Source organism: Paenibacillus sp. YSY-4.3, from assembly GCF_054767475.1.
Genome location: NZ_BAABMC010000010.1, coordinates 115,344 through 171,086, shown reverse-complemented (window position 1 = coordinate 171,086; position 55,743 = coordinate 115,344). Strand labels below are relative to the sequence as shown.

Annotated in this window: 57 protein-coding genes (1 of these 57 cut by a window edge); 16 read left to right on the top strand and 41 right to left on the bottom strand. The window is 49.8% G+C overall.

The annotated features are described in order from the left end of the window. Window positions 1-531: 531 nt before the first annotated feature. Window positions 532-2,037 carry a glycoside hydrolase family 43 protein gene (locus ACYUJT_RS23165; RefSeq protein ID WP_460326824.1) on the bottom strand — a complete coding sequence of 502 codons (1,506 nt, stop codon included), beginning with the start codon at window positions 2,035-2,037 and terminating at the stop codon, window positions 532-534. 444 nt (window positions 2,038-2,481) lie between these two features. On the opposite strand from ACYUJT_RS23165, the gene ACYUJT_RS23160 reads away from it, so the two are divergent. From ACYUJT_RS23160 to ACYUJT_RS23140, 5 genes are all read left to right on the top strand, one after another. Beyond that, complete coding sequence (locus ACYUJT_RS23160) at window positions 2,482-3,483, top strand: ArsR/SmtB family transcription factor (RefSeq protein ID WP_460326822.1); 1,002 nt, start codon at window positions 2,482-2,484, stop codon at window positions 3,481-3,483. Window positions 3,484-3,703: 220 nt separating this feature from the next. Continuing rightward, on the top strand, window positions 3,704-4,702 hold the full coding sequence (locus ACYUJT_RS23155) for a substrate-binding domain-containing protein (protein ID WP_460326820.1): 999 nt from the start codon (window positions 3,704-3,706) through the stop codon (window positions 4,700-4,702). After that, on the top strand, window positions 4,692-6,605 hold the full coding sequence (locus tag ACYUJT_RS23150; RefSeq protein WP_460326818.1) for a cache domain-containing sensor histidine kinase: 1,914 nt from the start codon (window positions 4,692-4,694) through the stop codon (window positions 6,603-6,605). The genes ACYUJT_RS23155 and ACYUJT_RS23150 overlap by 11 nt, the downstream gene beginning before the upstream one ends. Beyond that, window positions 6,605-7,843 carry a response regulator gene (locus ACYUJT_RS23145; protein WP_460326816.1) on the top strand — a complete coding sequence of 413 codons (1,239 nt, stop codon included), beginning with the start codon at window positions 6,605-6,607 and terminating at the stop codon, window positions 7,841-7,843. Before ACYUJT_RS23150 ends, ACYUJT_RS23145 begins: the two co-directional genes overlap by 1 nt. 316 nt (window positions 7,844-8,159) lie before the next feature. Further along, entirely contained in the window at window positions 8,160-8,549 is a 390-nt protein-coding gene (locus tag ACYUJT_RS23140) for an SH3 domain-containing protein (protein ID WP_460326814.1), read from the top strand. Between the two features lie 91 nt (window positions 8,550-8,640). Here ACYUJT_RS23140 and ACYUJT_RS23135 read toward each other — a convergent pair whose 3' ends face one another. The 7 genes from ACYUJT_RS23135 to ACYUJT_RS23105 all read right to left on the bottom strand — a co-directional run bounded on the left by ACYUJT_RS23135 (window position 8,641) and on the right by ACYUJT_RS23105 (window position 15,391). Further along, entirely contained in the window at window positions 8,641-10,050 is a 1,410-nt protein-coding gene (locus tag ACYUJT_RS23135) for an N-acetylmuramoyl-L-alanine amidase (protein ID WP_460326812.1), read from the bottom strand. 239 nt (window positions 10,051-10,289) lie between these two features. Next, window positions 10,290-11,156, bottom strand: coding sequence for a metallophosphoesterase family protein (locus ACYUJT_RS23130; RefSeq protein WP_460326810.1), 867 nt, complete (start codon window positions 11,154-11,156; stop codon window positions 10,290-10,292). A 42-nt stretch (window positions 11,157-11,198) separates the two neighbouring features. Continuing rightward, a complete protein-coding gene (locus tag ACYUJT_RS23125; RefSeq protein ID WP_460326808.1) occupies window positions 11,199-11,540 on the bottom strand; it encodes a DMT family transporter in 342 nt (113 codons plus the stop codon). After that, entirely contained in the window at window positions 11,537-12,316 is a 780-nt protein-coding gene (locus ACYUJT_RS23120; protein ID WP_460326806.1) for an HAD family hydrolase, read from the bottom strand. Before ACYUJT_RS23120 ends, ACYUJT_RS23125 begins: the two co-directional genes overlap by 4 nt. 14 nt (window positions 12,317-12,330) lie before the next feature. Then, window positions 12,331-13,671: an extracellular solute-binding protein gene (locus ACYUJT_RS23115; protein ID WP_460326804.1), complete on the bottom strand. Its 1,341-nt coding sequence runs from the start codon at window positions 13,669-13,671 to the stop codon at window positions 12,331-12,333. A 37-nt stretch (window positions 13,672-13,708) separates the two neighbouring features. Beyond that, window positions 13,709-14,551: a carbohydrate ABC transporter permease gene (locus ACYUJT_RS23110; protein ID WP_460326802.1), complete on the bottom strand. Its 843-nt coding sequence runs from the start codon at window positions 14,549-14,551 to the stop codon at window positions 13,709-13,711. A gap of 30 nt (window positions 14,552-14,581) precedes the next feature. Next, on the bottom strand, window positions 14,582-15,391 hold the full coding sequence (locus tag ACYUJT_RS23105; protein WP_460326850.1) for a carbohydrate ABC transporter permease: 810 nt from the start codon (window positions 15,389-15,391) through the stop codon (window positions 14,582-14,584). Between the two features lie 356 nt (window positions 15,392-15,747). Between ACYUJT_RS23105 and ACYUJT_RS23100 the strand changes: the two genes are divergently transcribed. The 7 genes from ACYUJT_RS23100 (at window position 15,748) to ACYUJT_RS23070 (ending at window position 23,953) form a co-directional block, all read left to right on the top strand. Next, window positions 15,748-16,326 carry a GbsR/MarR family transcriptional regulator gene (locus ACYUJT_RS23100; RefSeq protein WP_460326800.1) on the top strand — a complete coding sequence of 193 codons (579 nt, stop codon included), beginning with the start codon at window positions 15,748-15,750 and terminating at the stop codon, window positions 16,324-16,326. 23 nt (window positions 16,327-16,349) lie between these two features. Next, window positions 16,350-17,123, top strand: coding sequence for a cobyric acid synthase (locus tag ACYUJT_RS23095; protein WP_460326797.1), 774 nt, complete (start codon window positions 16,350-16,352; stop codon window positions 17,121-17,123). 539 nt (window positions 17,124-17,662) lie between these two features. Next, the gene (chvE, locus tag ACYUJT_RS23090) at window positions 17,663-18,751 is read left to right on the top strand and encodes a multiple monosaccharide ABC transporter substrate-binding protein (RefSeq protein ID WP_460326793.1); all 1,089 of its coding nucleotides are present in this window, start codon (window positions 17,663-17,665) and stop codon (window positions 18,749-18,751) included. 85 nt (window positions 18,752-18,836) lie between these two features. Further along, entirely contained in the window at window positions 18,837-20,366 is a 1,530-nt protein-coding gene (mmsA, locus tag ACYUJT_RS23085) for a multiple monosaccharide ABC transporter ATP-binding protein (protein ID WP_460326848.1), read from the top strand. Window positions 20,367-20,370: 4 nt separating this feature from the next. Further along, complete coding sequence (mmsB, locus tag ACYUJT_RS23080) at window positions 20,371-21,534, top strand: multiple monosaccharide ABC transporter permease (RefSeq protein ID WP_460326791.1); 1,164 nt, start codon at window positions 20,371-20,373, stop codon at window positions 21,532-21,534. Between the two features lie 121 nt (window positions 21,535-21,655). Beyond that, window positions 21,656-22,231, top strand: coding sequence for a TetR/AcrR family transcriptional regulator (locus tag ACYUJT_RS23075; RefSeq protein WP_460326788.1), 576 nt, complete (start codon window positions 21,656-21,658; stop codon window positions 22,229-22,231). Window positions 22,232-22,327: 96 nt separating this feature from the next. Beyond that, a complete protein-coding gene (locus tag ACYUJT_RS23070; protein WP_460326846.1) occupies window positions 22,328-23,953 on the top strand; it encodes an oleate hydratase in 1,626 nt (541 codons plus the stop codon). Window positions 23,954-23,997: 44 nt separating this feature from the next. On the opposite strand, the gene ACYUJT_RS23065 is transcribed toward ACYUJT_RS23070, so the two are convergent. The 29 genes from ACYUJT_RS23065 to ACYUJT_RS22925 all read right to left on the bottom strand — a co-directional run bounded on the left by ACYUJT_RS23065 (window position 23,998) and on the right by ACYUJT_RS22925 (window position 49,373). After that, complete coding sequence (locus ACYUJT_RS23065) at window positions 23,998-24,189, bottom strand: aspartyl-phosphate phosphatase Spo0E family protein (protein ID WP_460326786.1); 192 nt, start codon at window positions 24,187-24,189, stop codon at window positions 23,998-24,000. Between the two features lie 201 nt (window positions 24,190-24,390). Further along, window positions 24,391-24,741 (bottom strand): DUF805 domain-containing protein, encoded by a 351-nt coding sequence (locus tag ACYUJT_RS23060; protein WP_460326783.1) that lies wholly within the window; start codon window positions 24,739-24,741, stop codon window positions 24,391-24,393. Between the two features lie 190 nt (window positions 24,742-24,931). Beyond that, on the bottom strand, window positions 24,932-26,062 hold the full coding sequence (locus ACYUJT_RS23055) for a sn-glycerol-1-phosphate dehydrogenase (protein ID WP_460326782.1): 1,131 nt from the start codon (window positions 26,060-26,062) through the stop codon (window positions 24,932-24,934). Window positions 26,063-26,088: 26 nt separating this feature from the next. Then, window positions 26,089-27,759, bottom strand: coding sequence for a ribulokinase (locus ACYUJT_RS23050; protein WP_460326781.1), 1,671 nt, complete (start codon window positions 27,757-27,759; stop codon window positions 26,089-26,091). A gap of 27 nt (window positions 27,760-27,786) precedes the next feature. After that, the gene (gene araD, locus ACYUJT_RS23045) at window positions 27,787-28,476 is read right to left on the bottom strand and encodes an L-ribulose-5-phosphate 4-epimerase (protein ID WP_460326779.1); all 690 of its coding nucleotides are present in this window, start codon (window positions 28,474-28,476) and stop codon (window positions 27,787-27,789) included. Between the two features lie 658 nt (window positions 28,477-29,134). Continuing rightward, window positions 29,135-30,256 (bottom strand): substrate-binding domain-containing protein, encoded by a 1,122-nt coding sequence (locus ACYUJT_RS23040; RefSeq protein ID WP_460326843.1) that lies wholly within the window; start codon window positions 30,254-30,256, stop codon window positions 29,135-29,137. 84 nt (window positions 30,257-30,340) lie between these two features. Then, window positions 30,341-31,828 carry an L-arabinose isomerase gene (araA, locus tag ACYUJT_RS23035; protein WP_460326777.1) on the bottom strand — a complete coding sequence of 496 codons (1,488 nt, stop codon included), beginning with the start codon at window positions 31,826-31,828 and terminating at the stop codon, window positions 30,341-30,343. A 185-nt stretch (window positions 31,829-32,013) separates the two neighbouring features. After that, window positions 32,014-32,298: a hypothetical protein gene (locus ACYUJT_RS23030; RefSeq protein WP_460326775.1), complete on the bottom strand. Its 285-nt coding sequence runs from the start codon at window positions 32,296-32,298 to the stop codon at window positions 32,014-32,016. Next, window positions 32,288-32,647: a hypothetical protein gene (locus ACYUJT_RS23025; protein ID WP_460326772.1), complete on the bottom strand. Its 360-nt coding sequence runs from the start codon at window positions 32,645-32,647 to the stop codon at window positions 32,288-32,290. Before ACYUJT_RS23025 ends, ACYUJT_RS23030 begins: the two co-directional genes overlap by 11 nt. A gap of 901 nt (window positions 32,648-33,548) precedes the next feature. Beyond that, the gene (locus ACYUJT_RS23020; RefSeq protein ID WP_460326770.1) at window positions 33,549-34,268 is read right to left on the bottom strand and encodes an N-acetylmuramoyl-L-alanine amidase; all 720 of its coding nucleotides are present in this window, start codon (window positions 34,266-34,268) and stop codon (window positions 33,549-33,551) included. Then, window positions 34,249-34,533, bottom strand: coding sequence for a phage holin family protein (locus tag ACYUJT_RS23015; protein WP_460326768.1), 285 nt, complete (start codon window positions 34,531-34,533; stop codon window positions 34,249-34,251). The genes ACYUJT_RS23020 and ACYUJT_RS23015 overlap by 20 nt, the downstream gene beginning before the upstream one ends. Before the next feature lie 31 nt (window positions 34,534-34,564). Beyond that, a complete protein-coding gene (locus ACYUJT_RS23010; RefSeq protein WP_213589880.1) occupies window positions 34,565-34,843 on the bottom strand; it encodes a hypothetical protein in 279 nt (92 codons plus the stop codon). A 62-nt stretch (window positions 34,844-34,905) separates the two neighbouring features. Beyond that, window positions 34,906-34,989 carry a hypothetical protein gene (locus ACYUJT_RS23005; protein ID WP_460326841.1) on the bottom strand — a complete coding sequence of 28 codons (84 nt, stop codon included), beginning with the start codon at window positions 34,987-34,989 and terminating at the stop codon, window positions 34,906-34,908. 19 nt (window positions 34,990-35,008) lie between these two features. Beyond that, window positions 35,009-35,584, bottom strand: coding sequence for a hypothetical protein (locus ACYUJT_RS23000; RefSeq protein ID WP_460326765.1), 576 nt, complete (start codon window positions 35,582-35,584; stop codon window positions 35,009-35,011). A gap of 12 nt (window positions 35,585-35,596) precedes the next feature. After that, window positions 35,597-38,197 carry a hypothetical protein gene (locus ACYUJT_RS22995; RefSeq protein ID WP_460326763.1) on the bottom strand — a complete coding sequence of 867 codons (2,601 nt, stop codon included), beginning with the start codon at window positions 38,195-38,197 and terminating at the stop codon, window positions 35,597-35,599. Next, window positions 38,187-38,765, bottom strand: a complete 579-nt coding sequence (locus ACYUJT_RS22990; protein ID WP_460326761.1) for a YmfQ family protein — start codon at window positions 38,763-38,765, stop codon at window positions 38,187-38,189. Before ACYUJT_RS22990 ends, ACYUJT_RS22995 begins: the two co-directional genes overlap by 11 nt. 115 nt (window positions 38,766-38,880) lie before the next feature. Beyond that, window positions 38,881-39,999, bottom strand: a complete 1,119-nt coding sequence (locus ACYUJT_RS22985) for a baseplate J/gp47 family protein (RefSeq protein WP_460326759.1) — start codon at window positions 39,997-39,999, stop codon at window positions 38,881-38,883. Continuing rightward, a complete protein-coding gene (locus tag ACYUJT_RS22980; RefSeq protein ID WP_460326757.1) occupies window positions 39,999-40,484 on the bottom strand; it encodes a DUF2634 domain-containing protein in 486 nt (161 codons plus the stop codon). The genes ACYUJT_RS22985 and ACYUJT_RS22980 overlap by 1 nt, the downstream gene beginning before the upstream one ends. Next, window positions 40,477-40,890 (bottom strand): hypothetical protein, encoded by a 414-nt coding sequence (locus tag ACYUJT_RS22975; RefSeq protein ID WP_460326755.1) that lies wholly within the window; start codon window positions 40,888-40,890, stop codon window positions 40,477-40,479. Before ACYUJT_RS22975 ends, ACYUJT_RS22980 begins: the two co-directional genes overlap by 8 nt. After that, window positions 40,883-41,899, bottom strand: a complete 1,017-nt coding sequence (locus ACYUJT_RS22970) for an XkdQ/YqbQ family protein (protein ID WP_460326753.1) — start codon at window positions 41,897-41,899, stop codon at window positions 40,883-40,885. Before ACYUJT_RS22970 ends, ACYUJT_RS22975 begins: the two co-directional genes overlap by 8 nt. After that, the gene (locus tag ACYUJT_RS22965) at window positions 41,896-42,531 is read right to left on the bottom strand and encodes a LysM peptidoglycan-binding domain-containing protein (RefSeq protein WP_460326751.1); all 636 of its coding nucleotides are present in this window, start codon (window positions 42,529-42,531) and stop codon (window positions 41,896-41,898) included. The genes ACYUJT_RS22970 and ACYUJT_RS22965 overlap by 4 nt, the downstream gene beginning before the upstream one ends. 14 nt (window positions 42,532-42,545) lie before the next feature. Continuing rightward, entirely contained in the window at window positions 42,546-44,138 is a 1,593-nt protein-coding gene (locus ACYUJT_RS22960) for a glycine zipper 2TM domain-containing protein (protein ID WP_460326748.1), read from the bottom strand. 31 nt (window positions 44,139-44,169) lie between these two features. Then, window positions 44,170-44,316: a hypothetical protein gene (locus ACYUJT_RS22955; protein WP_460326746.1), complete on the bottom strand. Its 147-nt coding sequence runs from the start codon at window positions 44,314-44,316 to the stop codon at window positions 44,170-44,172. A gap of 35 nt (window positions 44,317-44,351) precedes the next feature. Beyond that, complete coding sequence (locus tag ACYUJT_RS22950; protein WP_460326744.1) at window positions 44,352-44,813, bottom strand: phage tail assembly chaperone; 462 nt, start codon at window positions 44,811-44,813, stop codon at window positions 44,352-44,354. Window positions 44,814-44,844: 31 nt separating this feature from the next. After that, entirely contained in the window at window positions 44,845-45,261 is a 417-nt protein-coding gene (locus tag ACYUJT_RS22945) for a phage tail tube protein (protein ID WP_460326742.1), read from the bottom strand. Between the two features lie 21 nt (window positions 45,262-45,282). Then, the gene (locus ACYUJT_RS22940) at window positions 45,283-46,749 is read right to left on the bottom strand and encodes a phage tail sheath subtilisin-like domain-containing protein (protein ID WP_460326740.1); all 1,467 of its coding nucleotides are present in this window, start codon (window positions 46,747-46,749) and stop codon (window positions 45,283-45,285) included. A gap of 2 nt (window positions 46,750-46,751) precedes the next feature. Continuing rightward, the gene (locus ACYUJT_RS22935) at window positions 46,752-47,021 is read right to left on the bottom strand and encodes a hypothetical protein (RefSeq protein WP_460326738.1); all 270 of its coding nucleotides are present in this window, start codon (window positions 47,019-47,021) and stop codon (window positions 46,752-46,754) included. A 17-nt stretch (window positions 47,022-47,038) separates the two neighbouring features. Beyond that, on the bottom strand, window positions 47,039-47,872 hold the full coding sequence (locus ACYUJT_RS22930; protein WP_460326736.1) for a hypothetical protein: 834 nt from the start codon (window positions 47,870-47,872) through the stop codon (window positions 47,039-47,041). A gap of 334 nt (window positions 47,873-48,206) precedes the next feature. Then, complete coding sequence (locus ACYUJT_RS22925; protein ID WP_460326734.1) at window positions 48,207-49,373, bottom strand: glycoside hydrolase family 5 protein; 1,167 nt, start codon at window positions 49,371-49,373, stop codon at window positions 48,207-48,209. A gap of 181 nt (window positions 49,374-49,554) precedes the next feature. Between ACYUJT_RS22925 and ACYUJT_RS22920 the strand changes: the two genes are divergently transcribed. Next, window positions 49,555-50,763, top strand: a complete 1,209-nt coding sequence (locus tag ACYUJT_RS22920; protein WP_460326732.1) for a helix-turn-helix domain-containing protein — start codon at window positions 49,555-49,557, stop codon at window positions 50,761-50,763. A gap of 75 nt (window positions 50,764-50,838) precedes the next feature. Here the strand turns inward: ACYUJT_RS22920 and ACYUJT_RS22915 are convergent, their stop codons facing one another. From ACYUJT_RS22915 to ACYUJT_RS22905, 3 genes are all read right to left on the bottom strand, one after another. Then, the gene (locus ACYUJT_RS22915) at window positions 50,839-51,711 is read right to left on the bottom strand and encodes an AraC family transcriptional regulator (protein ID WP_460326730.1); all 873 of its coding nucleotides are present in this window, start codon (window positions 51,709-51,711) and stop codon (window positions 50,839-50,841) included. 71 nt (window positions 51,712-51,782) lie between these two features. Further along, the gene (locus ACYUJT_RS22910) at window positions 51,783-52,832 is read right to left on the bottom strand and encodes a glycoside hydrolase family 53 protein (protein WP_460326728.1); all 1,050 of its coding nucleotides are present in this window, start codon (window positions 52,830-52,832) and stop codon (window positions 51,783-51,785) included. A gap of 139 nt (window positions 52,833-52,971) precedes the next feature. Continuing rightward, window positions 52,972-53,469 (bottom strand): ArpU family phage packaging/lysis transcriptional regulator, encoded by a 498-nt coding sequence (locus ACYUJT_RS22905; RefSeq protein ID WP_460326726.1) that lies wholly within the window; start codon window positions 53,467-53,469, stop codon window positions 52,972-52,974. A gap of 325 nt (window positions 53,470-53,794) precedes the next feature. Between ACYUJT_RS22905 and ACYUJT_RS22900 the strand changes: the two genes are divergently transcribed. The 3 genes from ACYUJT_RS22900 (at window position 53,795) to ACYUJT_RS22890 (ending at window position 55,184) form a co-directional block, all read left to right on the top strand. Beyond that, entirely contained in the window at window positions 53,795-54,148 is a 354-nt protein-coding gene (locus ACYUJT_RS22900; RefSeq protein WP_460326724.1) for a helix-turn-helix domain-containing protein, read from the top strand. A gap of 111 nt (window positions 54,149-54,259) precedes the next feature. Continuing rightward, entirely contained in the window at window positions 54,260-54,853 is a 594-nt protein-coding gene (locus ACYUJT_RS22895) for an ImmA/IrrE family metallo-endopeptidase (protein ID WP_460326722.1), read from the top strand. A gap of 4 nt (window positions 54,854-54,857) precedes the next feature. Next, window positions 54,858-55,184 (top strand): hypothetical protein, encoded by a 327-nt coding sequence (locus ACYUJT_RS22890; protein ID WP_460326720.1) that lies wholly within the window; start codon window positions 54,858-54,860, stop codon window positions 55,182-55,184. 108 nt (window positions 55,185-55,292) lie between these two features. On the opposite strand, the gene ACYUJT_RS22885 is transcribed toward ACYUJT_RS22890, so the two are convergent. After that, window positions 55,293-55,743, bottom strand: partial view of a family 78 glycoside hydrolase catalytic domain gene (locus ACYUJT_RS22885; RefSeq protein WP_460326717.1) — the final stretch only. The gene runs 2,237 nt beyond the window's last position; 451 of the gene's 2,688 nt are visible here — the last part of the coding sequence; its start codon lies beyond the right edge, outside the window; the stop codon is at window positions 55,293-55,295.

Here is a 55,743-nt window from a genome sequence, read left to right as displayed (position 1 = left end):
CAGAGGACCTTATTTACTCAAAACACACATTATTTCAAGACAATTTGGCACATTAGCGGAACCACGGTCCGTTAGCATACGAATTTGCCGCCTTTTGGAGGAATAACGGAACTAGGGTCCGTTACGCCGCCCAGCAAACACTAGCACTAGCCAAACTTTGCTCGATGGGAGCGACGTTGTACGCAGGACCTGACTGATGTTCGGGATACGACTGATTTGCGGGACTCAACTGATGTGCAGAAAATCGCCTTGTATGCTGGACTCAATTTGTGTACTGGATGCGGCTGTCTATTGAACACAACTGACCTACTTGACACTACTGGGGCAAGGCTCAACTAGCGTGCTTGATACGACTGTGTGCATGACCCAACTGGCGTACTGAATACAACTAGTGTGCATACCTGTCCACAAACCGAAAAAGCCCTTGACCATAAAGGTCAAGGGCTTTTTGCTTTACAAGTATAACTAAAGCGATCAGGACAGTTCAGCTCAAACAATCCAAAACAGTTCAACCGAATCAGACACTCAAAATTACTCCTTCACCGCGACGCGGCTGCCCCACACCGCTTCACCTGTGTCGGATAAGGCAGAGAAGACCATAACGTGCTGCAGCGTTCCGCCGTCCCATTGGCGAAGGAACACGCCGCGGTATACGCCGTCGGCAAGGGACAGTTCAAGCCCATGGTCGCCGGTGAAGCGCCATGTGCCTTCCTCGCTTCCGGTCACCTTGCCGCCGTCGGCCAGGCGGATGATCGAGGATTCCTTGACCTCGGCCGTAATGTCCTTGCCATGGCGAACGAACTTGTAATCCCCGGCAAGCGCCGCCCCGTCGTACGTACCGATCGTCTCGCCGCTATAGCGGTGAGGCGCCACGACCGGCCAGCCGTGCTCGTTCATGAACATCTGATGCACGCGCACCTCATGGCTCTCCCCCCGGCTTGGGAAACGAGTATGAAAAATCAAATAATACCTGCCTGTCTTCTCATCATAATAAGCAGAATTGTGTCCAGGCGACACATAAGCCGTCCCCACACCCGATGTCTCTCCCTCGACATAGCCGAATTCCACATTACCCATCAGTTTCACGCCGTAAGGCGCGATCGCTTCATCGTCAAAGAACGTCCCTGCTGGGCCGCCCACGCCAGTCATTTCATGACCCTCCGCGTCTACGAACGGGCCGTCCGGTGTTTTTGAACGTACTACACGGATGTTGTAGCCCCCGATCGCATCGAGTCCGCCGTACGACAGAAACAAGTAATAATAATCCGTGTCCGGGCTATACAACATATATGGGCCTTCGATGCGGCTGTGATTAGCACCGAGGAGCTTCTTCCCATATCCCTGGTCCGGATAAGGGAATCCAGTCTCCGGATCCATCTGCAAAATGTAGATGCCCCCGGAATAAGAGCCGTACACCATCCACAGCTTCTCCTCTTTATCGAAAAACACATGTGGATCCACGACGTTCGGATGAACGGTGGCATCGTAAACCGTGCCGTCCTCGCTCGGCTGCCCCCACATCCCCGACTTCAGCATAATGCCCAGGTTCTTGTACGGTCCCTCGACCTGATCCGCCACCGCAACGCCCATGGCCGAAAGCGGAGAATCTCCCTTGCAGGCATTATAGTACATATAGAAGCGCCCATCCGGCAATTGAATGACATCCGGCGCCCAAAGCGTGTTGCTCTGCGCCCATTCCAGCGTATCCGCCAGCTCGGTAGTCACGTTCGGAATCAATGGATTTCCGTCATGTACCCCCGAAGCGATCTGCGTCCAATTCATGAAATCCGTCGTCTTCGCCGCCGCCAAATGGGAACCGAAAACATAGTAAGTATCGTCAACCTTGATGACGGATGGATCATGAACAGATGCATTTTTGAACTGCGGCACCTTTTCTTCCGCAGCCTGCTTCTCCGTCTCCGCCTGCACTTTTCCACCTCCCTCAGCAGCCCTGTTGGGCAAACCGGTCGCAGCCTGTCCGCTGCAAGAAGCCAGCAGCAGCATAACTGTCCATCCGATGGCTAGTTTTAGTTTCAATGGTAACCCTCCTATAATTGTAACACGATTTATTCGCCAGCGATCCCGCTATGATTGTACTCACACATCTTTACATTATGTTTCAATTAAATATGAACTAATTACACCATCCTTGAATGAATTCGCTTACAGCTATAAAATAGCATATAGTTCCTCTACAGTAAATGCATAGATATAAATCTTTTTATGTTTTTATTAAATTATATCCCTCTATTTTCGATATAAGCTTATTAATATAAAGAATAATTCGAAGAAAACCTCATTACTTGTTACCTCTGATTTATATAAGTATAAAATAATGATAATTTAAATTGGAAACATTTGTTGTATATTGCATTAATATTACATTATTTAATTAATTGCTTTCATTTTTAGCTTTGTTGGTTTATAATTATTTGAAACAAACGAAAATGAAATCATTTTTTTCGGAGGCTGGTACGGTAAATGATCTATATTAAAGATCTAATGAGCGGGATTGATATATTCAAGGCTCTAGGCTCAGAAATTCGAATTCAAATCTTGGAGCTGCTCGCAAACAATCAATCCTTGAACCTGAATGATTTGGCTAACAAGCTCAATCTAAGCAATGGCGCCATCACGATGCATATTCGGAAGCTCGAGGAAAGCGGGCTTATTGAAATCAATACGACGGTAGGCAAACACGGAATCCAAAAAATTTGTTACTTGAACAAAGACAAGTTAATGGTCGATCTGCGCAGCAAGGATGTTGAAAATTTATATGAAGTGGAGATCCAGGTAGGACATTACAGCGATTACCAAGCGGTTCCTACCTGTGGTTTAGCGACAAAAGACAGCATTATCGGCGACTTTGACGATCCTCGCTATTTCGCCGATCCACAGCGGATTGACTCGGAAATCATTTGGCTCGCCGACGGATTCCTGGAGTACCGGATTCCTAACTATTTGAAGCCGAATCAGACGTTCCGCGAAGTCCAGTTCTCGATGGAACTGAGCTCGGAGGCGCCTGGCTTCAACGACAACTACCCGTCAGACATTTACTTCTATATTAACGGCATCGAAATTGGCTACTGGACAAGTCCGGGAGACTTTGGCGATGCCCGGGGAACCTTCAACCCCGACTGGTGGCCGCCTCATTTAAACCAGTACGGCATGCTTAAGCTGATCCGCATCAATCACGAGGGCAGTTTCATCGACGGATGCCGGATTTCGGATGTCACGATCGACCAGATCAAACTGGATTACAAAAGCGAGCTGACCTTAAGAATCGCAGTTACCGATAAACCCGTGAACAAAAGAGGCCTAACTATCTACGGCAAGCATTTTGGCAACTACAGCCAAGACCTGCTCGCCCGAGTGCTTTACGATGTTCATGAGGTCCATGAGGCCGAGAATAAAGTATCAGCGAGACCCGGCAAAGAAAGCAAGCAAGCGAACCAGTCGGTGCAGGCTGCCGCTCAGGAATAAGCAAGAAAACTCACCGACTCATCGGCAGAAATAAGGGATACAGCAATAGCAATCAGCCGGAGGCTGTCTTTAGGTGCGGAAGCAACGTTCTGCACAAGAGACGGCCTTTTGCCCGTTCCAGCTCTTTAGAGGTCCGGCACTGCTTAGGGTAAGGGGATATATTTCACCAGCGATTCATAGTATGATGTGTCCAAGCTCTGTCTCTGAAAGGGGTTTCAATATGAAAAAGATTTGGATCGTCTATTTGCTCCTGATCGGCTTCTTCCTGCTGTACGTACTGGACTACAGGTCGCAAAGCCACTTGAACGAACAGTGGAAAACAGCGGGATTACGGGGCGAAATCGATGAAAAATACGTGATGGTCACCTTTCAAATGGGGATCGATTATTGGAAAAGCAGCCTGAAGGGCTTCGAGGACGCTGCCCAGGCGCTGAATGTATCCGTCGAATACCGCGGCTCTACGCAGCGGGACGTCCATGAGCAGATTACGGTGCTGGAGCAAATCATCGCCAAGAAGCCGGCGGGCATTGCGATTTCGGCCATTCATCCCGTCGATTTGACGGAGACGATAGGCAAAGCGGTAGACGCGGGAATTCCCGTTGTCCTGTTCGATTCCGATGCGCCCGGCAGCAAGGCCTATTCCTTCCTCGGCACGAATAATTATTCCGCAGGCATTAAGGCTGCGCATCAAATGGCGGAGCTGACGAACGGCCGCGGCCAAGTCGCCGTCGTCACCACGCCCAATCAGCAGAACCATCAGGATAGAACCGACGGATTCCTGGATACGGTCCAAAACGATTATCCCGAAATGAAGGTCGTCGCCGTAAAGAACGGCAAAGGGGATCAGATTTATTCCCAGCAATCGGCCGAGGAAATATTGCGGGATTACCCGGATATCGCCGGTATTTTTGCTACGGAAGCGAATGGCGGCATCGGGGTCGCGGAAGCGGTGCGGGAAAGCGGCGGGAGCCAGCGTCCGAAAATCATCAGCTTCGATACCGACAAAGGCACGCTGGACCTCGTAAAAAGCGGGGACATCTCCGCAACGATGGCCCAGGGCACCTGGAATATGGGGTATTGGTCGCTGCAGTTTCTCTTCTCGCTGGGCCATGATCTAAACAACGCGCAAATTCCGGGCACGCCATCCGTTCCAGAGCAGGTGGATACCGGAATCACAGTAGTGACGCGGCATAATGTGGATGATTACTATGCGAAATAAGTTTAAGTCAGCGGGGGTACGTCATTTGTCATTCAACAATTTACCAATCCGCTACAAGCTAATCATCCACTTTCTGCTCATCAGCATCCTTCCATCCATTGGCCTTGGCTTCCTTATTCACTGGACTGTGGACCGCGTTCTGGATCGGCAGGTTACAAACAACACCCTGCAGTTGATCGGCAAGGTGAATGAATCCCTTGAGACATACGTAGAAAATTTGCAGAACATGACGTTCCTGATCGCCTTTAATCCAGATGTTCAGCGCTTCCTGGAGCCAGACGACAAGAGTGGATCGGCGCCTGCGCCTGCCTCCGAAGAGGATCATTATGATATACGCAAATTTTTGCAGGGCTTTACGACCCTCCATTCAGAGGTTGCCGGCATTATGATCGTTAACAGCAGCGGTGAATATATCAGCAACGAAATGTATGCGCGGACAGAGAGTGACTTGACCCGCGAGTCGTGGTACCAGGAAGCCGTGCGCAATAAAGGGATATTCAAGATCGTCGGGCATCCGAACGAGCGCAATGTCACGAATCATGTCAATTACAAAAACAGTGAAGTGGTGTCGGCTGTCAGAGCGATTCTCGATCCGGATACGCAGCAGGTAAAGGGCGTCGTCCTCATCGACCTGAAACTGAGAGTCATTGCGGAGACGGCGCAGGACGTCAGGCTCGGCAAAACCGGATACCTCACGGTGATCGATAGCAGCGGCGAACTCATCTATGCCCCTCCCGATCCATACATTGAGCACATTCCGCTGGAATGGCTGAATAAGGACGGCACGGGAACGTATTCCCATCAAGCCGGCGGACGGAATCTGCAGTTCATCTACAGGGTCTCCCCGTTTACGAACTGGACGACGGTCGGCGTCTTCAGTACCGAGGAATCCATCTCGGAAATACGGGAAATCCGCTTCTACGTCGTCAGCTTCGTGTTCGTCGTCTGCCTGCTCGGAATGACTGCCTCCTTCTACCTGGCCCATTCGATCTCCAGGCCGATCGGGCAGCTGATGTCCTTCATGCAGAAGGCTCAGTCCGGTGATCTGACGATTCGCTACTGGGGCAACCGCTCGGACGAGGTCGGCCTCCTCGGCCGCCGTTTCAATGAAATGCTGCTGCAAATCAACCGGCTCCTCTCCTTGACGGAACGGCAGGAGCGGCAAAAGCGCGAGGCCGAATTGAGCAGCCTGCAGGCGCATATTAAGCCGCATTTTCTGTACAACACGCTGGACACCATCCACTGGATGGCCCGACGCAAGGACGCCGTGGATATCGCCGAGATGGCGGAATCGCTGTCGAAGCTGTTCCGGATCGGCCTGAGCAAAGGCAATGTTATCATTCCGTTATCCGATGAAATTGAGCATATTCGCAGCTATTTGCAAATCCAGCATGTCCGTTATCAAAACAAGTTGGATTACGAACTGAAGGTCGATCCGGCCGTGCAGGATTTCTACGTGCTGAAGCTCATTCTTCAACCCATCGTAGAGAATGCCATTTATCATGGGATCAAAGAACGCCGGGGTCCGGGACAAATTGATGTGGAAGCGATGGAACGAGAAGGAAACCTGGTGATTACGATTCGCGACAACGGCAAGGGGATGTCCGAGCAGCGGCTTTCGGCGCTGCGCCAGGCTATTGAACAAGCAGCAAGCTCTGAGGAGGAGCCTGCCACCGGCAAGGCACCCGGCGGGAATTGGGCTAACGCTCCGACGGGAGAAGCCGCAAAAACGGCTGGAGATACGCAAGGCTACGGCATCTTGAACGTGCAGGCCCGGCTGCGGCTTACCTTTGGCGATAAATACGGTCTCAGCCTGGACAGCGTCTTGGGCGAGGGGACAATAGTAACGGTAATCCACCCGCTGCTGCGGGACAATGATTTTCAAAATGGAGTTGATTGCTGATGTTAAATCAATCTTCGCCTGCCTCCGATCAGCGCTGGAAGGTGCTCATTGCCGACGATGAGTTCATCATTCGTGAAGGCATCCGGGAAAGCGTCGATTGGGAGAAGCTGCGGCTGCAGGTCACCGCGGAAGCCGAGGATGGCGAGGAAGCGCTCGAGCTTGCCATTCGGCATCAAATCGACATTCTACTCGTCGATCTCAATATGCCCATCATGGATGGGATCGAACTGATGAAGCATGTTCGCAAGGAACTGCCGAACTGCAAAATCGTCATCATCACGGGCCATGATGAATTCACCTATGCCCAGACAGCAATCCGCCTCCAGGTGAAGGATTACATCCTGAAGCCCGCCAATCCGGCACAGCTGGAGAAGGTACTGCGCCAGGTCAGAGATGAGCTGGAAGCCGAAGCCATCCAACTGGAGCATCTGCAGACTGCTTCGCGGCAAATTACGAAGAGCTATCCCCTGCTGCGGGAACGCTTCTGCCAGGAATGGATGGATGGCAGCATGACAGAGGAGGAAATCCTGGAGCAGTTGTCTTTTCTCCAATTGCCCGTGAACGCTCCCGCACTGCTCGGTATGATTCGCCTGCGCGAGGCAGCTGCGCCGCAGCCTCTGATGAAGGAGAGCGAGCGCCAGCTCTATTTATTCGCGATCGAGAACATTGCCGCTGAGTTGCTCGCGCCGTACCCGAAGGTCATTTTCCGCGATCCCTTCGGCGTTATCGTGGTGCTGCTCTGGAGCTTCTCGGCCGATGCCGAATTCCATCAAATCGAATCGTCCGTGCGGACTTACTTGAAGGTCGCCGCAGACGTCCATTTGACCGAAGGAGATAACGATGTCGCCGCAATGCCTGCCGTCTTCCGCAAGTGCAAATCCGCTGTCCTGAAAGAAACCGCCATCTCCCCGTTAGTGCGCAGAGCGAAGCAGTACATGCTGGAGCACTTCGGCGACTGCACGCTGACCCTGGAGTCTATGGCCCAGCAGCTGCAGTCTTCCCCGGTGTACTTGAGCCGAATGATCAAGCAGGAGCTGGATACCTCATTCAACAGCTATTTGACGCAAATCCGCATTCGCCGGGCATCCCAGCTGCTTAATGGCACCGACCTCACGATCGCGGAAATCGCCAGGCAGGTCGGCTATGAAACCCAGCATTATTTCAGCACGGCATTTAAACGCACGACCGGAATCTCCCCCCTGCAATATCGCAAAGGAGGCGCTGCTCAGGATGAGTAGCGCCTCCTGCTTCATTATGTCAAAAAGATTTAACCCCTAATATATTCCAATTATATTATATTTTTGGTATTATTTATATTAATATGATAGATAATAGGAAATTTATCACTTTGAAAGGAGGGGATGTCGCCGGGATTGCCTCCGTTACCAGACATTGAATAAGGTAATTTTCCTACTTAGAAGAAAGCGGGATAAGCAGAAGATCTACTATTCTTATGATCGTTCTTGGGAATCAGTTTACTGCAGCAATCCTGGCAAGTTTGCTGTCATTAAGCGATTTCTCAATACCTATTTCAATTAAAAAGGAGACATTCTTATGTTCAAAAAAATCGTCGCAGTTTCGTTAGTAGCAGCAACACTTATGCTCCCTTCCTATGGAGTCTTTGCCGCGGATAGCAGCAGCTACGTCAGTACAACTACTCTAAGCTCGCAAGAAGTTTTGGCAGGATTAACGCCATTACAATCATCTGGAAAATATACAACGATGTCTGCAACATATAAAATTACCGCTGACGGTGTAAGACTGAGAAAAACTCCTTCGACATCCGGTACAGTGCTAGGTTTGCTAAACAAGGGCGATATGGTTAACGCCCAACATGGCGGCACCGATGTAGTCGCCAACGGATATGTCTGGAAGCAAGTTTATAGCTACAATCACGATGCATGGGGCTGGGTTGCCGTTGATTACCTAGAAGAAATAGGCTAATAACAACCACCCAGATAAATAACCCCCTCGCAATGGGAGATTCCCATGGTGAGGGGGTTGTTTTACCTAGGAACATATTAATCTTCGCTCGCTAGTATATTCCGAAGTATTCTTTAATCGCGTCTACAATGCCTTGGGCTACCCTATTTTGAAAATCTTCTGTAAAGAGCAGCGCTTCCTCTTCCACATTAGACAAAAAACCTACCTCCAGCAAAGTAGCTGGCATATTACTCCTTCTTAACACCTCATAGTTATTGTATTTGACTTGGCGGTCTTTAAGCTGTGTCGCTCTAATCAAATGCTTATGCATAATTTCCGCTAGCGGCTTGCTTCCCTCGTCATAATAATAAGTTTCGGTTCCCCGGGCCGTAGGAATATTCAGCACTGAGTTGGCGTGAATGGAGATAAACGCATCTGCGTTAAGATCGTTCGCGAGTTTGGCGCGATCCGGTCTCGTGACATAAGTATCGTCGTTTCGTGTAAGCACCACTTCAATCTGTTGCTCTTGCCCAAGCAACGCTTCTACTTTTAAAGCCATGGTCAGGTTAAAATCCTTCTCAACTCTGCCGGACACTCCGGTAGTACCATTATCGTGAGCTCCGTGTCCCGCATCAATCACGACTAATCTATTACCTGTAACCGGTACCGTCGTAGTTGTTGTTGGCGGTGTATATGTGTCTGAAGATGTGTCAGTAGACGTCATTGGCGCTGTTGGCGAAGTTTGATCGAACAAATCGAGTATAATTCCATCCGGATTCCCCGCGGCATCAGAAAGTTGATAACTTGCCTTAGAGTTTAAGTCCAAGACAATGCGAATGGTCGAAGGATCCGATTTGAATAAGGAATAACGGATTTTGCTTACAAGCGAATGTTCTTCCTCGATATTAATCTGATAGCTCCCCGCTCCCGCCATATTTTGCAAAACAAATGAATCCGCTAAAGCAGCCCCCGGCAAATCAAGAACGATCCGATCCGGCCCGCTCATGGTGGAAATTTCCGGCTGCACGCTTTGATTCATATTTATCGTCAGCCGATTGTTTGCGAATTGAATATTTTCTATTTTTCCCTTATTCATAGATGTTGTATCCAGCGAATCAAGCGTACGCTCCAAGGAATCGGAGGATAAGTACACCGATTTGGTGCGGTTATCCCAATTCACCTCCAGGCCGAATTCTTCCCCGATAAAACGTAAAGGCACAAACGAGGTCCCCCCTTTCAACAAGGGAGGTGACGTAAGCGAAACGACCCGCTCATCGACATAGGCACTGGATTTATTGATGGTCATCGCAACCGTTTTAGACTTGTTTTGAATTTTCACAGTTTGGTCGGTTTTATTCCAATTCACAACGTAGCCTAGTTCTTCCACTACGCGAATTGGAACCATCACTTTACTGTTGACGATTTCAACTTGAGACAAATTAGCTGCGCCGAGCTGCGCCCCATTCAAATATATTGAAGCGGTATTGGCAAATACCGGCGAATTAAAGCTAAGCAAGAACAAGCTTATTGCTATAAAAACGATTACTCCGAACCTTCTCAATCTGTCCACCCATCCTTTAAAAAATAATAGAGACAACTAAAATATATCCAAAATTCCAGCATCAACCATTTTAACGCTAAAACAACCCAAAAGTTGCTATTTTTCTATATTTTTTTTGAATTAAAATCTACAAATCTATCGAAAGTCCTAAAACACGCGCAAAAAAAAAACCACTTCAAGAGAAGTGGTCTGTAGATGTTCTAGTAATTGATTTGAAATTGCGCCGCCTCCACCCAACTGCCCGCTGCAAAGTCCCGGCCTCTGACCAGAACCTTATCCGCATAGATTTCAACGTAAAAGCCTTGACTCCCGGTAAAATGGACGTCCTCGTCTGTCCATAAGTATGCTACCGAAGCCGCGTTGAACATCGTCGCCGTTTCTCCCTTGCCATCGAACATCGTATGCTCGGCCTCTAACTGCCAATGGGTATGCCCAGTAAACATGATCGCTTGCGGATGCTTACTCAGCACCTGCTTCAGCTCTTTATCCTGCTCTACGCCGTACCAGTCCTGAGCTTGGAGAGAACCCGCCACCGTATCCATCAGCGGTTGATGCAAAAATACGAAGACCGGTTTATTGGCGGACGCCTTCTCTCCAAGCTTCTTATCCAGCCAGTCCAGTTGCTGCTGCGTCAAATGACAGAACCTCTCCAGCCCCTGTTCCGTGCCGAGAAAAATGTAGTGATACCCGTCGATCCAGTGATCGTGATAGACTCCCTGCATACCGGTATGGGCTGTATAGTTGCCCAATCTCGAGCTCCAATTTCCAAAGGCGACATCATGATTGCCCAAGGTAAAAAGAATAGGAGGAAGACCTTCCCGGTTAGCTTCGATAATACGGTTCAATTCCCCGTACTCCTCGATAAAGCCGTGATCCGTAATATCGCCTACATGCATAATTCCGCTGCTCCCAGCTGAATTGGCGATAATGTCCTTTAGCGCTCTGTCGAAATTTTGGTTATATTCGTGAGCGGCATTCCCGGTCACATGGGTATCCGTAATGACCTGAAAAGTAATCAGCGGCTGTTCATTTGCTTGGGCTTGATCGATATGATCGTGATGTCTCATGAAATCTCCACTCCCTCTCTTTTGTACCATTTACAAAGATGATTAATGGGCTTTCGAACTCATATTCAGTCCAATTACGCCTATGACGATGATCGCCATCCACATCATGGAAGATACGGGGAGCCGTTCACCGAACAGCCGCACTCCCGCCAGCGTAATCAAGACAATGCCGATACCTGACCAAGTGGCGTAAGCGATGCTCATATCCATATAATGCAAGGCATAGTTAAGGAACGTAAAAGCAGCGCCATAGGACGCAAACATCGTTACAGAAGGCCATAATCGCGTGAAGCCCTCGGACATTTTCATTGATACCGTGCCCGACAGCTCAAGCGCGATGGCCAAGGCGAGAAACAGCCAGCCTATTCCACCCGCTGCTTTCATTCTGCCGCTCCTTTCAGTCGAAGCTCATCATAAGCTCCAATAATATAATCAGCATCGGGAAAAAGATCCGCCGCACCGGCCTCGGCCTGCTCCAAATGCAAACCTATGCAAAGCCTTGCTCCTGCCGTCTGACCCATGATCATATCTCCATTCGTGTCGCCGATCACCGCAGCGCCTCGTACGTCTATCGATAACTTATCGCAAGCCAGCTCCAGCATATCGGGAAACGGCTTCCCCCGCCCCACCTGATCGGTGCCGATCACGGCACCGAAAAAATGACGAATACCTAGCCACTCCAAATGCTTCTCGGCCGCTAACGTGTCATCGGCAGTTACAACTCCAAGCGGAATATGCTGCGCATGGCACGCTTCAAGAAAGGCGATGACTCCGGCGATAGGCCGGACGGGACGAGCCCGCTCCAGCTCCGCATCGGCTGCCCTGCCGCTTAGCTCCGTCAACTCCTTCGCCTTCGCCCACGATAATCCCGCTCGATACCCCTGCCAAGTCAGCAGGGTAAACAGCTCTGCCATCGTCCCCATGGCCAGCGGTCCGTTGCGATCATAATCGATCACCGCGCCATCTGGTCCATGAACCGTCCCCCACAGGTATGAATCTGTAAAGGGCGGCTTCAGTTCCCTTAGCTGGGACCCAAAGTGCCGCAGCATATGCTCGCTCCAACTCCCCCACATGGAGACAAAATCGAGCAGAGTGCCGTCCTTATCCAATAAAATGCCGTTAATCGCATAGCTGTCGTTATTTACAATGAGTTCAGGCATTCCTTATGTCACTCCTATTTCATGCTATCTAGCGCTTTTTGGGCCGCTGCCTTCGCTTCCTTAAGTGCTTCTTCGGCCGGAATATTCTCGATTTGCACCTTATCGGCTGCGATTTTCAGCGCGTCGTTAATTTTGCCGCCGGTTGGGTCCTGGAATGGAGCGGAAGCATGCGCTGCCTGCATGAGCGGAATTTTGCTTTGTGGGTTTTGCTCGCTGTAAGCAACAAAATCCGGATCATCGAGTGCAGATTCGCGAACGGCGATATAGCCAGTATTCATCGACCAGGCTGCCGTATTTTTGGAATTATTGAAAAAAGAGAACCATTTGAACGCCGCCTGCTGCTGCTCGGGACTTGCTTTGGCCGGAATGCCCGCCATGATTGCGCTCGCGACCGGCTTGCCTTCGCCCCTTCCCGCCCAACCCGGCTGCTCCATCGCCCCAAGCTGCGTGAAATCAAGATCGCCCTGGTCGCCACTCGAGCCGGTATAGCCTGCCGCTTGACCCTTCATTACGTCATCGATCGTTTTATACCAATATTCCCAGCCTTGGCCGCCATAGTGAATGCGCATAATGCCATCCTCATGAATCCATTTGCGGAACAGCGACCACGTTTCTACCCATTCCCGAGAATCGATCATGACTGTCTTTCCATCCTCGCTAAGAATACGTCCGCCTTTGCCTAATACGGCATCGATCATATTCTCGCTTCCCCACATCGGCTCCCAGCCATACACCGTCGTTTTGCCGCCTTCCCGTTCCGTCATCGCCGCAGCCGCCGCAGCCAAGTCTTCCCATGTCTTGATATCCTCCGACTTAATGCCCGCCTGCTCGAACTTGTCCTTACGGTAGTACATCACCTGGGTCGTGCCGTACATCGGCAGGAAGTATTGCTTCCCGTCCACCTGTCCCTGAGACAGAAATGTCTGTACAAAATCCTCTTTATTGAAGTCCGGGCTTTGAGCGATCATCTCGTCCATCTCGGCAAAATAACCTTTTCGAGCCCAATCCACATTCGCCGCCAAAACAGCCGCAGGCACATCACCCGAAGCGATCGCAGCCTGAAGCTTCTTCTCCGTCTCCGAATAATCGGCCTGGACGATCCCTTTTACGATAACCTCCTGCTGGGATGCATTGAATTCTTCGATGAGCGCCTTCATTTGTTCACCCAACTTACCGCCAAGTCCGTACCAAAACTCGATCGTCACAGGCTCCTTGGCTGCCGTTCCTTGCGCTCCATTTACTTCGGCACTGGCCTGTCCCCCCGTATTGCCTCCGCTGCCGTTTGCACCGCAGCCCGTGATCAGCACGAAGCTTAGTATCAAGGTGAAAATCAATCCTTTTTTCAATAAATTCATGTATAGTTCCTCCACTCCACTATATGATTTGTATGGTTTATCCCTTGTTAACTCCTGCAGATAAATTTACGCTTTGCATAATCGTCTTCTGGGTCAGCAGAAATAGCAGCAATAACGGCATAATCGTGAATGAACTTGCAGCCATAATCAGCGGCCATTTCAAGCCGTAAGCACCTCCCTCCACGAAAAAACTGCGCAGACCCGCCGAAACAAGCTGCAGATCAGGATTTTTGGTAATCAGCATAGGCCAGAAATAATTGTTGTATTGCTCTATGAATGTAATGAGCACGAGGACTGCGAAAGACGAGCGGGTTAACGGAATAAGAATCGATCCCAGTACACGCCCATGCGTTGCCCCGTCGATATGCCCGGCCTCCACCAATTCATGGGATACCTGCAAAAAAGCTTGCCTGATGAGAAAAATCGAGAATACGCTGACACAGTTGGACAAAATCATTCCGGCGTAAGTATCCAGCAGATGAAGCTTAGATAACACAATATAACTCGGCAAATAAACCGCGGTGTTCGGCACCATGTAACCTAGCAGGATCAATGCGGTCAACAGTCCCTTCAGCCGGAACTTCATATGAGTCAACGCGTAGGCCATCATTGCGGAATTGATGACCTGAATGATTGCAATCGCACTAGCCACACCGATGCTATTCGCCATATAACGCCAAAATGGCGCCGCATTCCAGGCTTCGAGAAAATTACCCCACTGGGGAGACTCCGGCCAGAACGTCGGAGGGAATTGCCAGATTTCATCATTGGTTTTGAGACCGCTGGTCACCATCCAGTAGAACGGGAATGCCATTAGGAGGGCGATTAGCACCAGCGGCAAATGCCTTGTGAAGATAGGGCTTATCTTTGTCTCAGTCATGATTGCTCTCCTGTTCCTATCAATCTTGATTTAGTGGTAGTGCACATTGCGTCTGCTTACAGCGAATGAAGCCATGGAGAGCAGCACACAGCCAATGACCAGCACGACCGCTACGGAGGATGCTTCACCGATATTGAAGGCCTCAAATGCAGACTGATAATACATGTAAAGCAACGTTCTTGTTGATCCGGAAGGCCCGCCTTGCGTCATGACATTAATCTGATCGTAGGCCTGCAGAGACTGAATAATCAGCACAATCGTCAAAAAGAATGTCGTCGGAGATATGAGCGGAACCGTGACATACGTGAACCTGCGCAAGCTTCCGGCACCATCGATCGCGGCGGCCTCCAGCAAATCGCTCGGTACATTGCGCAGAGCTACCAGGTAGAAAACCATCGCCCAGCCGACGGATTTCCAACCCGTTACAATCAAGATGCCGATAAGCGCCCAGCTTGGATCACCCAGCCAGCCTACCCCCTCCGAGCCGAAGAAGCGCAGCACGTTATTGGCCAACCCTACCTCCGGTTCAAAAATCCAAGACCATACGATAGCCACAGCTACGGTTGGCGTTACCCATGGCGAAAAAATAAGCGTACGATACACTCCGGAAAATCGAAGCTTGCTGTTTAGCAGCAGCGCGAAGCCGAGCCCACCGATCAGCGTAGGAAGTACGCTTCCCGCCGTAAACAGCAGTGTTACGCGCAGCGCCTTGTAAAACGCGGGATTGCCCGCCAATTCAGCATAGTTGGCCATGCCGACGAATAGCTTCTCCGGGCTCATGAAGTCCCATTCCGTAAAACTTAAATAAAAAGCATATCCTAGCGGTATGAGCCAAAACATCGCGAGCGGGATCAGCGCCGGCAGCGTGAATAGCAGCGCCTTCACATCGGCCGCCAGTTTGGATTGTTTCAAGTCGCTCCTCCTTATTCGTTCAAAATACTTTTAATTCATAACAATAGGAATTCTCTTGATTTCTGCAAGCCTATGGAAGACTTGCTCGATTTATCCTTTGATGCTATGTTATAATCGCTTTAAATTCCGTCCTCCTTGTCTGTATGAAAATCCAATGAGTTTTCTCTGTTCAAAAAATATTGTACACTCGAAGTTAAGATATATGGTTTTCTCCGTGTAAAATGGAATAGGAAGTTATGTAAAAGAAGAATCGTGAATAATTCGACGCGATAGCAGGTGAAATTATGGAACATTCTAATCGGGATATGGAGCAGTGCAAGGTCAAGCATGAGGGGCTTCGCCGAAAAGTGGTGAAGGCCATTGCCGATACGATGGACTTGTACGGCGCAACCCATTCATTTGGCGAGCTATATGGCATTATGTATTTCGAGGACAAGCCGATGACGCTTGAAGAGATGAAGAACCGCATGAATATGAGCAAAAGCAATATGAGCTACGCTGTTCGTTCGCTCATGGCTTCCCAAATGGTCTCTAAGCTGCCGGAGAAGGAAGAGCGCAAAGACCTCTATCAGGCGGAAACGAATTTCTTTCTGGCTTTTCAGAACTTTTTTACGATCAAACTGCAGCGTGAAATTGATGTGATGACGGAGGCGATTAACGAAGCCCTGCCCGAACTTACAGAAATCATTCTCGACCTTGGCACGCCAGAAGAAGAACGCCAGCTATGCCTGCAAGATCTTCACAAACTGCGGCACGCCCTCAGCTATTACACATGGCTCCAGCAGTTCGTTTACGATCTTCGGGAAGGGCGGTATTTTGACGAAAACCTGAAAATCGAGCCGGAGCCTAACTCTGCGGATTAAAAACAAGTGAAACAGGTGAACCCATGAAATCCTTAATGATCGTCGGAACCAGCTCCTCCTGCGGCAAAAGCTTCATTACGGCAGCTCTGCTGCGCATGCTGCGGAACAAAGGGATTGTCGCTGCTCCGTTTAAAGCGCAAAATATTTCCTCAAAATCCTTCACGACCGAAGATCACTGCGAAATCGCTTATTCTACCTATATTCAAGCCTTAAGCGCCGGTGTGGCTCCGGAAGCGGACATGAATCCCGTTCTGATCAAGCCCGCCTATGACCAAACGCAGATCATCTTACATGGCAAGTTATTGTATACAGGCTGTTATACGAAATACGAGGATTTTCTGCCGGAAATCAGAGCTGGCATTGAAAGCTCTTTTCAAAGACTGGCCGCCAAATACGACATTCTCATCATTGAAGGGGCAGGATCAACCGCGGAAATCAATTTGGCCAATCAGGACGTAGCTAATATTTATACGGCTAAAATAACAAACTCCCCGCTGCTGCTCGTATCGGACATTCACTATGGCGGCGTCTTTGCAGCGCTGCATGGCACGATCGATTTGTTGGATGATTCCATCAAGAATCAATTAGGGGGATTCATTATTAATCGCTATCATGGGATCAAGGACATTTTGCAGCCAGGCATAGATGTCTTGGAAAACAAGCACGGCGTCCCGTGTGCCGGGATTTTGCCCTACCAGCATGACCTCGTAGTACCGGATGAGCAGAGTTTTGATCTTATGGCCGAGATGTTTGAATCCAATATCGACCTGGGGCTAATCAGTCGTTTGTTGGATTAAATAGTCAGGATCAGTTAACTAGATGTATTTCATGCAGTTAGTTCAGCGGTTTTGGCCGTGTTAGAGGGAACTAACTGCAGAACCTACATTTAGTTTTAAGTTTTTTCGACGAATGAGCTCCATTCAGGCAAACTAACTGCATGTTTTACATTAAGCGCATGTATTTTTTATAAAAGAGCTTAACTAGATGTATAAAATACATTCCGAATTTTAAATGATCAAAAATATTTATCAACTACCTATTCTCAAAGGCATAGTGTGCCGCAAGCTTCATCTCCTAAATCGCATCCAGCTACCGTAGATTCCCCAGCTTCCCCCATCCTAGCAATATTCACACCCCCCTTGTTTCTTCTCCATGGCTATATCCCCAAGGCATCCAAGGCACTCCCTCTCCCCAAAGTTGCTTCACCCCAAATAAGTTTGATTTTTATAAAAAGAGTAGGTTTATTGTAAATACGAAAGCGGCCTCTCCTTGCTATACTTTCCTCTGAAAGCGGATTCATAGCAAATTTCAATTTATAAACAGGGGGTAAGCGGGAATGAAAAAAGCGACATTATTGCTGCTGACGTTCGTACTGGCAATAACTTTGACGGCTTGCGGAAGCAAGGATAGCAGCGGCGGATCAACGAAAGGCGAGAAAGGCACAGTCGGGATTGCCATGCCAACGAAATCATCGGAGCGCTGGGTGAATGACGGCAACAACATGGTGAAGGAGTTCCAGAAACAAGGCTACGGCACGGATCTGCAATACGGCGAGGACGTCGTAGAGAACCAGGTATCCCAAATCGAGAACATGATTACCAAAGGCGTGGATCTGCTCGTCATCGCTTCAATCGACGGCGCGGCCATAACCGAAGTGCTGCAAAAAGCACATGATCAAGGCATCAAGGTCATCGCCTATGACCGCCTGATCATGAACAGCGAATACGTGGACTACTATGCTACCTTCGACAACTTCAAGGTTGGCGTACAGCAGGCCTCTTATATCGAAGAGAAGCTTGGTCTGAAGGAAGGCAAAGGGCCGTTCAATATCGAGCTGTTCGGCGGCTCGCCAGACGATAACAACGCTTATTTCTTCTATAACGGCGCGATGTCCGTTCTTCAGCCGTATATCGATTCCGGCAAGTTGGTCGTGCGCAGCAATCAGACGAAAATGGAGCAAATCGCCACCCTGCGCTGGGACGGCGCAACAGCCCAAGCACGCATGGATAACCTGCTGAGCGCCCACTATGCAGCAGAGAACGTCGATGCGGTCCTCTCCCCTTATGATGGCATCAGCATCGGCATTCTTTCTTCCCTGAAAGGCGTCGGTTACGGCTCGGGCAATAAACCAATGCCAATTGTTACTGGGCAGGATGCCGAACTCGCTTCGATAAAATCGATCCTAATTGGCGAGCAAACGCAAACGGTCTTCAAGGATACGCGCGAACTGGCGAAAAAAGCCGTCGGCATGGCCCTCAGCATTCTCGAAGGCACGGAAGCCGAAGTTAACGATACGAAAACCTATGACAACGGAGTCAAAGTCGTTCCTTCCTATCTGCTGGAGCCAAAATCGGTAGACAAGGACAACATTGAGCAGGAATTGGTAGAGACCGGCTACTATACGAAAGAGGAAGTGGGACTGTAACACGCAAACGGCACATATAGCGGTGGCCTTTCCGGCCTCCGCTATCCTTTGTACTCGAATGGAGACGAAAGGCTTGGTGAGAACAGTGAGTGACTTCATTTTGGAGATGAGAGGAATTACGAAGACATTTCCGGGCGTCAAGGCGCTGGAAAATGTGAACTTGAAAGTAAGAGAAGGCGAAATTCACGCCCTCTGCGGGGAGAACGGCGCCGGCAAATCCACGCTAATGAAGGTGCTTAGCGGCGTCTATCCACATGCCTCCTATGAGGGAGATATTTTGTTCCGAGGCGAGGTTTGCGAATTCAAAGATATTAAGCAGAGTGAGAGCCTGGGCATCGTCATCATTCACCAGGAGCTGGCTTTGATCCCCTATTTATCGATCGCGGAAAATATTTTTCTCGGCAACGAGCAAACCAGGCGCGGCATCATCAACTGGCACGAGACGACCGTCAAAACGAAAGAGCTGCTGGCCACGGTAGGGCTCAAGGAATCCCCCAATACCCATGTCATCCAGATCGGCGTCGGCAAGCAGCAGCTCGTAGAAATCGCCAAAGCGCTCTCCAAGAAGGTCAAGCTGCTCATCCTCGATGAACCGACGGCTGCCCTCAACGAGGACGACAGCGAGAACCTGCTGAATCTAATTCTGGAGCTGAAGAAGCAGGGTATTTCCTCGATTATTATTTCTCACAAGCTGAATGAAATCGAGAAAGTCGCAGATTCAATTACGATCTTGCGGGATGGGAAGACGATTCAGACGCTGGATATGCATGAGGATCAGGTGACCGAGGATGTCATTATCAAAGGGATGGTCGGCCGGGATCTAACCCACCGTTATCCGGAGCGTGTACCGAACATTGGGGAGAAATTGTTTGAAGTGCAAAACTGGCAGGTGGATCACCCCGAGCAGCAGGACCGCAAAATGCTGGATAACATCAACATCCATATTCGGCGGGGCGAAATTGTCGGCGTGGCCGGACTCATGGGGGCAGGAAGAACGGAGCTGGCGATGAGCATTTTCGGCAAATCCTATGGGGAGAACATCCAGGGCAAGCTGCTGCTGCATGGAAAGGAGATCCGGCTGAACGATATCAGCACCGCGATACAGCATGGCATCGCCTACGTGACCGAGGACCGCAAGGACTATGGGCTCGTGTTGATCGACGATATCAAGCGGAACATTTCTCTCGCCAATTTGGGCAAGCTGTCCCGCCACGGTGTAATCAATGAGAGCGAAGAAGTGCTTGTAGCCGAGGAATACCGGCAGAAGCTAAAGATCAAGACGCCGAGCATTTTGCAAAAAACGGTCAACTTAAGCGGAGGCAACCAGCAAAAGGTCGTGCTCAGCAAATGGATTTACGCGCAGCCGGAAATTCTCATCCTGGACGAACCTACCCGCGGCATTGATGTAGGCGCCAAATACGAAATTTACTCGATTGTCAATCAACTGGCAGACGAAGGGAAAGGCATCCTGTTCATTTCCTCGGAGCTTCCGGAGCTTCTCGGCATGTGCGACCGCATCTATGTCATGAGCGAAGGGCGCATTACCGGCGAGGTCAACCGCGAAGACGCCACCCAGGAAGTACTAATGAAATCCATGACTCGAGGCAGGGGGTAAGGAAATGCAAATGATTAGCGAGCTTTTCAAAAAAAACATCCGCCAGTACGGCATGATTATCGCGCTAGTCTTCATTACGATCTTATTTCAAATTTTAACTGACGGCATTCTGCTGAAGCCGCTCAATGTGACGAACTTGATTTTGCAAAACAGCTATATTCTCGTATTAGCCATCGGAATGGTGCTGGTCATCATCACGGGACATATCGACCTATCGGTCGGCTCCATCGCGGCGTTCATCGGTGCGCTGTCGGCCATTATGATGGTCGAAATGCAGCTTCCTCCCTTCCTCGCTGTCATCATTGCGCTCGGGGTCGGGGCACTGATCGGCGCGTGGCAGGGCTTCTGGATCGCTTATGTGAGGATTCCCGCTTTCATCGTCACCTTGGCGGGGATGCTGCTGTTCCGCGGCCTTACGATGATCATTCTGGGCGGCCAGTCGATCGCGCCGTTTCCGACGTCTTTCCAGAAGATCAGCTCCGGCTTCCTGCCTGACTGGTTCGGAGGCGAGGGCATTCACATCCTGACGATCGTCCTCGGCATCCTTCTCTCCCTGCTCGTCATTTGGCAGGAATGGAAAGATCGAAAGACCCAGATCAAGTACAATTTCCAAACCGCGCCGATTTGGGTATTCATCGCCAAGGTCGCCTCGCTCGTCGCGGTCGTTAACGTGTTTACCTATGTGCTAGCTACGCATAAAGGAATTCCGAACATACTCGTCATTCTGTTCGTGCTCATCGTCATCTATTCCTTCGTCATGAACCGGATGATTGCCGGGCGGCATATTTACGCGCTGGGCGGCAACGAAAAAGCTGCCAAGCTGTCCGGGGTCAAGACGAAGAAGGTCACCTTCTGGGTCTTCGTCAATATGGGTGCGATGGCCGCGTTATCGGGCCTCATCTTCGCTGCACGCCTGAACTCGGCGACGCCTAAAGCCGGCACGAACTTCGAGCTCGATGCGATCGCGGCCTGCTTCATTGGCGGCGCTTCCGCTTCCGGCGGCATTGGCACCGTCATCGGCGCGATTATCGGCGGCTTGGTCATGGGCGTCATGAACAACGGCATGTCCCTGATCGGCCTTGGGGTTGATTGGCAGCAAGGCATCAAAGGGCTTGTCCTGCTCCTGGCCGTGGCCTTTGACATTTATAACAAATCGAAAACAAATTAAGTTCCACTTGTAGCCTGCCGGTGGGCAGTATTCTGAAAAAGCTTCACTCTTTGTTAAAGAGTGGGGCCTTTTTTTTTGTGATACTATTGGATATATATGGTTAACTATTATGGGATAGCAGGTGATTTTTTTGTCCAATTCGACCATCACCAAGAAGGCCTTGGCCCACGCCTTGAAGCAAACGATGCAGGAGCTTCCCTTAAACAAGATCACTGTTAAACAGATCGTAAATCGCTGCGGGGTGAATCGGCAAACGTTTTACTACCATTTTCAAGATATCTACGACTTGCTCGGCTGGGTATTTGAAACAGAGGCCGTCGGCGACATTGCCGAATATCGCAGTTACGATACGTGGACGTACGGTCTATATACGATTTTCGCCTATATCGAGAGCAATAAATCCTTCTGCCTGAACACCCTTCATTCCTTGGCCCGGAGTCACTTGGACTCCTACCTGTATGCTGTCACCTATGACCTGATGATCGGCGTCGTGGACGAGGTCAGCCACGGCATGCACGTTGCCGAAGAGAATAAGAAGTTTCTCGCCAACTTCTATACGCTGGCCTTTACCGGGCTTGTCATTCAATGGATGCAGGATGGCATGAAGGAAGAGCCCGCGCCCATCGTGGAGCGGCTAAGCGGACTTATGAAAGGCAATTTCGAACGAGCCTTGCACCGCTATGAGCAGAAAGTTTAGACAAATATATGAAAGTGTCCAAAATTGATACAGTAATCGCCTATTGTCGATTTTCTATAAAAAGGAAATCTCGTACATTTAAGTTGTCTCTACTCTATATGTTTCGAGGTTTCGCAAAAATCTACGAAGGCGAGGATGAAGGCTATGGGCACTTACAGTAACCAGGTGTATTTTGTCGGAGGAGGAATCGCCTCACTGGCAGGCGCGGCATTTCTTATTAGAGATTGTGATTTTCCAGGACAGCAGATTCATATCATTGAAGAGTTAAAAGTACTTGGAGGCAGTAACGACGGTGCTGGAGATCGCGAGCACGGCTATGTGATCCGGGGCGGAAGGATGCTGAACGATGAAACATATGAAAATTTATGGGACCTGCTGGGCTCTATCCCCTCTCTCGATGATCCGGGCCAATCGGTGAGGGAGGAGATTAAAGCCTTTGATACGGCGCATCCTACGCATTCCCGGGCAAGGCTTGTGAACAAGGATGGTGAAGTGGAGGATGTGACCTCCATGGGCTTTGACATGGGTGATCGTATTGCCATGGCCAAGCTCATCATCACACCAGAGGAGCAGTTAGGCCGGCTGCGGATTAACGAATGGTTTGGGCCTCATTTTTTCCAGACGAATTTCTGGTATATGTGGGCGACAACCTTCGCCTTCCAGCCCTGGCACAGCGCAGTCGAGTTCAAAAGGTACATGCTCCGCTTCATGCATGAGTTTCCGAGAATTCATACGCTTGCAGGCGTCACGCGCACGCCTTATAACCAGTACGATTCGATCATTCTTCCGCTTCACCAGTATTTGCAGGAGCATGGCGTTGATTTTGAAATGAAATGTACGGTAACAGATTTGGATTTCAAAGAGGGCGATGGAATCACGGTGACTCGCATGCATTATGTGAAGATTGGAGTGGAAAAAACGCTGGATTTGGCGGACGAGGATTTGGTCATTGTAACGAACGGCTCGATGACGGAAAGCTCCAGCTTAGGCTCGATGACGACCCCTCCACAGCTAAACGGCAAAGGCAGCTCATGGCAGCTGTGGGATCGGATCGCGGCGAAGAAGCCAGGACTGCTTGGCAATCCCTCTTCCTTTGATGATCATATCGACGAGTCCAAATGGGAATCTTTCACCGTCACCTGCGAGGGCTCCCGTTTCTTTGATCTGATGGAGAACTTCTCCCGCAACAAGGCCGGAACCGGCGCTCTCGTCACCTTTAAAGACTCCAGCTGGTTCATGTCCATCGTGTTGGCGCACCAGCCGCACTTCCGCAACCAGCCTGACGATGTGAAAGTGTTCTGGGGTTACGGCTTGTACCCGGATCATGTGGGGGATTATGTAAACAAGAGAATGTGCGATTGTACCGGGGAAGAGATTTTAACGGAGCTGCTGCATCATTTGAAATTCGAACAGGAGTTGGATGACATTATCCGCTCGGCAAACTGCATCCCCTGCATGATGCCGTATATTACGGCGCAATTCATGCCGAGAACGCTCGGCGACCGCCCTCAGGTCGTTCCAGAAGGCTCAACGAACCTAGCTTTCATCGGTCAATTTTGCGAAATTCCCGATGACGTTGTTTTTACAGAGGAGTACTCCGTCAGAGCAGCTAGAATTGCCGTCTATCAGCTGCTGGGAGTGAACAAGCCCATTGCCCCGATGAACCAGTATCAATACGACGTGCGCACCTTGCTCCAAAGTGTAGCTACCTCTTTCCGTTAAGAGCCAAAGAGCAGCCCGTGTCAAACCTCAAGAAGCCGATTGCTTTAGGCAATCGGCTCTCTTCTGCGCAAATAATCGTACATGACTTCGTTATAGTGATTGATCAGCCGGTCAAGCTCCATGGACTGCCTCAGCACCCGCGTATCCCGCAAGCCGTATTGTTCAGCCAACTGCCCAAGCCGCCGCCGCTCTTCTTCAATTCTATGTTTAATATAATTGGATTTTAGTTTCTGCACAAAAAACACCACCTAATGAATATATTAGTCTAGGTTGACAAATATACCCATTATACGATTTTCGATAACTTTTATTAAATGTACAGGCAATCCACACATGGAAATAAAGACGCTGAGCAACCACTGCATAGAAAAGAGCCCGAAGCCTGTAAGGCCTCGGACTCTCTCTGATTCCATTTTTAAACCATATGTATGGACATCTTAATTCTCAAGCTTAGGGTTTGAACCAAATTTATTGTCGCCTGGCTCGCTATCTTGGCACATGAACACAATTAGAATAATAGTACCTACTAAAGGAATTAAGCTTAGCAGAAGCATCCAGCCGCTTCTTCCTGTATCGTGTAATCTGCGCGCACCAACTGCCAAACTTGGCAAAAAAACAGCCAGCATATAAATGTAATATAGTATTGTATCCAGACCTATAAGTCCACCGATAAAGCTAAGGACAAACGCAGCAATCATGTTGAAGAGCACAAACATCCAATATTCTTTACGCCTTGCTCTCCCTTCAAATCCGACATAGTTTTTGAGTACCTTCAAATACCAGCTCATTAACGTCACCTCTATAAAATTATTTTACTGCGACAATTCGCACAAGTTTATATCGGTTTAACATTTTAATTTCTTTATAGAATAGATCATATTTTTACAATAATAATGAAAAAGTAGTTCATACAAAAAGATTGCTTGGCCTGAATCCAAGCCAAGCAATCCTTCGCCGTCCATAATATGAATCAGTTAATTATGCCTCGTTCAGCGCACGCAACAAGGTGTGTCGGTTGTAGCGAACAAGATGCGCCTCGCGAAGACTTTCCGTAAATAAATCTTCATCGACTCCAAGCTCTTCTAGCGTGGATGGGCCACCGGCCAGAACCAGCAGCTCCCGAATCCTTGACGCAGATGGTACCTGGGCCAGCCATTCCCGGATCTCGTTACCGTGCTCGAGCAGCGCTTTCGGCTGTCGCCCCGGGAATTTGCCTTGATCCACGGCCGCGTGATATATATTGGAGATTTCAGCACACGCGACGCCAACCTTGGCTCCGTGCAGCAGCGCCCGGTTGCCGCGGCGCAAATATTCCATCTCCCAGTAGTGAGACAGATGATGCTCTGCGCCCGAAGCCGGATGAGACTGCCCGAACAGCAGCATCGCGATGCCCGATTCGATCAAAGCCGTCATCAAGATGCGAATACCGTCCTCTGTTCGTTCCCCGATCTCCTCAGCATGCTGAACGCAGGATTTAAGCGCCTGCTCCGTGATGACTGCTGCCTGTTCGCTGTATGGTTCTCCCCCTGTCAGACGGGACACCTTCCAATCGAACAAGGATGTATATTTGCCGAGCATATCCCCGAATCCAGCCGCGACCAGCGGCTGCGGTGCCTTCATAAGAACTTGCACATCGGCAAATATTGCGATCGGCGGAACTGCCGCCACTGTCTTCTTAATCCCGCGGATAATCAGCGGCGCTCCCGCCGAAGTAAAACCGTCCACGGAAGGAGCCGTAGGAACCGAGATAAACGGAATTCCCGTCTTATGGCTCACAAAGCGGACGATATCATGGATCGTTCCGGCGCCGACAGCAATGAGCCCATCCGTGGTGCCGGCTTCTACTTCAAGCAGCAGTTGCATAACGGCTTGCTCATCGGCGACGACATCGCCAGCCGCGTTTGGCTCCAGAAGACATAGCTCTGCCTTTAAGCCTTGGGAATGAAGGTTCTCTTCCAAGGCCTTCCCTGCCGCATTATAAGTATTCTGGTCGGCTACAATCACACAGCGATGCAGGATGCGGTCTCTTAGAAAAGGAGCTACCTTATGAATTGCGCCGGTCTCCAGAACGATCTTCTCCAAAAGGTCTATTTCCCGGGAATTATCCATGCCGAATCACCTCCAGTCGGACAGCGTTACTCCGTAGATTTCTTGATGCTCTTAAGCCGCTTCATCACGTCGTTCTCGCCGCGGCCGAAATAATCATGCAGCTTGCTGTATTCCTGGAATAGGCGGTCATAGATTTCCACGTTTTCGGGAATCGGCTTGAACGTCTCTTCCTTCACGCGGGCCATGCGCTCGGCAGCATCAAGGATTGTGTCATAACCGCCAGCCTCTTCCCCGGCAGCTACCGCTGCAAACATCGCTGCACCGAGTGCCGGCGTCTGCTTCGAATCGGCAACGAAGATTTCGCGGTTCGTAACGTCAGCGTAAATCTGCATCAGCAGACGGTTCTTCTGCGGCAAGCCGCCACAGGCGTACAGCGCATCGACCGCAACTCCATTGTTGTGGAAAGCGTCGACGATTTTACGGGTACCGAAGGCCGTGGATTCCAGCAGGGTACGGTAAATTTCCTGCGGCTTCGTGAGCAGCGTCATTCCCAGAATCAGGCCGGTCAAGTCCGTATCGACGAGAACCGAACGGTTGCCGTTCCACCAATCCAGCGCAAGCAATCCGGTTTGTCCCGGTTTATAGGCTGCAGCTTCTTTCTCAAGCCACTGATGGACGCCGATGCCTTCCTTGGACGCCGCTTCTCTAACGTATCCCGGAACAGCCTCTTCCACGTACCATTCAAAAATATCGCCTACCGCAGACTGGCCCGCCTCATATCCGTACAATCCTGGAATAATACCGTCCTCGACGACGCCGCACATGCCTTCCACCTGCTTCTCTTCCGTGCCCAGCAGCATATGGCAAATGGAGGTGCCCATCGCCATTACGAGCTTGCCCGGCGTTACAACGCCTACAGCTGGAACAGCAGCATGAGCGTCTACGTTCCCCACGGCTACCGCAATGCCCGGCTTGAGACCCATCATTTGCGCCATTTGTTCGGTCAACCCGCCAGCGTTCGTGCCAAGCGGGATCACATCGCCGCGCAGCTTCGTGTCTGTGAGGTTTTCCAACCTTGGATCAAGCGCTTTGAAATATTCTTTGCTTGGGTAGCCGTCCTGTTTATGCCAAATCGCTTTATAACCGGCCGTACAGCTATTGCGGACGATGGTACCTGTCATTTGCGAAATGACCCAGTCCGTCGCCTCCAGGAACATGTCTGCGCGGTCGTAGATTTCAGGAGCTTCATCGAGAATTTGCCATATCTTAGCAATCATCCATTCGGATGAAATTTTGCCGCCGTAACGCGGGAGAAACGCTTCTCCGCGCTCCGCCGCGATTTCGTTGATTTTATCCGCTTCCGGCTGGGCGGCGTGATGCTTCCACAGCTTAACCCAACTGTGCGGCTGGTCGATGTATTTGGCATCGAAGCAAAGCGGCTGGCCCTGCTCGTCAATCGGCAGCATCGTGCAAGCTGTAAAATCGATTCCGATTCCGATCACATCAGCCGGGTCAATCCCGGACTCACGGATAACCGCCGGCACAGATTTCCGCAGCACTTCCAGGTAATCGTCAGGATGCTGAAGCGCCCAATCATGCTCGAGCTTGATGCCGGATCCTGGCAGCTGCTCATCGATGACGTGGTGGGGATACGGGGTTACGTGATCCGCCACTTCACGGCCATTCGATAAATCGACCAGGACCGCACGCCCCGATTGCGTACCGTAATCCACCCCAATGGTATACTTGTTTGCCATATGAAAAACCTCCCGTTCTATACCGCATTATTTTTGTCCGTAATATGCCTTGGCTCCATGCTTGCGCAGAAAATGACGATCCAGCAGCGTCTGATCCATCGGAGCCGCCTCCGGATTTAGCCTCAGCATGCGTGCCGCAATCTTTGCTACTTCTTCGAGAACGACCGCATTATGAACCGCATTATGGGCATCCTTGCCCCATACGAAAGGTGCGTGGGCATGCACCAATACACCCGGCACCTGGTTTGGGTCGATATCGGCGAACCGCTCAACGATCACGTTGCCCGTCTCCAGCTCATAGGCACCTTCGATTTCTTCCTTTGTCATCGGCCTAGTCACAGGAATCTCTCCGTAGAAATAATCCGCATGCGTCGTACCGTAAGCGGGCAGCGCCTTTCCGGCCTGCGCCCAGCTCGTTCCCCAAGGGGAATGGGTATGCACAACCCCGCCGATATCTGGAAAAGACCGGTACAATACCATATGGGTTGGGGTGTCTGATGATGGACGCAGCTTGCCCTCAACCACATTCCCCTCCAGGTCAACGACAACCATATCTTCCGCCTTCAACTCCTCGTAAGGCACACCGCTTGGCTTAATGACAAACAATCCGCTTTCACGGTCAATTCCGCTGACATTTCCCCATGTAAATGTAACCAGTCCGTGCTTTGGCAGCTCTAAATTGGCCTCTAGAACCTGCTGTTTAAGCGCCTCCAACATACGCGGTCACTCCCTTCTCTCTCATCGTAATCCTTTACGTTATATATCACCATTTCATAGTACAAAGTTTCTTCTATAGAACTATCTATTGTTGCAGATACCCTGTCCTGATCAGAAGGCAGATGCAGATCTACAACCTAGATCTATAAGCCAAGTATCCAATCGATCAAACTGCAAATATCTAGTGTTAGATCAAACTACAAGATCAGTCAAATCAAGTTGCAAATATCTAACTAAGATGAACTCGACTCAAAAATTTGGGATGCAGTCAAGGGAAAATATCCCATGAACCTATACCATCCAAGGAATTTAGGAGATACGACATCGTAGGAACAGTTTACGTACTTGCTGACAACCATTCTTATCATTCTACTTAAAATAAATGGATTTATAGCCGTTAGTTTCTACGGTAAGAAAGGGAACATAGATTTAAATGGATTTCATGTAGTTATAAGATGGAACATCGCCAATGATCGGACAGGATCCTTGATCTAAGGTGTATAAATCCATCTAATTCCCTAAAACAATTGTTTAGGGCCTAATTAGATACCTGCATTCCATCTAATACAGCACAGTTTGGTTGATATATGCATAAATACAAGCTCAATCAAAACGTGTTGTACGTACAAGTTACACTCTAGAGTCCGGTATCCGGACCCTAGCTGTGTAATTCTACTTCCTGATTCGCCTGTTCTCTTCGTTGCACGGATTCCCGTTCAACGATTTCGGGCTTGAAAACCGTGTCTTCAAACACCAGCCCCTGCTCGATCATGCCAATGAGCTGCCGGGCTGCCAGTTCGCCCATCTCCGTCTTCGGATGCTTCAACGTCGTCAGCTTCGTTCCGGAAGCAAGCGCAAGGGAGGAATCGTCGAAACCGATGACTGAAACATCCTCAGGAACCCGCAGGCCGCACTGCTGAATGGCCTCCATCAGAACGACCGCCAATTGATCGTTGTAGCATACGAAAGCGGTCGGCCGGCCTTCCTCTTCCTGCTGCAGCAGCCGCACAGCTTGACTGTACGGGGCTTGGTCCTTCTCCTCCGTCGTGTAAGTTACGACGCGCTGGGGAGATACACTAGTCCCGAACTCCCGGTGCGCCGCCAGAAAACCTTTAAGGCGATTTACCCCTTGCAGGTCATCCCGCTTGAAGAACCCGACGATAGAGGTATGTCCCTTCTCCAGCAGATGCCGTGCAGCCAAATAGCCGCCAAGCTCATCATCCACCTTCAGGCAAGGACATTCCAGCTCGCGATATTTCTCATTGATCATCAAGTACGGAATGCCCTTCTCCTGCAGCGACAGAAAGTAGCTTAAGTTCGGATTGCCTTCCGCGCTCTTCGTCGGCTCGATGATAAGCCCGCTCAGCGGCTGGCTGGTCATCAGCTGAAGACTTTCCATTTCCTTCTCTTTATTGTTATCCGTGCTCGAGAGAAGAAGCCGGTATCCTTTGCTTCGCAGCTCCGCCTCGGCACCGCGGACGATATGCGGAAAAATATAATCCGAAATATATGTCGTGATGATCCCGATCGTCTTGACCTGCTCACTCTCTCGGCGAAGTGGATTTCTCGCGAAGGTGCCTTTGCCTTGAATCCGCTCCAGCCACCCTTCCTTCTCCAATTCACCGAACGTCTGACGCACCGTTTGCCGGCTTATGCCGAACTGCTCGGATATCTCATTCTCCGATGGAACCTGTTGTCCGGGCTGCAGCTTTCCTGTTTCAAACCATGACAACAGTTCGTTTTTGAGCTGCAAATATTTAGGAATCCGCCGATTACTCATCATTCACCTCAGCCAAATACTCTTGTTCTACCCGCTATTGTATCATAGGCCGGGGAACGCGCGGAAACGGGATCTCTCTGGCCATTAACGCAGACGATATGCCATGTCGCTCCAACGGAGCTCGTTCTTGAACCGGCGCAGCGAAGTATCCTTGTCGATAAAGACAGCCTCGATTCCGGCCATTTCCGCCCAATCCGACAAATTATCGGCTGTAATGTTATAGGACAACACCGTATGGTGAGCTCCCCCTGCCAAGATCCAGGCTTCCGCGGCTTCTCTCAGCGACGGCTGCGGCTTCCAGAGTACGCGGGCAACCGGCAGCTTCGGCATCGGCTTCTCCACTTTTACTCCGTCTACGACGTTGACAATCAGGCGGAAACGGTTGCCCAAGTCCACGAGAGAAGCGTTGACCGCCGGACCGTCTTGACCGTCGAAGACGATGCGCGCCGGATCTTCCTTGCCGCCGATGCCCAGCGGATGAACCTCGATCGACGGCTTTGTCGCGGCTATCGTCGGACAAACCTCAAGCATATGCGCGCCGAGGATCATATGGTTGCCCGGCTCGAAATGATACGTATAGTCCTCCATGAAGGAAGTATTCTTGTTGTCGGCAAGCACTTTAAGCACGCGGGTCAATGCAGCGGTTTTCCAGTCGCCTTCGCCCCCGAAGCCATAACCGGCTTCCATCAGGCGCTGTACGGCCAGACCCGGAAGCTGCTTCAGACCATGCAAGTCTTCAAATGTCGTAGTGAACGCACCAAAGTCGCCCGCTTCAAGGAATCGCTTCATTGCGATTTCGAGGCGCGCCTGATAAGCGATCGAGTCGCGAACCGGACCAGCGCTCAGGCCTTCTTTGGTAATCGTATATTTCTCGGCATATTCATCGAGAAGCGCCTTCACTTCCGCGTCGCTTACTTCGTTTACCAGCTGTACAAGATCGCCGATACCATACCCGTTTACCGACCAGCCAAGCTGAATTTGCGCTTCGACCTTGTCGCCTTCGGTTACCGCTACCTCGCGCATGTTGTCTCCGAAACGCGCTACCTTCAGGCTGCGGCTCTCTGCATACGAAACGGCTGTCCGCATCCACCCGGCGATATCCTGACGGACCTCCGCATCCTCCCAGTGGCCAACGACGATTTTGCGGGCAATGCCAAGACGGGCTCCGATATGGCCGTATTCCCGGTCGCCATGCGCAGATTGGTTCAGGTTCATGAAATCCATGTCGATCGTTTCCCACGGAATGTCGCGGTTGAATTGCGTATGGAAATGAAGCAGCGGCTTCTGCAATTGAGACAGGCCGCGGATCCACATTTTGGCCGGGGAGAACGTGTGCATCCACGTAATGATCCCCGCGCAGGATGAATCGCTGTTCGCTTCAACAATCAATTTATAAATTTCATCTGGTGTGGTTACGATCGGCTTAAATACGATGGATTGTGCAAACACAGGATCTTTGTCCAGCTGCCCGGCAATGATGCGGGAATGCTCGGCTACCTCTTCCAACGTCTCAGGCCCGTACAAATGCTGACTTCCTGTTACAAACCAAAATGAATACGGTTTCAAATTCATTGCGTTAACGCCTCCCAGAGTGATTAGTCTCTTAAGTAATGATCTGCCAACTTGTATATACAATATCGACATAATTCAAATTAGGTAATTAATTGTACGTACAAGTTCTTACCTAGATTCTATAGCCGCTACTCTGAAAAGGCAAGCGTTTTTTATCCTCAACGATTCCATTCCTTATGTAATCTTCAATAATTCGTCCAGTATTCAATATCGCTGCGCAATCCCCGCCGTGGCCTAGCCTTAGCGGGTTCCTCCGCCTCCGGGACATTTAGCAGCCTCAATGTGTTTAGCGTGGATTTGTCCGGCCAATTCAGGAAGCCGTCTCCCTCCAACCGTCTCAAAGCTGCTAGGATATCCCGCTCCGTCCTGCCAGTTGTACGTTCAAGTTCCTTCATGCTCGGAATACGGCGGCGCTGTGACCAAAAATTATAAATGATCCGCAGCAGCTTGCGTTCCAGATCAGGAAGCATAATGACTGCCCCCTTTCACAATTTGTTGCATAGATGGTTGTACAGCTGGTTGTATAGGTTGTTTCATGGAAGGCATCATGGATTGTTTTGCAGGTTGTTTCACGGATGGTAATATGGATTGTTTTGCGGACTGTTTGGCAAAGTGTTTCACAGATGGCTTCACAGGTTGTTTCACAGGATGAAGAGCGAGTATTTGCTCAGTTCTAAAGGCTCTCGGCGCTCCTGTTTGCAGGCACGTTGCTCGCACCAACCCACTACGAATGGCATGAATGTGAATGGGACGCTGTGTAATTCTGCCGCTGCGATCCATGTATATAATCTCGACCACTTGGTTAATGTATTTTTTCACCAAAATCATCTCCGATAAGAACATTTGTTTGTATTATATACGAACAAACGTTCTTTAACAAGTGGAAAATGACGCCTGGTTGTCCTTATTTTTTTGGATACCGGCGGTTTAGTTCATATTCGGCAATGTTAAGGAATAATAAACGGGTAAAGGGAAGAGATGCTTGGCGAAATGAAAAGAGAATCGATTATGTGGAATGAAAGGAGACTAGTATCATGTGGATTACTGGCGAAAGATATTGAGGTAAAGGAAAGGAGGGGCTGTGGATTATTGCGTTTTGAATACTGCTGGGGTGCGCGTATGTGGTGTATATCCTGTTTAGCGTGTATTGATCATAAAAAAGAATCTGACAGGGAGTCTGCCTGCTTCTGTGGCCAGTTGGGTTGTTAATTGGGTTGCGATTCCCCTTGCTTCTTTAGATTCAGCGTAATCATTGCGTCTAATTATCTACAACTCGCCTCTAAGAGGGTAATTCGGTACCGGAGGATGTCGCTAGATGTATTTCCTACATTTATTTTATGCCTATAAGGGCAAATTTTGCGAAATAAATGTAATTCCTACATCTAGTTTACGGTATTTTGCCTGAGCAGCCTCCATATCTCATTTCTAAATGTAAGAAATGCAACTAGTTTGTGTTGCCATCGATAGACGGTAGCTATTAAATGTAACAAATGCAGTTAGTGCGACTAACTAGCTAGCTAGCTAAACAGCGAATAGCTGGTAGTGATTAGAAGGCAGTGGATAGTAAAGTAGCAGATACCAAATAATAGATAGCGAATAACGGAGTAACAATTGAGAAGTATCGAATAGAAGAAGCTACGAATAGAGAACCAATAGCAAAATCACAAATCCTACAATGAAGCAGCAATTACGCAGAGAAAACTCCCGGCGCCATGGGAATTTACTTCTGCAATCTGCTGAGGATCGTGCCAAGCGTTCCGATATCAATCGGGTCGGTTGCTTTCCAGTCCGGACTGATTCCTGCGTGCGTAATAAGCCATTCGCGACCGCTCTCTTTCCAAGTCTGATTTGCCCCTGAATCGGCGGGTTCCGGTTGTTGTTTTACCCCTTTCGGCTTCAATCCGAGGAACTGGGCCACGCCGCGCACATGCCCTTGCGCAATCGCTTCATTAACCTCCTGCTGTTTCAGCTTGTTCGCATCGTTAACTACATCAACAAACAAATTCTCCGTCAGCACCGCAGGCATTTTGCTCTCTCTAACCATATGGAGGTTCTTCGTCTTCTCCCCCCTGTCCTTGATGCCGTAAGGCTTGAGCTCCGTCATGACGGCGTTATGCAAAACGTCCTGCAAGGACCTAGAAGCCGCGGATGCCGCAGTATAGCAGTACGATTCGAAGCCTCCCGCCCCACCCCCGGCGTTACAGTGAACGGAGATAAGAATATCGGCATTCACCTGATTGGCTTTGTCGGTTCGGTCTTTTAAAGTCATATCGGCATCCGAACTGCGGGAGAGCAGCACCTTAACATCCTCATATTGCGATTCAAGCCGCCGTTTTATGGCCAGAGATAATTGGAGGGTAATGTCCTTTTCTTTCAATCCATTTCCGGTTGCCCCCGGATCTTTACCTCCGTGGCCTGCATCAATCCATACCGTTTTCATGATCATCCGCCCCTTTCAATGCTTGCTTCACAAACTGATTGCCGTACACTGCAAACGCCCCGGTAAGGATGCCCTGAATCAGCGAATCCGGCCCCCAGCCGAGCAGCCAAATAGTCAGCAGTACTGATACGACGGTAACAATATAGATGATGCTCCAATCGGGAACCTTGGGCGTCTTTTTGAGGATATAGCCAATCACCCAACACACCGCCACAACTCCGAATAAATACGGATGAATGAGATCAAAAATAACGTTCCAGTCCATAACTATCTTCCTTTCCAGCATTTAATATAGTTTATTCTTCCAGGCGGTCCAGCCGCTTGTGTGCTTGCTTAGTCGACTCCTCCACCCGCGTCACGCGTTCGGATATTCCATCCAAGCGCTGGCTTTGAATCCGCATATCCACCCTTATGTCATCGACGCCGCGTTTGATATATTCCACGTCCGTCTGCAGGGTCGCTCCTGCCTCTGCGTCTTTCGCTGCATCTTGGCGTATGGTCCGCGTGCGCCCTAACCAGCCTAGCAAAATTCCACTAACGGCTGTCGCAATGGAGATAAGTATCGTAATTTCCATCCTGCTCCCTCCGTTTCAAAAAGAAATAGCCCCCGGGAATCGGGGGCAAAATAAAAAACGCCTTATAGGGCGTCAGAATTTAGAAACTCTTGCACTTGAGCCTGCCACCGAAGCGGCACATCGTTAATAGCTTTTAAATTTGCCATGATTAGATCATAGTATATTTTAGCCAACAGTCTCACCCCCTGTAATAATTTCGGCAAGTTCTGCAAGCGCTAGCTGCATTTCGAGTTTATCAGCTTCCTGCGATTCAGCTAGTTCAACGAGAGCCAGTTTAAGCTCGGTGTTCTCTGTCTGGAGACGTTCAAGTTCGGTTAGCTCTTGTGATTGTGGACAAGTAAGCTCCTCGATCTCTTCGGGTGATAAGCCCTCGCTCCACAACGTCGGCTGCTCTGGAAGTGTATAAACAGGGAGTTGCCCGCGCTCTTCTTCGGGCTCAGTAGCCCATTCCGCATACATAGTTTGGTATTCATTCTCTGCCGCAGTCAGAGCATCCTGGTATTTCCGCCATGCTGCTATGTCAAATCGAGGACAGAATAAACCAGGCGGTACGGGGACACCAACAATGTAACCAACTGGCTGCTGCTTCTCTTCTGACAGCTCGTCTTCAACGCCAGTATTGGTTTCAAGCTGCGTCACCAAATCCTGGTAATAGGTAGGAACGACTCCGTTAAAGGCATCATTCACTAATTCGTCCTCCAGATAAACGCCGTCTGCATTTACTTTAGGTACTGCTTTCACGGTAATTCCTCCTTATTGTTCAGCTAGAAATGACATGTTAAGTGTTAAATGGTTACTTTGAGTTGGAAAAACGGCTAATATGTCGCCACTAGCTTTTACATCAAGATAAGCAATATAGACATTCACCCCAGACATGATTATTGAGGGTATTCTATTTGTTATTCTTGGTCTGTAGCCACTTGGAAGCTTAAATACGACAGTTTCTGTCACCCCACCTGTTACGATACCTTTAACATGGACAATCCCCATACTGTCTTTGAAATATTGAGCCGGAAATACACCGCTGCTCGATAATGTCCACCCATTCAACAACGTCGGCGTAATCCAACCTGGTGCATCCTTCTCCGCTTTCTTCTGCTCAACGACGCTTACCCGATGCAGGGCTTCGGACACGCCTGCGGTCAAGTCGTTAAGTTGAGACTTTTCGTTTGTAGCCAGGCTTCCGCTTATCGGAACAATAGGTGATTTATCGAGTTTGAGATAGGTGACGCTGTAAGCTGCTGATTGGTCATAGTCTGCGGTAGGTAAATAGGCTCGTTGTATACCGTAAGCATTGACACTGTTGACAATATTCCACTTAAAATCCGCCATGGAATTCTTATATACACCTAGAACTACATTGTTTTTATACCTTAGCTCTGAGGCAGAGCTTGGGATTTTGGTGCCGTCTATTGCAATCCAATACCCTGTTCCATCAAGTTTAGGTTTCACGCTCTCCCTTAACACAATCCCCGTACCGAATTCGACCATGTTATCGCCTTCGGCTATTGTCAAGCAACCTTCTGAAACGACTGGCTCAACGGTTTCTTTGGCGAGGCGGTACAGGAGCTGATAAGGTGTTCTGTTAGGAGCTTGGGCTGTTGGCAAGGTAGATGTATCAGCTACGCCAGTCTTACCAACAGTTTTCCAATATTTTGTCCCCGTACCCGCATAAGGTACTGATCCATCCTGGATGCACATTGTCCAACCCCAAAAATACGCCTTAATTTCGTCTGCTGTTGGATTATATCCATCCGGCCACCCGCTATCGTCGTTAGGAATAGAAACATAAAAGTATCTATTTGATGAGATCAACTGGAAAGTATCGGGAATGTTACTCGAATCTCCAAAGGCAAGTTTAGATCCGTTAAATTTCGTTACTGCACAGTTAGTAGAGTTTGATGAAACTCCGTCAAAAACAGGAAATCTAACCTGTTTAAACCCCGTCTTCCCTACGTTTAACGTCCATTCTAGCATCCCATCCAGTACAATCTTTCTCCACTTAGCCAGCTTATAATATTGCCCGTCCTGCTCAAACAACACGTCAGGATCGCTGCCATTCGTTGGATTTGCATGTAACTCGGTCTGGAAAGCGAGCATCGAGCTACGCTGCGGCTCGAACGATTTGGCTTCGGAGCCTGCGTTTAGCATTATATTACTAAATATAGATTCGGTGGTTGCTGTATCTGTATAACACCTGATGCGTAGAACTTTAACCGTACTCGGTATTGCAAATGTTGCTTTGTAAAAACCGTTGGTTTTATCTTGGTTCATATTTTGCACAGGGTTCCCATTTATAGCATCAAAGCCGTATACCTGGATGCTACCATTTTGCAAAATGCGGCTAAAACTATACGTAGCCCCAGAGATAACAGGTAGCCAATATTCTGCTAGTTGTGTAACTGTCCCATTTGTCGAAGCTCTTATTTGATAAGCACCATCCGAGGTTGGGGAGTTAATCAATGCCCACCCATAAAATACTGGCAGCAGATTTCCGCTTGTAGTAATCGCATAAGGATTTTCAATGCCTATAATGCCTGTCGGTACAAACGGATATCTGGCGCCAACTTCCTCGTTGGTCATCCCGTCCAGCGCCGCGTACTCGGTATCCGAAAGTTTATAAATGCTCACTTCGTCGATATTACAACCTTCGGCTCCGGTTCCTGTAAAGTTTTCATATCCATTTTGGTCAACAAGAGCAATCCGCGGAACTACATAACGAGCACCAGCAGGAACTTTTGCTTTAACATACCCGTAAGCAAACTTCGAAGCGTCACCGTAAATAACGCTCCCCCCAATTATTCCACTTACATTCTCCGTACCGGTATCATTCCAAAAAAACAAGGTCATGTGTGCCCCGCCAACAGATTGTGGCTTTATCCAAGCTCCAAAAAGGATGTTTTCTCCTTCTGAAACCTTGTAGCAGTCTTCTACTACACTTCCCGCGAATCTATAATAATGAGTAGTATCAACTGAGGTATCCGCCACAACTTTTAAAGAAGCACTTCCAGACTTTTTGATGGTTGTGTCTATACTGGCAGTTACTCTATTGTAAAAATATCGAGGATTTAGACTTTCACATCCTCCCCAGCTACCGAGTAGATTAATCAGCGTTCGTCCCCGTACTTCGCCAAGCTTAAAGCGTGCGTCGCGCTTAGCGTTGATCGTTTGTAATCCTGGTTGTAGTGTAATAGACTCGGTGCTGGATCTATTTAGACGATTTTGGACATAACCAACGGCCTCGTCAATCTTATCCCAGTTCTCATTTAACATCGTCTCAATATTAAAATACTCATTCCCATCGGCTACCGGATCCTTCTTCAGCAAATTCAAATGCTCTGTTTTACTTGCCAACTGAACCACCTCCTGCAAATTTTGATAGCGGCACCTGCTCCAATTCGCCAAGCGTCATAACGGCATGGATGTCTTGGATCAGCAAATAGCTGAACTCGTACTCGACCGCCAAATGAGCCGGTTTAAGCTCCTCGATGACAGCTTTCAGATCATCCAAATTCGGTGGAACACCGATTGTATCGATGAACTTCACCGTGAAACTCCATTCATCCGGATGAAAAGATACATCGACCGCACCGCCGTCATACGCTTCGGCCACATTTTTGACCAACTGGCCCGTAAATTGCCCGGCCCCCCGCAGCTTGGACTCCACGACGGCACGCCGCTGTGCCAGTGGCTTGACCAGGTCTGTTTCAATCCCCAGCTCCTGCTCCCAGCGATCCAATCCCCATGTGGCCGTCTTTACAAAAAATTGCTCCAAGGTCTCATCCAGTGCCTGGTGGAGCATATCCAGCTCTGCACCTTTTGCATTCATATCCCCTCGCATGACGCGAGAGGTTTCATAATAAGCCGGCAGGTACGAAAAAAGCTCGCGCCCTCTTGGGCTTGTCATCATTTGGGTACTCATGGACTATCACCGTTTCCCGCATTCAATATCGTTTTATAATTCATAATCTAAACACCATCCTCAACAACATCGCCGACTCCTGCTTGCACTAGCCAACGAACGCTCTGTCACCACACTACGCATTCACTTCCACCGCCCCTAACACGGCGACCTGACCGGGCTGAATTTGGATGTTCGTCTCCGCGTTGCCATTCACCGTTAGCATCGCATAATCGATAATCGGCGGAATATCCAGCAGGACTGAGGCAATGCGCGTTACCCGAACGAGCGGATCTGCGAAAGCAAGCTGCTTCAAATACGCCCGTACTCCCTTTTCGATCAGCGCCTTCACTTCGGGCAAAGTAGCGCCGTCCGCCAAGGTCAGCTTAACGCTGACGTTAACCGGCACTTCCTCAGCCGCCATCACCGTCACGATCGGACCGGCCGGGGCCATACCTTCTCCTTGCCCATCCTGCGTCGGATCGATATACTGCTGAGCGGCCGCAACAATATCCTCGTTCGCCGCGCGTTTGTCCGTATCGAGCAAATAAATGCCGACCGTTCCCGCTCCGTTCCATAACGGATGAACCTGTACGCCGCCAACGCCCGGCACCTCTCCCGCCCATTTCATATACTGGGCTTTGTTGCCGCTCGTCCCCTGGCTTCGCACCTGATTCAAAAAACGTTCCAGCAGCGATTCATCAGACTCTACATCCGTGCCGCCCCGCGTCTCCTCAAGATTCGTTACGGCCACAATCCCGTTCACCGAAGCAGACATCACCGTAATCACGCCCGCAGGGACCGTGCCATTGCGGCCTGGTTCTACGGCACGAACGTTCACTAATTCCACACCTGTCTCACCCAGCGTCACGGCTGCCGTCGTCGCATACTCAATAGAAGCTTCCCCCGTAATTTCGTCTGCCGGAGTAGCTACCAGCGTGCCCGCAGGCACCGTCGTGCCAGGCGTTCCGGTAAACTGAACCTGTCCGGCTGCCGCCGTCGCCGCACGCCGCGCAACGCCATGCTCTGCCGCTCGCATGTCCAGGTACGGCCCATAAGACGAGCTGGCAAAACCCCATTCCAGCACCTGTCTGGCCCTAAGCGCCGCTTCCGACAGCATAAATGCCACGGGAGCTTGCGCATCCCAAATAAATGAGCCCTCCGATTTATCGATATCGTCAGGCACCCGATTCAGCATCCGCTGCATAATCTGTTCTTCCGTCTGTTCTTGCAAATATACTGGCAATCCAGCCATTACACGGTCACGCTCCCTTCTAAGACCGCAGTCTCTTCTCTTACATTCATCACGCGGCAGGAAAACAAGCAGGCATCCCCCGACCAGCGAAAAGAAAACTGATCCACCCGCTCCGTACGCGGATCTGTCATCAATGCCTCCGTCGTCATGCGCTGAATCTCCGATTCTAGCGCCCCGCGGCTCATCCCCCGGCCGATCAGGCCTTCGTATTCCTGCCCATAATCGCGAGAATAAATCAAGTGATGGTATCTTGCCGTTCGCACGGCCTTCTCACACCACATGATCCAAGCTGCGGTCTCGTCGGCGGACACTATTTTTCGCGTAGGGGTCATCCGAAACTCGCCTGCCTCAAAATCAAACAGCCAGCTCCGCCCAAACATTCCCCCAGTTCCCGCACGCTGCCCCCCCAGCACGTTCAGCTCATCCAACTCAGCTGCGCCTGAACCGGCAACCCATTCCTGCTCCTCTGGAAATAAATTAGCCACCTTGGCTCACCACCCTGCACATGACGACCACCTCATGGCCGCCATTCAAATTAACGGCGACGACACGATCTCCCGGCCGAAGGCCGTCGGCCAAATTTACGCGAACATCCTTGATCTCGGCAGCCTCAAACTCAAAACGCGTTCGCGGGCCCGGCACTCCAAGCGGGTATCCCTCCTGATCGACGGGCGTCATCATCGTGCCTACCATATGAAAAGCCGGAATTTCCAGAGTAACCGGAAAATCCGCAACCCAATAACTTTTGATTTCGTGTTTGAAATTATCCAATTTCAGCCCCGACGCCGTTATCGTTCCGAGCTCCGTGGACATGCCGGACAGCATATCTTTGGCATACCCCGTCATCTGATCCCGGAATGCAGCTGCCAATGTTTTATAAGGATCAGCCATGGTTGAGATAATACCTCCTTTTCACGTAGTCGTATGACCCCAGCTCCAGCGACATGCGTCCCGGATCACCTAGCTCATGCGATACAGACATGACGATCAGTTCCAGACCGTTTAGCTCCACCTTATCACCAGCGCGCAGTGTGTTAATGTCGAGCCCGTTCACCGTGAAGGTCTCCTGGAGGCCGGTCAGCATGCTTTTGGCTAGTGTTTTGGCATCCGCCGGCGTCTTTACATCCTCGTCCTGCACAATCCGCTGTAAAGTCCCGAATTTACTGACTTCCCCCGTCTCGACAGCTAAAAATTGCGATGGCGGATCGGCTTTGTTCTTGTCGCTGCCGGTTCTCGGACTCGCTGGTTTGCTGCTATCTGTGCTGCCAATCACCTTTACCTTAGTGACCGTTCCCTCCAGTGTCCGATGCTGGTCAATGCCCTCCAGAGCTTCGAGCTTCCATACGGTTTTGTTGCTGCCGATTTTGAACAGCTCGAGGCCAGCAGGCGTCATCCGGGGCATGTATGCATCCCCGCCAAGCTTCACCGTCTCCCTTAAGTCCGTCACGATCATGTTATAGATCGGTTGAGAGCGGTAGGTCGCCTTGCTCAACGCCTTCCCTGTGTCTGGAATGGAAGCCAGTTTGATTTGCCAATCCTGCGCATATTTCTTCAGCCGCTGGCTGGCCGTACCTCCCGAAGCGAACAAATACTCATCCTCCGATTTCGCGAGGTAAATTGTCCGGTCGTACACCACAAGGCTGAGACTCTTGCTGCCACGATTGCTGCTGATGCATTCCCACACTACGCCGGGATTTAGCAAATAGACCATTTCCTTGCCCCCATAGGGCACTCCGCTTACGCGAATCGACTGCCCCGGTGCGATCGCCAATCCAGACGCAGGCATCCGCAGCATGATGCGGGCCTCATACGAAATTTGATCCAGCGAATCGGTCAAGGAGACACTTTCGATCAACTCCCGCAAATAATGCTTATCCTCCAGAACTACCTCATAACTCATGACGGCATCACCAGCTTTTGCCCTGGTTTGATCAAATTGGGGTTAGGGCCAATCGTTTTTTTGTTCAAATTGTAAATAGCCGACCATTTGGAGCTGTCGCCGAGCTCCAGCTTGGCAATTTTGGAGAGGCTGTCGCCGGACTTGACGGTGTAGGCTTTTGGCGTTTTTTTCAAATCAGGACGATTCGATCCACCACCGCTATTCCCGTTGCTTGCAGCACTCCCCGCCTTCGTATGAACCTTTGGCTGCCTCCACATCCGGGCCGTCAGATCGAAGTAAATATCGTCGGGCTCCCCGCCCTTAAACGTAGTGTCATGCACCGTGATAAAGACGAGCAAGTTCACCAAATTCTCAATAATCAGTCGAACGGGGCCCTTGCTGTTCATCATCTCCGTCAGCAGGTGCATGGCTTCCTTTGGCGCAGGCTGCGTCTCTTGGTCTCCCCACCATGCGGGAAAAAAAGAAGAGAAGGTGATTTCCCTCACCCTCTCTGCCGTTGCCATATCAAATTCCCCGTAAGATAGCATATTCAAGGTCTCGTAGCCTTTGCCCCGAGTGATTCTCACCTCTTCCGGATTGACGGGGAACACGAAATCGGTGCCTGCGGCTTCATCTATTAACCTGATTTCCACTCTTTGCTCCCCCCTTATTTGGTCATATTTATAAGTACTCTGCTTATATTATGAGTCACATGCCAGCCAACCTGCTTGGAAATACTATCAATATCGATTTCCTGTTGCTGCTGATGAATTTGAACCATCCCTGGAGGCATATTTACTATAATCTCAGGGGCTGGCTGAGGTGCAGCCGCCTGGGGAACAGGGGGATTTGGAGCAGGGAGCGGTCCATTTAATGATTTGAAATACTCAGCTGCACTCAAAATCTCTTCATCCGTTAACGGGGTCCCAGAAGGCTTATTGCCAGTACCGAAAATAATCTCGTGCTTGAGTTGCTCTATATAGGTAGTTGGGTGCGATTTCCTTCCGCCACCACTTAAGTAGGCATCAGCTATAGTCGTTCCAGGAGGGTAAGGTGGGTCATGGAATGTGCGTTTTCCTTTTTCACTAAATAAGTCATATATGCCTACCCCGATTTTTTCACCAATCATATCACTTACTGTATTTCCAACCACTGTTGCTATATAGTTTTTAGTAAAAAAGCCAGTTACTGCCGTTCCAATCAGGCCGCCCACAAAACCCCCTATTTTCCCTGCTCTCTCTCTATCAGTCTTGGCAGTAAATATCTCATAGGCTGATTGGATTTGTGAAATACCCGGTATTTTTATTATCTTTTTACCCTTGCCTATAAACTCCGTTACCTTCTTCACCCAAGGTTTATCCATAAAGCCCTTTACTTTACTGTTATTCCATAAGTCTTTGGCCTTGGGAATCCACTCGTTCTTTACCTTGCTGTTGTCCCACGCTTGTTTTACTTTGCTATTCTGCCAGGAATCCTTGATCTTCGGAAGCCATTTATTACTCCACTGATCTTTAAGCTCCTTTTGCGCTCCATCGGCTATATCAGATTTTATTGACTCTATTAATTTATTTCCGAATTCCTTCAAAGCATTCCCGGCATCTGAAATCATCGTATCCCACGGAATATTCGAGAATTTTTCAACAATACGTTGAGGATCAATGAGCTCCAGGAATGCTTCAAAGAATATCTGACCGAGCGTCTTGCCCGATGCTTCGCATAGCGGCTGGCTCTCTTGCGTGCTGCACCCCGACGATTCTCCGCATTTACACTCTCCTGCCGCTTCTGCCGGACATTCAGCAATTTCCAGCGCGTCAAAAATACACTCTAAAGCTTTCTGAAAAGTCACCGAAATACGCTGCAATAAACTTTGCCCCTCCTCGCAGATCTGCTTAGCAACAGAGCCGCCAATCGCAGCTCCAAAGCCACCTGCATCCACCACAACCCACCATCGGGTACGGCTCAGCTCCTGCAGCGCGCTCCTGATCTTATCGATCTTCGGCGTCGCCAGGTCGATCAGTTCGGCCACCGGACGGGCCGCGGCCTGATTAAGCCGCTTCATCGTTGCGCTCAGCCGGATGGCCGTTTCCGTGAAACGGTCCTCTAACGTAATGCTCGGCCGCATTCTCGTGTTGCCAAGAGCGAGGGCACGCCTCTGGGTGTGCAGCAGCATGCGGTCGAGGCTTCGCAGCTTCCTCTCCGCAATATCGATATCTCGGGAATCGATAATGATGTCCATTGAACGAAGTTCTTGATTCGCCACTTTTTACCTCCTTTCTGCCGTATTTCAGCCATCAAGGCTGCTTCCGCCCGGAGCCGGACGGCGAGGCTGAAGATGACATCATCTCCAGCTCCATCTCCGTAAAAGCCCGCAGCAGCATGCGCTCTCCCTTCGGGAGAGACCAGAACTCTCCGGGGCGCAGACTATGCCTGCTCCACATATGGAACAAGAGAGTCGTGGTGCCGCCGGAGTTTGCTAGTTTTTTAGGTCGGCAATATCCACCCCGAAGCCGGACAGCTCCAGCACCTTATCGCCTACGGCATCAAGCTCCCCGGCGAGCAGCATGCGGCGCACCGCTTCGTCTCCGCCCGACAGCCGGAGCCGGCTCGTAATGCGCTCGTCGCCCCAGCCGCTCAGCTTCACACTTTGCTCTTGGCCGTCGCCCTGCTTGCGCACAACCTCTAGGGCAGAGGTCGCTTCTTTAATCAGCGTCGCATTAAACAGCTCGCTGTCGATCTTTTCCGAGACATGGCCTTTCGTCGTTTTACGGACCGTGCAGCGCTCGCGGATTGAATCCACCTTGCTTGATGTCAAGCCGCGCAGCGTTACACGCAGGTTCAGCCGGGAAATAAAAACGGTCTCTTCCGGCAGATTCGCTGCCGTCTCGAAGAGACCGTCGAGAATATCCTGTTCATTCCACTCTTTTACATCACTCATGTTCGTTTTCTCCTTTCAATCCCAAGAATAATTAAGGTCCTGTGATCGGATCAAGCAGTTCATAGCCTTCGAAGGTGAACGGCGTTTCCTCGGCGACCTCTTCGCCTGCCGTCCAGTTTGCCAGCTGAATTCTGTCGACCATGCAGTTTTTCAACTCAATGCGCTCAAAACCATACGCCTCCGGGTCATCCAACTTCTGAATAATATTGAACTTCTGGAAGCCCCTCTGAATCATGTCAGAGGTGACCTTGTAGCCGCTCATCGTGCCGGTGCCTTTTTTGCGCCCTAGCTTGAAGACGGTGTATTCCGTGCCAACCAGGTTAAGCTCTCTTTTATCCGCCTCTACATTGGCCTCCAAATGATTCAGGTTAGACTGCCATACGCCATCGATAAAAATCTGCCCGAACGTCCCCATAATGACGCGGCTTGGATCGAGATATTGTGCCATCTTATATATTCCCCCTCAAAATTATTGCACGTAAAACGTGCCGAAAATTTGTTCCATCACGTCGGTATCATCCGCCTGCCAGGTCAGGAACACCTGATCATCCTCAGGCTGCATGACCGCGCCGTCCCCATAAAATCTTGGATCCAGCATTACGTCGTACCCCGTTGCTTCGATAACACTCTCCGCAGCTAAAGCCTGCAAATACTGCTGGCCTGCGCTGATCAGTGCCTGACGGCCTTCTACCGTGTTGTTGACCTTGCCGATGTAATGATCCTCCGCCTGCCGCTGCAGATCAGCGTTAATCTGGTCGATGACGCGGATTTTGCGGATTTTCTTCCAGCCCCTGTTCTGGCCCTGCTGTAAAGTAATCAGACTGTTCACCCCGCGCAGCACCTTGACCCGGCGGCCGTCATGCACCAGCAGGAATACGCCGTTCTGCACCGCCTGCTCCTGCTCCGAACGCGTCCAACGGCGGGTCACGTCCTCAAATGGAGACGCGGCATACGTCGTGGACTCTTTCAATGCCTGCCCAGCAATCAACCCTGCAACCCAAGAAGCGACCTGTCCGGAAGAATATGATTTTCCATTCAAAACTGCCCCCGTTCCCACGTTGACGACTCCTTCAAAATCGGCTGCGATACTGCGAGCGATCGCTTTATTTACGGCATCTGCGCCCGTATCCTCCGCGAACGTTCCGCCAAGTGCAGCCATAATGCCTTTGCCCTCGCTGCGCACCCGTTTGATCCAGGCGACAAGACTTGTACGAAGCGCCGCATCCGTCGTCCCGTCGAGCGTCAGCACATGAAAATCCTGCGTCTCAAAAGCTTCCGTAGCCGCGATATAATCCGCGTTCGTAATCCCGGAAATCCCACTGGCTCCCCCTTCGAGAGCCAAGCCGGACACATCGGCGAGCACGCCGCCGCCAGACAGCTTCTCCGCCACGATCCACTTGTTCCCCGCATCTTCATTGATCGCAGTAAAAGCAGCATCCACATCGCCACTGCCCAGCGTAATCGTACGGAGCAGCGCGTTGCCTTCATAGAGCTTAAGCTCCTTCACGTCCGGTACAGCCAGACTCGGCTGAACCGTCACCTTAAAAGCATTGCCGCGTTCGCCGCTGTATTTCGCGCTTAGCTTCAATGCGTCCACCGCGCTCGACCCACTGTTCTTCAGTACGAGCTCGGCCGGCACAGCGGAGCTGTCTGCAATCCGGTAGGCCAGCAGCTTCTTCGCGCCACCAAGCAATGACAAGAACAGCGTCGTGTAAGCCGTTGCCCCGCCGGACTCATCGGCCGAGAACAGCTCCTTGATGGCATTCTCACTCGTTACCTCCACAAATTGGCCGATCGGCCCCCAATGCGCCTTGACCGGCGCAACCACTACGCCGCGCGCGCCCGGCGCGATCGCCGACCCCGCCGCACTTACAAAGTTCATGAACAGCCCCGGCAATACCGGCTGACTCGTCAAATTCCAATTTCCTGCTGCCATAATTACTTCACCTTCCTATTCAAAAATAGTTGTACCTGCTTCTTCGCTTCCTGTACCGTCAAGCTGCCGCCAGATAGCGAATGGAACGCCCCGGCCAGCACTTCCGGCTTCACACCCATCAACGCTTCCGATTGCTGCATAATTTCATCGAGCGGATATACCGGCTCGGCAGCCGCAGATGCTTTGGCAGCTTTGGCTGCTTTGGCTACTTTACCCGCATTAGCTGCTACGGCTGTTTGAACCGCTTGAGCTGCTTTCTTTTTTTGTGCCATTGCTTTTCACCTCAAATTTATGTTCGTTTGTGTTGAATAAACTGCATCAGCGGCCCTTCATCCACGGAGTCTGCGATGCGTCGGCTAAATGTCACCGACAGTGGCCCCTCGGTTACGCCATTCGCATTCAAATTCACCTTCGGCTCCTGGACGGTTAAATATGTCTTAACACCAGACTGCAGCGGAATCTTCACTGCTTTACCCAGAGCTTCGATCAGGGAGAGAATCGCCTGATGCTCTTGATCTGCATCTGTCCCGGCAATAAAGGCGGTAAATTTCTTCCGCAGCTCCCAAGACGTTTTCCCATGCGGCGTCGTTTCCATATCGATAATCCGCCACATCACGGCTGGCGGCTCATAGCCTAACGGCCAGCTGCCGCTATGAATCTGCCAGTCCGGGCCGAGTACGCCCTGCGTCCATGCCTGGATCGCATTAAGCCAAGGGTCGCTGCTAATTTGCACCGCTCGGGTTAAAGATTGCGGCACGATCAAGTCAAACCGCAAACCGCGCTTCACGGCATCTCGGGCTTCATCCGGCGTATCTGGCCCGAGGCTTCCCTCGAATAGGCACAGAAATCTCTCCCCCGTCTCCGCCGTCAGCAGCTGCTTGTCCAATGCAGTGACCGTTTGCTCACTCAACCCATCCAATCCGGCTGGGCTTAAGCGGGGCGCGTAAAGCCATAGCTCGATGCTTTGCCTCAACCCAGTCCAGACGCCGCTTGCTTCCACCTCGCCCTGCAAATATAACGCACAAGGCAGCAAAGCTTCTTCTCCCATCCCGCCAGCAGAGCTATAGACCGCATTCAACCCGGGCACCGCCTCCAGCAACCTTGCTGTCACTGCGCTTCTCATAAAGCACACCATCCCAGCAATTCTAATTTACCGGCTCCGACATTGCGCAATGGTATCACCTCCCTCCTAAGGCTGCTATTTTTGCTACCGTGGCATCGCCTAAAGACGACAAAAGCCGCTGATGGCGTCAGCGGCTTTCGTCCGTCTCTATTCATTTCCACAATACAAATTTAACACGTCTAAAGTACAGCGCACGGACAGCCCGTGGTCATAAACCGGACATCTAGCGGACAGCCCATCGAACAGCGCCTCCAAAATGCAACCTATTCCCAGCTTCAGCCGCTTATTAAGACCGGCAAGAGTCTAGGATAGAGCATCGAGCATTGTAAGCCTGTTAGAGCTCCACCGGGAACCAGCCGAGACTGACGCATTTTCCCAAATCCCAGCTGTCCCAGCCAATCCAGCCCGGCTCATTTACCGTATCCAATAACAATTTATAATTCCAATAAAAATAACCGCTGCCTTTGCTCCACGCCTCCAATTGTGCTTTCGCCAGCTGGCTGTATAATTCCTTTCTGCTGCTTGCGCTTAATGTATCTTCATTGGATTTGACTCCATTGACCGGAGATAATCCCCCTGCTGTATCGATACCGCAGCCATAGGAGTTAAACAAGCTCCATTCCCCGCAGATCACAGGGAAATACTTCTGCATTTCGGCAATATCCTTTGCAAAATATTCCTGAACATAGTTTACATACCCCTCCACCGTCTGTTCACAGCCAGACACCTCAGCCATCATAAGGTATTGGTGCGTATCGAGCACCACATTTATAAATTCACTTTCCCTCATGAAATCCTTCCACGCTTTTAGCTCAAATCCATCATGGAATACAATATACTTGTCCTCCGGAAGATAACGGCGCATTCTGCGATAGGCTTCCACATAGAACGTGCGCAAAAATTCCAGTGAAATAGGCCCGCTGCCCGCTGCCATCTCCAAGTCCACCGGTTTATACCGATTTTGAACATCTATCGCATTCCACAAGCGCTCCGTAATCGGTTCATTGAGTATTTGAATGCCCCAGAGATTCGGCTTCTCTCCATAGCGTTCAGATAACTTTTCCAGAAGCTTTAGAGTAAATTCTACGCTTTCCGGCTGCTGCGCCCATTTGCATACACCGGAAATTCCTCCGTTATCAAATCCATTCTGACTTCCCGGTACGGTATGAAGATCAATTAACACCTGCAGCCCGTACTTTTCCGCCCATAAAAAAGCTTTATCCAACTCGTCCACACAACCGATGAAAGGAGGACAGTCTCCCATAATAAAATAGGGAACAGGTATGCGAACGGCATTAAGCCCGTACGATTTGATCGCGGCAAAATCGCGTTCCGTAATATATTCCTGGCGATGTACTCTGATACGTGCCTCATAAACTTCTTTAGAGAGCTGAGTCGGTAAATAGTACTCATCCTCTGCCGTCGTACCTTCAAAAAGCCCGGGACTCATCCACTTTTCCAGTACCAGCCAATTCCCTAGATTTACACCTTTGATATACATATTTCCTTGCTCCTCTCTGGCTGCATATTTTTATAGATCATCTTTTTATAAATATTGTATTGAAAAGAATATGCATCTTATATCATATATCCCTGTTTTATAGCAGAAAGTTCGGCATTTGTATTTTAGTGCGTGATTTGCTTTGCTATACTATTTTTAGCGGGGGAGGGAATGATCTATCATGAATACGACTTATTTAATGCAGCATATCGCTGCTCATTTGCAAACCAGCATCCATAAATACACGTTGAATGGTTATTTTCTCAAGAAGACTTGCTCCATACCTGGTGTACTTGATCATTTGGCTATGCATCCTGAGTTGAAGCATTTTGTATTACGGGCATCCTCCAGCGAGATCCCCATCATCGCTCTTGATCAACATCATTTTGTATATTCCGTAGTTACAACTCCAAAATATATTTTTCTAGTTGGACCTTTGCTCGTAGAGAATCCCCTAAGGTTTCTGCACCATCTCCCGGATTGTAGTACCGTTTCAGAAGGTGCTTCTATTCCATTTTGTGATATGAATACATTGATTCAGAATCTATTGTTGCTCCGCAATTTATTTTATGAGGTTCCCATAAATGAAAGCGCATTACTATATCAGAATTTTGAAGAGGCTCAGGTAGAGCAACACGTAAAAAGACATTTTTCCAATATTCTGTTTCAAAATCAGGAAGCCGGAAAAATGCATAATCCATATGACCAGGAAGTACGGGAATTCAGCAGCATTCGGAATGGCGATTTGCAGCAATTGGAGCAGAGTTTATCCGAAAGTTTCAATGGCGATTATGGCGTTCTTGCCAAAGATAAGCTGCGCTCACTGAAAAATATCTGTATCGTGGTAATCACATTGGCAAGCCGGGCCGCAATCGAAGGCGGCTTATCTCCCGAGATCGCATACTCTCTGAGTGACAGCTATATTTATACAATAGAAGAAGTATCAGACCCTGAGACAATAATTTATTTATGCCGCGAAGCTGAATACGAGTATACGCAGAAGGTTCATGACATTAAAATACAGAAACATAGCAAACCGAGTAAACAAAGCACTAATCCCCGGATCAATCAGTGTAAAGATTATATTTTCAAACATCTTCATGAGAAAATTTATATTAAAGATATCGCGAGGGAATTGAAGACGAATGCCAATTATTTAACGGAACTATTTAGCCAAAGCGAAGGGATAAGCATCGGGGATTTTATTATTCAGGAGAAAGTTAATTTGGCTAGGAATCTGCTGATTTATTCAAAATATTCCTACAGCGAAATAGCAGCTAATTTAGCTTTTTGTTCGCAAAGTCATTTCGGTAAAATTTTCAAACAAGCGACTAATTTCACACCCAAACAATATCGTGAAGCTTACGGTGTCAAAGATTTTACTGAATGACTATTTGTATATCTATTAACAAAAAAGATGCCCGTCTCATCCATTCCAGAACGAGACAAGCATCTAACACAGGCCCTACATCGATTCCATGCCGGGAGCTTGCTGCTCCTCAGACGTTAAATGAAGCTCACGGTACTTTCCGGGCGTGATCCCTTCCTTCTTGCGGAACGTGGCGACAAAGTGGCTGACATCGTTAAAGCCCGTCTGCTCAGCAACTTCCCGCAGCGCCCGCTCCGGATGGTGAAGAATAATCCGCTTCGCCTCGCGAATGCGCAGCTGAATCAAATACGAATACGGACTTAAGTCAAACGCCTGCTGAAACAGCTCATGCAGCGTGTTTATGCTCATATTGGCATGATCTGCAATTTCCTGCAGGCCAACATTGCCCGATATATGCTGCTCCATCCAAGATACGATGGGCGCAAGCTTCCGATAGTACTGAGAAAGCGAAGGCTGATTGTTCAGCATGCCGAACTTGCGCAGCTGCATAAGGAAAGCGTACAGCTCCGAAGACACCTCGATATTGGAGTGAGACACGGCCTGGGCTATTCTATGAAACAAGTCACTAAACAGCTTGCCGAAAGACTGGTCGTCCCCCTCTTCATAAAAAGTAGAAGAGTCCATCCCCAGCGCCTCCATAATCGCTCCCGCCGCTGCCCCGCCAAACGTGATATAGATCGTTGACCAGCGCTCCGAGGCAGGATAGTAGCTGTGCGGCGTAAACGGCGTCAGCAGTACGCCCGTTCCCTTCGTCAGCTTGACGGATTCCCCCAGAAGCTCGAAGCATCCTTCACCATCAAGCGTATGCAGCCAATGATAGTACAGATAGCCTTCTGGACGATGAAAAATCCGTTCCCATGCACTGTAGCCGATCGATTCCAGATACAGCGGAAGCGAACGTTCTAGCGAAGAAAATACATATCGCATATTTTCATTGCCCCAGTCCAAGAGGTATCACCACCTAAGCGTTAGATACCTCCCATTATGCATGATAGTCATAAATTCAATCAAGGCGCCTGCTATTTTTCAAGAAAGGCATTTAGCGAATCGAGCTTATTGCCGCTATAATCAAACAGGGTCAGATTCGACCAGTTGTTGTCATGTCCGACGGACCAGGCCGGCTTGGAAGGGATCCAGCATGGTTCCCAATAATACAGACCTAGGCCTAGGCCATTCGGAATATTTTTTATGCGCTTCATAAGCTCCTGCAACCACAATGCCTGTCCTTCGACGGTGGCCGGAAAACCGGGAGAGATCCAATCCTCGCGGTTGAAAATGAGCGGCTTCTCATCCGGCGGCGTCATCGTCCACGGGTACGCCACCTCGACGATCACAATCGGTTTCTGATAACGATACGCCAGGTCATTAATATTATCTGTGAACTCCTCAAGCGTTCCATGCCACCACGAATAATAGGACAGGCCGATAATATCGTAATCGATGTTCAATTGAGCCAGCCTGTCATAGAACGAACGGCTGTCTGCATTGTCTCCGCCGCGATCGATATGGATCATGATCGGAATTGGAGCCATACCTTCCGTCGCTGCGCGAACCCCGCGTATACCTGCCGCGATGAGCTTGCCAAGCTTCTCCCACTGCTCTGGCGTATTATGCTCCCCATCGACTTTTCCTTCGCCCCAGATCATGCCGTTCGTAATTTCATTACCGATCTGTACCATATCAGGCAGGGTGCCTTGCTCCTTCAACTCGGTAACAAAGGTTGCCGTAAACTCCTCGACAGCGTCAACCAATTCATCAAAGCTCAAACTCTCCCACGCCTTCGGCATATATTGCTTGGACGGATCAGCCCAATAATCGGAGTAATGAAAATCCAGCAAAAAATGCATTCCCTTCTCCTTGATCCGTTTCGCCATCTTCAGCGTCTTCTTCGGATTACAATAATCAAACTCCGGGTTGTTCCAAATGCGCAACCGCGCCGAGTTCACGCCGCTATCCTTCAGTATATCAAGCACATCACGCCTCTGCCCGTGCTCAAAAAACGCGCCGCCTTCACTTTCGATCTCATCCACAAATGAAATATCCGCACCCTTTATAAAGTCGATGTTCATATTGCTATCGCTCCTTTTAGTTCATCAATACAGCCTTGTACTCAAATTATAAAACGCTTCCAAAAAGGTGGATATATAATAAAACTTTCAACCCCATATAAAATTCTTGGCCCATCGTTTTCACAAAAAAAAGCCGGCATCAGCCGACTCCATGCACGGATAAGGTTGTTCGCATCTCCTCCGGTTCAACAAAGACTTCAAGCTTCATAGCTATGGCGAGCAGTTTAAGCGCGTTGGCTTTGATGCGCCGGTACGTCCGATCGCTAATGCCCATCTCCCCGCAGCTGATGAAGTCGTATTCACGCTCACCCGCCAAATAGCTGCGTTCAATGACCTCGCGCTGGATACCGGTCAGCCCGCCCATGGCCTGATCCAGCAGCTCCGATTTTCCATGCAGCTCCGCCTCCCGGTCGATATTGCGCAGCGCGACCTGTTCGGTCGGTTTGTGAATCGCATGGGTAGCCCCATGATATCTCTGTGAATAGCTGTGCGTCACGCCCGCCAATTCACGAATGTAGCCAATCTGCCGATACTGCCGCACTTCTTCAAGAAAACGGATGACCGCCGCCCGGGTTGCGGCCTCGTCCACCGGCAAACTATGAAAAATCGTAAATGAATTAATATGTCGTTTGCTCATTGCAAATCCCTCCATGAAAATCATCATTCCGCAATCCCATTGCCAATACGGCAATATGCGTCCATGCACTAACGAGAGAACAGTTCATGTTTTTCTTAAACAAATTACGTCTGAAAGTGTTGATTTCCCTCATGAATCAAGGTAAAATATAAATATATCGTTCTAATCTATTTCAAAGTTACCATTTCGGTAACATTAATTCCATTATATATTACCATTTTGGTAATGTCAACATCTTACATCATCGATTTTTCATTTAAATATTTTCATGCCATTATGGTAATGATATATTGTTTTAAGAGTTCATTTAAAAGAGGGAGTGTCTATGCATACACTGGGCGATCGGATCAAGCATCTTCGAGAACTGAAAAACTTAACGCAAAAAGACCTCGCATCCAGAGCAGGCTTAACGACTGTCCAGTTGTCGAGATATGAGACGAACGACCGGAAGCCGGATCCCGAATCGTTAAGAAGGATTGTTGATGCGCTGGATACCAACGGGGATTATTTGCTGGGCCGTACTTCAGACCCTTCGCCGATGGAGGAAGTGCAGGCGAGCATGTCATTTTACGGCGGTCCGGAAGCTTACACTGCGGATGAGATCGCCATGATGGAAGCTGCTTTGAAGGCTTACCGCGAGCAGAAGAAAAAGCTTCTGGACAACCAATCCAATAAATGACTATAATGAAGGCATTACCCTGCAATCTCATTTATTCTCATTCAGGTCCTTAACCAGGACCTTTATTTACACCCTCATACCGAACATACATTCCCATACGAGGTGATCTCCATGTTATTTTGTTATTATCAAGAGACCCATCTGGAGCAGTGGATTAACTCAAAATATCGAAGCAGCGGCCTGCTTGATGCCGAGCAGCATGATATCGAGCGGATTGCCGAAGCTTTTGACATAGAATTGATATATGCAGCTTGTCCGTCTTTTTCGGATAATGAGGAACGGGTTATTTTCCTGAATAAGCATACTGATGATGTTATGGCCCGAGTCATTTTCTTCCATGAATTATGCCATGTGCTAAGGCATGCAGGTGATCAGCGCGTCATGCCCAGCCTGTTCAAGGATGCCCAGGAAGCGGAGGCGGACCAATTTGTACTGTATGCTGCGGTACCTTTCTACATGTTCGAGAAATTACCTATCCCGGATCAGCGGAGTGAAGCCATACCTTTCATCGCCGATGTATTCCATATTCCGCTTGAGCTGGCTGAGCAGCGCCTGGATCAAATTCAGCGCCGGGTACTGCATGGCAGTCTGATGGCAGCAGCTCAAGAGAGCGAGAGGAAACAGAAGGAGTCCGTGGTCAAATGGTCCGCCGAAACGCAGCGGATTCTTTCCCAGTTGGAGAAGCAGCTTTGGGAGAAGAGGTGAAGTCATGCGAATCAGAGCATTTTGCGATTTCTATAACGAAGCCTATAGGCCATTGCAGCTTGTAATCAAGAGTGAGCCCGGCGAGCTGGACTGGTCGAAGACATTATACATATCCCTGCCGTCCCCCCTTGAGCCGCTGGAGGCCGAGGATTACGGCAATGATCGAGGCGTGTCCGTGTTCATGGAGGATTTGGTGAGTCAGGCTGACGACGGCAACCGTCTTGGTATTTTGCTCCCGCAAATCTACGCCCGCCACGGAGAGACGTTTGAACTGCTCATTGTCCAAATGGACGACGTTGAGGAAATCCTCCAATTGGACAGGTATTACTGAACAGCGTTTTAATTTTCCAATCGATTCCTAAATATTTAAATACTAAGAGCCCCGGTTCCCCGGAGCTCTTCAGTAATACATAGGATAGGGATGAAATCATCGTCCCTCTTATTTCACCTGCTCAAATTCGAATACATACGACCCGGAGCCGATAGTAACCCGAATTCCCTGCTCCACTGCTTCGACCTTCTCGATGCCTTCCGCTTCGCTCAGCGGTTTTCCGTTTTCGGTAATCTGACCTTCGTGAAATGCGTTCGGCAGCAGAACTTCAGCCGTGGCGTTAACCGGCACCGTAACCTCAAGGCGCAGCTTGCCATCATCCAGCTTATGCCATGCGCTGCGGATCATGCCGTACATGCTCTCCAAGCGGCCATCGGCCCAGTCGAGGCCTTCCCCCGGCTGCGGCTTAATCGCAATCCGCTTGTAGGCTGGAACCGTCTCGTCCAGATCGATGCCTGCCACAACCCGGTACAGCCAATCACCGATCGCTCCATAGGCGTAATGATTGAAGGAGTTCATATCATCGCTCCAGAAATTGCCGTCCTCCTTGATGCCGTCC

What these genes read in the sequence shown, in the direction of transcription:
- ACYUJT_RS23160 (WP_460326822.1), top strand. Translation starts at nt 2,482, where the DNA reads ATGATCTATATTAAAGATCTAATGAGCGGGATTGATATATTCAAGGCT.
- ACYUJT_RS23155 (WP_460326820.1), top strand. Translation starts at nt 3,704, where the DNA reads ATGAAAAAGATTTGGATCGTCTATTTGCTCCTGATCGGCTTCTTCCTG.
- ACYUJT_RS23150 (WP_460326818.1), top strand. Translation starts at nt 4,692, where the DNA reads ATGCGAAATAAGTTTAAGTCAGCGGGGGTACGTCATTTGTCATTCAAC.
- ACYUJT_RS23145 (WP_460326816.1), top strand. Translation starts at nt 6,605, where the DNA reads ATGTTAAATCAATCTTCGCCTGCCTCCGATCAGCGCTGGAAGGTGCTC.
- ACYUJT_RS23140 (WP_460326814.1), top strand. Translation starts at nt 8,160, where the DNA reads ATGTTCAAAAAAATCGTCGCAGTTTCGTTAGTAGCAGCAACACTTATG.
- ACYUJT_RS23130 (WP_460326810.1), bottom strand. Translation starts at nt 11,156, where the DNA reads ATGAGACATCACGATCATATCGATCAAGCCCAAGCAAATGAACAGCCG.
- ACYUJT_RS23125 (WP_460326808.1), bottom strand. Translation starts at nt 11,540, where the DNA reads ATGAAAGCAGCGGGTGGAATAGGCTGGCTGTTTCTCGCCTTGGCCATC.
- ACYUJT_RS23120 (WP_460326806.1), bottom strand. Translation starts at nt 12,316, where the DNA reads ATGCCTGAACTCATTGTAAATAACGACAGCTATGCGATTAACGGCATT.
- ACYUJT_RS23115 (WP_460326804.1), bottom strand. Translation starts at nt 13,671, where the DNA reads ATGAATTTATTGAAAAAAGGATTGATTTTCACCTTGATACTAAGCTTC.
- ACYUJT_RS23110 (WP_460326802.1), bottom strand. Translation starts at nt 14,551, where the DNA reads ATGACTGAGACAAAGATAAGCCCTATCTTCACAAGGCATTTGCCGCTG.
- ACYUJT_RS23105 (WP_460326850.1), bottom strand. Translation starts at nt 15,391, where the DNA reads ATGTTTTGGCTCATACCGCTAGGATATGCTTTTTATTTAAGTTTTACG.
- ACYUJT_RS23100 (WP_460326800.1), top strand. Translation starts at nt 15,748, where the DNA reads ATGGAACATTCTAATCGGGATATGGAGCAGTGCAAGGTCAAGCATGAG.
- ACYUJT_RS23095 (WP_460326797.1), top strand. Translation starts at nt 16,350, where the DNA reads ATGAAATCCTTAATGATCGTCGGAACCAGCTCCTCCTGCGGCAAAAGC.
- chvE (WP_460326793.1), top strand. Translation starts at nt 17,663, where the DNA reads ATGAAAAAAGCGACATTATTGCTGCTGACGTTCGTACTGGCAATAACT.
- mmsB (WP_460326791.1), top strand. Translation starts at nt 20,371, where the DNA reads ATGCAAATGATTAGCGAGCTTTTCAAAAAAAACATCCGCCAGTACGGC.
- ACYUJT_RS23060 (WP_460326783.1), bottom strand. Translation starts at nt 24,741, where the DNA reads ATGAGCTGGTATTTGAAGGTACTCAAAAACTATGTCGGATTTGAAGGG.
- ACYUJT_RS23055 (WP_460326782.1), bottom strand. Translation starts at nt 26,062, where the DNA reads ATGGATAATTCCCGGGAAATAGACCTTTTGGAGAAGATCGTTCTGGAG.
- ACYUJT_RS23050 (WP_460326781.1), bottom strand. Translation starts at nt 27,759, where the DNA reads ATGGCAAACAAGTATACCATTGGGGTGGATTACGGTACGCAATCGGGG.
- araD (WP_460326779.1), bottom strand. Translation starts at nt 28,476, where the DNA reads ATGTTGGAGGCGCTTAAACAGCAGGTTCTAGAGGCCAATTTAGAGCTG.
- ACYUJT_RS23040 (WP_460326843.1), bottom strand. Translation starts at nt 30,256, where the DNA reads ATGAGTAATCGGCGGATTCCTAAATATTTGCAGCTCAAAAACGAACTG.
- araA (WP_460326777.1), bottom strand. Translation starts at nt 31,828, where the DNA reads ATGAATTTGAAACCGTATTCATTTTGGTTTGTAACAGGAAGTCAGCAT.
- ACYUJT_RS23030 (WP_460326775.1), bottom strand. Translation starts at nt 32,298, where the DNA reads ATGCTTCCTGATCTGGAACGCAAGCTGCTGCGGATCATTTATAATTTT.
- ACYUJT_RS23020 (WP_460326770.1), bottom strand. Translation starts at nt 34,268, where the DNA reads ATGAAAACGGTATGGATTGATGCAGGCCACGGAGGTAAAGATCCGGGG.
- ACYUJT_RS23015 (WP_460326768.1), bottom strand. Translation starts at nt 34,533, where the DNA reads ATGGACTGGAACGTTATTTTTGATCTCATTCATCCGTATTTATTCGGA.
- ACYUJT_RS23010 (WP_213589880.1), bottom strand. Translation starts at nt 34,843, where the DNA reads ATGGAAATTACGATACTTATCTCCATTGCGACAGCCGTTAGTGGAATT.
- ACYUJT_RS23005 (WP_460326841.1), bottom strand. Translation starts at nt 34,989, where the DNA reads ATGGCAAATTTAAAAGCTATTAACGATGTGCCGCTTCGGTGGCAGGCT.
- ACYUJT_RS22990 (WP_460326761.1), bottom strand. Translation starts at nt 38,765, where the DNA reads ATGAGTACCCAAATGATGACAAGCCCAAGAGGGCGCGAGCTTTTTTCG.
- ACYUJT_RS22985 (WP_460326759.1), bottom strand. Translation starts at nt 39,999, where the DNA reads ATGGCTGGATTGCCAGTATATTTGCAAGAACAGACGGAAGAACAGATT.
- ACYUJT_RS22975 (WP_460326755.1), bottom strand. Translation starts at nt 40,890, where the DNA reads ATGGCTGATCCTTATAAAACATTGGCAGCTGCATTCCGGGATCAGATG.
- ACYUJT_RS22970 (WP_460326753.1), bottom strand. Translation starts at nt 41,899, where the DNA reads ATGAGTTATGAGGTAGTTCTGGAGGATAAGCATTATTTGCGGGAGTTG.
- ACYUJT_RS22955 (WP_460326746.1), bottom strand. Translation starts at nt 44,316, where the DNA reads ATGTGGAGCAGGCATAGTCTGCGCCCCGGAGAGTTCTGGTCTCTCCCG.
- ACYUJT_RS22950 (WP_460326744.1), bottom strand. Translation starts at nt 44,813, where the DNA reads ATGAGTGATGTAAAAGAGTGGAATGAACAGGATATTCTCGACGGTCTC.
- ACYUJT_RS22945 (WP_460326742.1), bottom strand. Translation starts at nt 45,261, where the DNA reads ATGGCACAATATCTCGATCCAAGCCGCGTCATTATGGGGACGTTCGGG.
- ACYUJT_RS22940 (WP_460326740.1), bottom strand. Translation starts at nt 46,749, where the DNA reads ATGGCAGCAGGAAATTGGAATTTGACGAGTCAGCCGGTATTGCCGGGG.
- ACYUJT_RS22935 (WP_460326738.1), bottom strand. Translation starts at nt 47,021, where the DNA reads ATGGCACAAAAAAAGAAAGCAGCTCAAGCGGTTCAAACAGCCGTAGCA.
- ACYUJT_RS22930 (WP_460326736.1), bottom strand. Translation starts at nt 47,872, where the DNA reads ATGAGAAGCGCAGTGACAGCAAGGTTGCTGGAGGCGGTGCCCGGGTTG.
- ACYUJT_RS22925 (WP_460326734.1), bottom strand. Translation starts at nt 49,373, where the DNA reads ATGTATATCAAAGGTGTAAATCTAGGGAATTGGCTGGTACTGGAAAAG.
- ACYUJT_RS22920 (WP_460326732.1), top strand. Translation starts at nt 49,555, where the DNA reads ATGAATACGACTTATTTAATGCAGCATATCGCTGCTCATTTGCAAACC.
- ACYUJT_RS22910 (WP_460326728.1), bottom strand. Translation starts at nt 52,832, where the DNA reads ATGAACATCGACTTTATAAAGGGTGCGGATATTTCATTTGTGGATGAG.
- ACYUJT_RS22905 (WP_460326726.1), bottom strand. Translation starts at nt 53,469, where the DNA reads ATGAGCAAACGACATATTAATTCATTTACGATTTTTCATAGTTTGCCG.
- ACYUJT_RS22900 (WP_460326724.1), top strand. Translation starts at nt 53,795, where the DNA reads ATGCATACACTGGGCGATCGGATCAAGCATCTTCGAGAACTGAAAAAC.
- ACYUJT_RS22895 (WP_460326722.1), top strand. Translation starts at nt 54,260, where the DNA reads ATGTTATTTTGTTATTATCAAGAGACCCATCTGGAGCAGTGGATTAAC.
- ACYUJT_RS22890 (WP_460326720.1), top strand. Translation starts at nt 54,858, where the DNA reads ATGCGAATCAGAGCATTTTGCGATTTCTATAACGAAGCCTATAGGCCA.